The organism is Caproicibacterium sp. XB2 (assembly GCF_044880635.1).
GTDB lineage: Bacteria > Bacillota > Clostridia > Oscillospirales > Acutalibacteraceae > Caproicibacterium > Caproicibacterium lactatifermentans.
Genome location: NZ_CP173227.1, coordinates 1 through 57,671, shown reverse-complemented (window position 1 = coordinate 57,671; position 57,671 = coordinate 1). Strand labels below are relative to the sequence as shown.

Annotated in this window: 47 protein-coding genes, 1 tRNA gene and 1 pseudogene (1 of these 49 running past the window's edge); 16 read left to right on the top strand and 33 right to left on the bottom strand. The window is 52.4% G+C overall.

Features of this window, described 5'->3' with window-relative positions; all coding sequences use genetic code 11:
• The 5 genes and pseudogenes from aspS to nrdG all read left to right on the top strand — a co-directional run.
• On the top strand, nt 1-915 hold the 3' portion of the coding sequence (gene aspS, locus ACIHKT_RS00245) for an aspartate--tRNA ligase (protein ID WP_086034860.1). The gene continues 867 nt to the left of window position 1, outside the view; only the last 915 of its 1,782 coding nucleotides appear in the window; its start codon lies off the left edge, out of view; its stop codon occupies nt 913-915.
• 73 nt (nt 916-988) lie between these two features.
• On the top strand, nt 989-1,627 hold the full coding sequence (locus ACIHKT_RS00240) for an epoxyqueuosine reductase QueH (protein WP_404352491.1): 639 nt from the start codon (nt 989-991) through the stop codon (nt 1,625-1,627).
• Nucleotides 1,624-1,998, top strand: a complete 375-nt coding sequence (locus ACIHKT_RS00235) for a helix-turn-helix domain-containing protein (RefSeq protein WP_086034858.1) — start codon at nt 1,624-1,626, stop codon at nt 1,996-1,998. Before ACIHKT_RS00240 ends, ACIHKT_RS00235 begins: the two co-directional genes overlap by 4 nt.
• 331 nt (nt 1,999-2,329) lie before the next feature.
• A pseudogene (locus tag ACIHKT_RS00230) lies at nt 2,330-4,839 on the top strand (anaerobic ribonucleoside triphosphate reductase).
• The gene (nrdG, locus tag ACIHKT_RS00225; RefSeq protein WP_174193612.1) at nt 4,826-5,350 is read left to right on the top strand and encodes an anaerobic ribonucleoside-triphosphate reductase activating protein; all 525 of its coding nucleotides are present in this window, start codon (nt 4,826-4,828) and stop codon (nt 5,348-5,350) included. Before ACIHKT_RS00230 ends, nrdG begins: the two are co-directional and overlap by 14 nt.
• A gap of 102 nt (nt 5,351-5,452) precedes the next feature.
• On the opposite strand, the gene rsmI is transcribed toward nrdG, so the two are convergent.
• The 13 genes from rsmI to ACIHKT_RS00160 form a co-directional block, all read right to left on the bottom strand.
• Nucleotides 5,453-6,292: a 16S rRNA (cytidine(1402)-2'-O)-methyltransferase gene (gene rsmI / locus ACIHKT_RS00220; RefSeq protein ID WP_086034855.1), complete on the bottom strand. Its 840-nt coding sequence runs from the start codon at nt 6,290-6,292 to the stop codon at nt 5,453-5,455.
• Nucleotides 6,289-7,038 carry a tRNA1(Val) (adenine(37)-N6)-methyltransferase gene (locus ACIHKT_RS00215; protein WP_086034854.1) on the bottom strand — a complete coding sequence of 250 codons (750 nt, stop codon included), beginning with the start codon at nt 7,036-7,038 and terminating at the stop codon, nt 6,289-6,291. Before ACIHKT_RS00215 ends, rsmI begins: the two co-directional genes overlap by 4 nt.
• Before the next feature lie 120 nt (nt 7,039-7,158).
• On the bottom strand, nt 7,159-7,329 hold the full coding sequence (locus ACIHKT_RS00210; RefSeq protein ID WP_086034853.1) for a DUF362 domain-containing protein: 171 nt from the start codon (nt 7,327-7,329) through the stop codon (nt 7,159-7,161).
• A gap of 83 nt (nt 7,330-7,412) precedes the next feature.
• Nucleotides 7,413-8,333 carry a stage 0 sporulation family protein gene (locus tag ACIHKT_RS00205; protein WP_086034852.1) on the bottom strand — a complete coding sequence of 307 codons (921 nt, stop codon included), beginning with the start codon at nt 8,331-8,333 and terminating at the stop codon, nt 7,413-7,415.
• A gap of 46 nt (nt 8,334-8,379) precedes the next feature.
• Entirely contained in the window at nt 8,380-9,243 is an 864-nt protein-coding gene (locus ACIHKT_RS00200; protein ID WP_086034851.1) for an ATP-binding protein, read from the bottom strand.
• The gene (locus ACIHKT_RS00195) at nt 9,240-9,563 is read right to left on the bottom strand and encodes a cyclic-di-AMP receptor (RefSeq protein WP_174403101.1); all 324 of its coding nucleotides are present in this window, start codon (nt 9,561-9,563) and stop codon (nt 9,240-9,242) included. Before ACIHKT_RS00195 ends, ACIHKT_RS00200 begins: the two co-directional genes overlap by 4 nt.
• A 121-nt stretch (nt 9,564-9,684) precedes the next feature.
• Complete coding sequence (locus ACIHKT_RS00190) at nt 9,685-10,965, bottom strand: amino acid decarboxylase (RefSeq protein ID WP_086034849.1); 1,281 nt, start codon at nt 10,963-10,965, stop codon at nt 9,685-9,687.
• Between the two features lie 70 nt (nt 10,966-11,035).
• Nucleotides 11,036-12,301 (bottom strand): LCP family protein, encoded by a 1,266-nt coding sequence (locus ACIHKT_RS00185; RefSeq protein ID WP_086034848.1) that lies wholly within the window; start codon nt 12,299-12,301, stop codon nt 11,036-11,038.
• A gap of 126 nt (nt 12,302-12,427) precedes the next feature.
• The gene (gene yfbR, locus ACIHKT_RS00180; protein WP_086034847.1) at nt 12,428-13,009 is read right to left on the bottom strand and encodes a 5'-deoxynucleotidase; all 582 of its coding nucleotides are present in this window, start codon (nt 13,007-13,009) and stop codon (nt 12,428-12,430) included.
• A 253-nt stretch (nt 13,010-13,262) separates the two neighbouring features.
• Nucleotides 13,263-15,683, bottom strand: a complete 2,421-nt coding sequence (locus ACIHKT_RS00175; RefSeq protein ID WP_236849693.1) for a YfhO family protein — start codon at nt 15,681-15,683, stop codon at nt 13,263-13,265.
• Between the two features lie 85 nt (nt 15,684-15,768).
• Nucleotides 15,769-19,227: an FtsX-like permease family protein gene (locus tag ACIHKT_RS00170; RefSeq protein WP_086034846.1), complete on the bottom strand. Its 3,459-nt coding sequence runs from the start codon at nt 19,225-19,227 to the stop codon at nt 15,769-15,771.
• A gap of 1 nt (nt 19,228) precedes the next feature.
• Nucleotides 19,229-19,930 (bottom strand): ABC transporter ATP-binding protein, encoded by a 702-nt coding sequence (locus ACIHKT_RS00165; RefSeq protein ID WP_086034845.1) that lies wholly within the window; start codon nt 19,928-19,930, stop codon nt 19,229-19,231.
• A gap of 20 nt (nt 19,931-19,950) precedes the next feature.
• Nucleotides 19,951-20,205: a Smr/MutS family protein gene (locus tag ACIHKT_RS00160; RefSeq protein WP_086034844.1), complete on the bottom strand. Its 255-nt coding sequence runs from the start codon at nt 20,203-20,205 to the stop codon at nt 19,951-19,953.
• A gap of 223 nt (nt 20,206-20,428) precedes the next feature.
• Between ACIHKT_RS00160 and ACIHKT_RS00155 the strand changes: the two genes are divergently transcribed.
• Nucleotides 20,429-21,595, top strand: a complete 1,167-nt coding sequence (locus ACIHKT_RS00155) for a hypothetical protein (RefSeq protein WP_157658868.1) — start codon at nt 20,429-20,431, stop codon at nt 21,593-21,595.
• 75 nt (nt 21,596-21,670) lie between these two features.
• On the opposite strand, the gene ACIHKT_RS00150 is transcribed toward ACIHKT_RS00155, so the two are convergent.
• Both ACIHKT_RS00150 and mfd read right to left on the bottom strand, forming a co-directional pair.
• Nucleotides 21,671-22,918: a hypothetical protein gene (locus tag ACIHKT_RS00150; protein ID WP_174403103.1), complete on the bottom strand. Its 1,248-nt coding sequence runs from the start codon at nt 22,916-22,918 to the stop codon at nt 21,671-21,673.
• 80 nt (nt 22,919-22,998) lie between these two features.
• Nucleotides 22,999-26,514, bottom strand: coding sequence for a transcription-repair coupling factor (gene mfd, locus ACIHKT_RS00145; RefSeq protein ID WP_404352484.1), 3,516 nt, complete (start codon nt 26,512-26,514; stop codon nt 22,999-23,001).
• A gap of 184 nt (nt 26,515-26,698) precedes the next feature.
• Between mfd and ACIHKT_RS00140 the strand changes: the two genes are divergently transcribed.
• The gene (locus ACIHKT_RS00140) at nt 26,699-28,066 is read left to right on the top strand and encodes a sodium-dependent transporter (protein ID WP_404352482.1); all 1,368 of its coding nucleotides are present in this window, start codon (nt 26,699-26,701) and stop codon (nt 28,064-28,066) included.
• An 84-nt stretch (nt 28,067-28,150) separates the two neighbouring features.
• Here the strand turns inward: ACIHKT_RS00140 and pth are convergent, their stop codons facing one another.
• From pth to ACIHKT_RS00125, 3 genes are all read right to left on the bottom strand, one after another.
• Nucleotides 28,151-28,759: an aminoacyl-tRNA hydrolase gene (gene pth / locus ACIHKT_RS00135; protein WP_404352480.1), complete on the bottom strand. Its 609-nt coding sequence runs from the start codon at nt 28,757-28,759 to the stop codon at nt 28,151-28,153.
• 115 nt (nt 28,760-28,874) lie between these two features.
• A complete protein-coding gene (locus tag ACIHKT_RS00130) occupies nt 28,875-29,831 on the bottom strand; it encodes a ribose-phosphate diphosphokinase (protein WP_086034838.1) in 957 nt (318 codons plus the stop codon).
• A 203-nt stretch (nt 29,832-30,034) separates the two neighbouring features.
• The gene (locus tag ACIHKT_RS00125; RefSeq protein WP_236849692.1) at nt 30,035-31,078 is read right to left on the bottom strand and encodes a sugar phosphate nucleotidyltransferase; all 1,044 of its coding nucleotides are present in this window, start codon (nt 31,076-31,078) and stop codon (nt 30,035-30,037) included.
• Nucleotides 31,079-31,437: 359 nt separating this feature from the next.
• On the opposite strand from ACIHKT_RS00125, the gene ppdK reads away from it, so the two are divergent.
• From ppdK to ACIHKT_RS00095, 6 genes are all read left to right on the top strand, one after another.
• On the top strand, nt 31,438-34,101 hold the full coding sequence (gene ppdK, locus ACIHKT_RS00120; protein ID WP_086034836.1) for a pyruvate, phosphate dikinase: 2,664 nt from the start codon (nt 31,438-31,440) through the stop codon (nt 34,099-34,101).
• 176 nt (nt 34,102-34,277) lie between these two features.
• Nucleotides 34,278-34,739 (top strand): hypothetical protein, encoded by a 462-nt coding sequence (locus ACIHKT_RS00115; protein ID WP_086034835.1) that lies wholly within the window; start codon nt 34,278-34,280, stop codon nt 34,737-34,739.
• 43 nt (nt 34,740-34,782) lie between these two features.
• A tRNA-Arg gene (locus ACIHKT_RS00110) sits at nt 34,783-34,859 on the top strand.
• A 339-nt stretch (nt 34,860-35,198) separates the two neighbouring features.
• A complete protein-coding gene (locus ACIHKT_RS00105) occupies nt 35,199-35,957 on the top strand; it encodes a DeoR/GlpR family DNA-binding transcription regulator (RefSeq protein WP_086034834.1) in 759 nt (252 codons plus the stop codon).
• The gene (gene pfkB, locus ACIHKT_RS00100) at nt 35,954-36,859 is read left to right on the top strand and encodes a 1-phosphofructokinase (protein WP_086034833.1); all 906 of its coding nucleotides are present in this window, start codon (nt 35,954-35,956) and stop codon (nt 36,857-36,859) included. Before ACIHKT_RS00105 ends, pfkB begins: the two co-directional genes overlap by 4 nt.
• A 78-nt stretch (nt 36,860-36,937) precedes the next feature.
• Nucleotides 36,938-38,860: a fructose-specific PTS transporter subunit EIIC gene (locus ACIHKT_RS00095; protein ID WP_086034832.1), complete on the top strand. Its 1,923-nt coding sequence runs from the start codon at nt 36,938-36,940 to the stop codon at nt 38,858-38,860.
• A gap of 67 nt (nt 38,861-38,927) precedes the next feature.
• Here the strand turns inward: ACIHKT_RS00095 and ACIHKT_RS00090 are convergent, their stop codons facing one another.
• Nucleotides 38,928-40,895, bottom strand: coding sequence for a thioredoxin domain-containing protein (locus tag ACIHKT_RS00090; RefSeq protein WP_174403105.1), 1,968 nt, complete (start codon nt 40,893-40,895; stop codon nt 38,928-38,930).
• A gap of 216 nt (nt 40,896-41,111) precedes the next feature.
• Here ACIHKT_RS00090 and ACIHKT_RS00085 point away from each other — a divergent pair, with 216 nt between their 5' ends.
• Nucleotides 41,112-42,407, top strand: a complete 1,296-nt coding sequence (locus tag ACIHKT_RS00085; protein WP_404352476.1) for an FAD-dependent oxidoreductase — start codon at nt 41,112-41,114, stop codon at nt 42,405-42,407.
• A gap of 103 nt (nt 42,408-42,510) precedes the next feature.
• The gene (locus ACIHKT_RS00080; protein ID WP_086034830.1) at nt 42,511-42,939 is read left to right on the top strand and encodes a DUF6465 family protein; all 429 of its coding nucleotides are present in this window, start codon (nt 42,511-42,513) and stop codon (nt 42,937-42,939) included.
• 70 nt (nt 42,940-43,009) lie between these two features.
• Here ACIHKT_RS00080 and ACIHKT_RS00075 read toward each other — a convergent pair whose 3' ends face one another.
• The 13 genes from ACIHKT_RS00075 to dnaN form a co-directional block, all read right to left on the bottom strand.
• Nucleotides 43,010-43,354 (bottom strand): DUF1667 domain-containing protein, encoded by a 345-nt coding sequence (locus tag ACIHKT_RS00075; RefSeq protein WP_086034829.1) that lies wholly within the window; start codon nt 43,352-43,354, stop codon nt 43,010-43,012.
• A gap of 5 nt (nt 43,355-43,359) precedes the next feature.
• The gene (locus ACIHKT_RS00070; RefSeq protein ID WP_086034828.1) at nt 43,360-44,613 is read right to left on the bottom strand and encodes an NAD(P)/FAD-dependent oxidoreductase; all 1,254 of its coding nucleotides are present in this window, start codon (nt 44,611-44,613) and stop codon (nt 43,360-43,362) included.
• Entirely contained in the window at nt 44,606-46,051 is a 1,446-nt protein-coding gene (locus tag ACIHKT_RS00065) for an NAD(P)/FAD-dependent oxidoreductase (RefSeq protein ID WP_086034827.1), read from the bottom strand. The genes ACIHKT_RS00070 and ACIHKT_RS00065 overlap by 8 nt, the downstream gene beginning before the upstream one ends.
• Before the next feature lie 156 nt (nt 46,052-46,207).
• Nucleotides 46,208-46,756, bottom strand: a complete 549-nt coding sequence (locus ACIHKT_RS00060; RefSeq protein WP_086034826.1) for an NUDIX domain-containing protein — start codon at nt 46,754-46,756, stop codon at nt 46,208-46,210.
• Nucleotides 46,757-46,788: 32 nt separating this feature from the next.
• Nucleotides 46,789-49,353, bottom strand: a complete 2,565-nt coding sequence (gene gyrA / locus ACIHKT_RS00055; RefSeq protein ID WP_404352473.1) for a DNA gyrase subunit A — start codon at nt 49,351-49,353, stop codon at nt 46,789-46,791.
• Nucleotides 49,354-49,453: 100 nt separating this feature from the next.
• A complete protein-coding gene (locus ACIHKT_RS00050) occupies nt 49,454-50,116 on the bottom strand; it encodes a hypothetical protein (RefSeq protein ID WP_086034824.1) in 663 nt (220 codons plus the stop codon).
• A gap of 120 nt (nt 50,117-50,236) precedes the next feature.
• Entirely contained in the window at nt 50,237-52,174 is a 1,938-nt protein-coding gene (gene gyrB / locus ACIHKT_RS00045; protein ID WP_086034823.1) for a DNA topoisomerase (ATP-hydrolyzing) subunit B, read from the bottom strand.
• A 113-nt stretch (nt 52,175-52,287) separates the two neighbouring features.
• A complete protein-coding gene (locus tag ACIHKT_RS00040) occupies nt 52,288-52,599 on the bottom strand; it encodes a hypothetical protein (RefSeq protein WP_404352471.1) in 312 nt (103 codons plus the stop codon).
• Nucleotides 52,586-53,293, bottom strand: a complete 708-nt coding sequence (locus tag ACIHKT_RS00035; protein ID WP_174192568.1) for a hypothetical protein — start codon at nt 53,291-53,293, stop codon at nt 52,586-52,588. Before ACIHKT_RS00035 ends, ACIHKT_RS00040 begins: the two co-directional genes overlap by 14 nt.
• Nucleotides 53,290-53,589: an extracellular matrix regulator RemB gene (gene remB / locus ACIHKT_RS00030; protein WP_086034820.1), complete on the bottom strand. Its 300-nt coding sequence runs from the start codon at nt 53,587-53,589 to the stop codon at nt 53,290-53,292. Before remB ends, ACIHKT_RS00035 begins: the two co-directional genes overlap by 4 nt.
• Nucleotides 53,549-54,682, bottom strand: a complete 1,134-nt coding sequence (gene recF, locus ACIHKT_RS00025; RefSeq protein ID WP_086034819.1) for a DNA replication/repair protein RecF — start codon at nt 54,680-54,682, stop codon at nt 53,549-53,551. Before recF ends, remB begins: the two co-directional genes overlap by 41 nt.
• Nucleotides 54,679-54,894, bottom strand: coding sequence for an RNA-binding S4 domain-containing protein (locus tag ACIHKT_RS00020; RefSeq protein ID WP_086034818.1), 216 nt, complete (start codon nt 54,892-54,894; stop codon nt 54,679-54,681). Before ACIHKT_RS00020 ends, recF begins: the two co-directional genes overlap by 4 nt.
• Nucleotides 54,895-54,935: 41 nt before the next feature.
• A complete protein-coding gene (dnaN, locus tag ACIHKT_RS00015) occupies nt 54,936-56,051 on the bottom strand; it encodes a DNA polymerase III subunit beta (RefSeq protein WP_086034817.1) in 1,116 nt (371 codons plus the stop codon).
• Between the two features lie 33 nt (nt 56,052-56,084).
• Between dnaN and ACIHKT_RS00010 the strand changes: the two genes are divergently transcribed.
• Nucleotides 56,085-56,318, top strand: a complete 234-nt coding sequence (locus tag ACIHKT_RS00010) for a hypothetical protein (protein ID WP_404352468.1) — start codon at nt 56,085-56,087, stop codon at nt 56,316-56,318.
• 36 nt (nt 56,319-56,354) lie between these two features.
• Here ACIHKT_RS00010 and dnaA read toward each other — a convergent pair whose 3' ends face one another.
• Nucleotides 56,355-57,671: a chromosomal replication initiator protein DnaA gene (gene dnaA / locus ACIHKT_RS00005; RefSeq protein WP_086034815.1), complete on the bottom strand. Its 1,317-nt coding sequence runs from the start codon at nt 57,669-57,671 to the stop codon at nt 56,355-56,357.

The following is a 57,671-nucleotide window of genomic DNA, read 5'->3' as shown; positions in this document are numbered from 1 at the left end:
GGTTCGGATAAGCCGGACCTGCGTTTTGGCATGGAACTGCACGATGTGAGCGACTGTGTAAAGGACACTGCCTTTAAGGTGTTCCACAGCGCGCTGCCGGGCGGCTCTGTACGCGGCATTAACCTAAAGGGCCATGCAAAGGACCTGTCCCGCAAGGAAATTGACAAACTGGGCGATTGGGTAAAAAGCTACGGCGCCAAAGGCCTTGCATGGACACGTCTGGCGGACAAGGAAACCAGCAGCTATGAAAAATTCCTTGCACCAGAAGAGGCAAAAGCTATCCGTGAAGCGATGGATGCCGAGCCGGGCGATGTGCTGTTCCTGGTTGCCAGCGATGACAACACCGTTGTCTATGCTTCTTTGGGTGCCCTGCGGTGTGAGCTTGCCCGCCGCTTTAACCTCATCGACAAATCCAAGCCGTGCCTGCTGTGGGTAACGGACTTCCCGATGTTCGAGTACAGCAAAGAAGAGGGCCGCTGGATGGCCATGCATCACCCCTTCACCATGCCGAATCCGGAAGACCTCGACCGGCTGGAAAGCGACCCCGGTTCGGTTCGCTCCATTGCCTACGATATGGTTATCAATGGTTATGAGGCCGGCGGCGGCAGTATCCGTATTCACGACACCGACCTGCAGCAGCGTATGCTGCAGGCACTCGGCTTTACGCCAGAGGAAGCACAGCGCCGCTTTGGCTTCCTGCTGAACGCCCTGAAGTACGGTGCCCCGCCGCACGGCGGCATGGCCTGGGGACTGGAGCGTTTGGTGATGGTCCTGTTGGGCATTGACGATATGCGCGATACAGTTGCTTTCCCAAAAGTGGCTTCATCCGCCGACCTGATGTCCAATGCACCAGATGTGGTAGACCCACAGCAGCTGGCCGACCTGCATATTGCAACGCTCAGCAAGAAAGAATAAAGCAAGTTAATAGGGCCGTGCCGGCACAGCCGCCGGTGCGGTCCTTGTTGCTACCCAAAGGAGGCTGTAAAAAGTGCAGAAACAAAACTATCAACTGGCACTGGACCAGGTCCTGCGCAGCCTGCCACCAAACCGAAAACCCCGCCTGCTGCTGCACGCCTGCTGTGCACCCTGCAGCAGTTACGTTCTGGAGTATCTGTCCCCGTATTTTCAAATTACACTTTTCTATTATAATCCTAATATTTCTTCTAAAGATGAATATGAAAAGCGTGTCGCTGAAGTTCGCCGCCTGCTGCAGGAAATGCCGCTGCCAACACCGGTGTCCTTTTTGCCGGGCCGCTATGACCCAGAACGCTTTCTTGCCATGGCAAAGGGCATGGAAACACTGCCGGAAGGCGGAGAACGCTGTTTTGCCTGCTATCGTCTGCGCCTGACGGAAGCCGCGAAGGCTGCCAAAGAAAGCAACTTTGACTTTTTCACAACCACGCTGTCCATCAGCCCACACAAAAACGCACAGATGCTTAACCAAATTGGTATGGAGCTTGCCGAAACATACGGCGTCACATGGCTGCCGGGTGACTTTAAAAAGCGCGGCGGTTTCCAGCGCAGCATCGTCCTTTCACAGCAATATCATCTGTACCGGCAGAACTACTGCGGCTGTGTTTACTCTGCCGCCGAAGCTGCTCGCCGCCGGAAGGAATCCACACTATGAAAAAAGAAAAAAGCAAAGAAAAAGAGAAAAAGGGAAAAAAGCGCGGGCGTTCTCTGTCCGTTGTTGGCGAAGAGGAACAGGACGCCCTGCTGTCCCATGCACTGCAACTGGTAGGCGGAAAATGGAAGCTGCGTATTCTGCTGGTCCTAGGCAGTGCGGAGAGTCTGCGCTACGGCGAAATCCGCAGCCGTGTCGCGGGCATCACGGACATGATGCTCAGCCAGAGCCTGAAGAACCTGTGCGCCTCCGGTCTGATACAGCGGCAGCAATTTCAGCAAATTCCGCCGCGGGTGGAATACCGCCTGACCGAACAGGCCTCCGGTGCACTGGAGGCCGCTGTCAAACTTTGCTCCTGGGCAAAGCACCTTTAATTTTTCGCCGTCCATGTACTACAGATTGTGTATCTGCCGCTGGGATGCTGCCGCATTGTATTGTTGATAACTGGTTGAAAAGGGTGGAAAACACCGGGTGTTGTCCCCCTTTTCTCTTCTTTTTTCAACAGAATAGTGGAATAATCGGTGGAGAAGTCGATAAGGCAGCCCTTTTCACACGAAAAATTCGTTTTTCCAAAACCACAATATATAGTTATATACAAAAGTACCGCGTCTACATGCGGTACTTTTGTGTTTGACAAGCACGTTTTGCAGTGCTAGAATATCCCTAACACATCAATTCTTCACAGCTTTTATCGGAGGGATCTTATTGTTTACGCAGATTCGAAAACGCAACGGTGACCTTGTCCCATTTGACCGAAAAAAAATCTATCGTGCGATTGAAAAATCAAATCAGTCCGTTACAGGTGAAAAAATGTCTGCACAGGACTTGAATGCCATCGCAGACAAGGTCATTGCTTCCCTGCCGCAGGGAAAGGTCCCTGCTGTAGAACTGGTACAGGACGAAGTAGAGGCACAGCTGATTGCAGCTTCCTTTGCAAAAACAGCTAAATCCTACATTCTGTATCGCGCTGAGCACGCAAAAATCCGTCAGGCGGAAGGCGACCTAATGGATATTTATAAAGAGCTGACCTTCTGTGACTCCAAAGATGTAGACCTAAAGCGCGAAAACGCCAATATCGACGCTGACACTTCTATGGGCACCATGCTGAAGTACGGCAGTGAAGGCAGTAAGTACTTCATCAACAATTATGTGCTGCCTAAGGATATCGCCGCAGCGCACCTGAACGGTGACATTCATATTCATGATGAAGATTTCTACATGCTGACCGAAACCTGCTGCCAAATTGACCTGTTGAAGCTCTTTAAAGGCGGCTTCTGCACCGGTCACGGTACCCTGCGGGAACCGAACGACATTCGCTCCTACGCGGCGCTGGCCTGCATTGCCATTCAGGCAAACCAGAATGAAATGCACGGCGGACAGTCCGTCCCGAACTTCGATTACTCCATGGCTCCGGGCGTTGCTAAAACCTACCGGAAGATGTACCGTCTGGGACTTGCCCTGTGGTTTGAAGGCAATCTCTCGATGGGTATCCCCGATGCGGAAGCGCTGGCTGCTTATCTGTATAACCAGCTGGACGCCGATGAAATCCGTATGAACAACAGCGATGCGCTGGAAGAAAAGCTGGTAAAGATTCTGCCGGCACATCAGCGTGAAAACGGATACCAAGAAATCACCGAGGAACAGGCCCATACCGCACACCGTTTCGCAGTCCAGACTGCCTGGCATGAGACAGACAAGGCGACTTATCAGGCCATGGAAGCCCTTATTCATAACCTGAACACCATGAACTCCCGTGCAGGTGCACAGGTTCCGTTTTCCAGCGTGAACTACGGTACCTGCACCAGTGAAGAGGGCCGCATGGTCATGCGCAACCTGCTGCTGGCAACAGAAGCCGGTTTGGGCGACGGCGAAACCCCGATTTTCCCGGTACAGATTTTCAAGGTCAAAGAGGGCATTAACTATAATCCCGGCGACCCGAACTACGACCTATTCAAGCTTGCGATGAAGACCAGTGCCAAGCGCTTGTTCCCGAACTTCAGCTTTATTGATGCGCCGTTTAATCTGCAGTATTATGATGGCACCTATAACAGTGAAGTCGCCTACATGGGCTGCCGCACACGCGTCATGGGCAACGTTTATGACCCCGACAAAGAAGTAACCTGCGGCCGCGGCAATCTGAGCTTTACCAGCATTAACCTGCCGCGTATCGGCATAGAAGCACACCACGACCTCGACCGTTTCTATAAGATTTTGGATGACCGCATTGATCTGTGCATTCGTCAGCTGCTGCACCGCTTTAAGATTCAGTGCAGCAAAAAGGTGTACAACTATCCATTCCTCATGGGACAGGGTGTATGGATTGATTCCGAAAAGCTCGGTCCCGATGACAGTGTGGCAGATGTTCTGAAACACGGCACCCTTTCGGTCGGCTTTATTGGCCTGGCGGAAACACTGGTCGCTTTGACCGGCAAACATCACGGCGAAAGTGAAGCAAGCCAGAAGCTCGGTTTAAAAATCATCGGTCATATGCGTAAACGTATGGATGACGAGAGCAAAAAGCGTAAACTGAACTTTACCCTGTTGGCAACCCCGGCAGAGGGCCTGTCCGGTCAGTTTGTTAAAATTGATAAGGTTAAGTATGGTATTCTGCCGGGTATTACGGACCGTGAATACTACACCAATTCCTTCCATGTACCAGTGTATTATTCCACCAGTGCATTTAAGAAGATTAAAATAGAGGCACCGTATCATGCCCTGACAAATGCTGGCCATATTTCTTACGTAGAACTGGACGGCGATACCTGCAAGAATCTGGACGCCTTTGAGGCTGTTGTCCGCTGCATGAAAGAATCCGGCATTGGCTACGGCAGTGTCAACCATCCAGTGGACCGCGACCCGGTATGCGGCTATAACGGTGTAATTGACAACGTATGTCCGCGCTGCGGCCGCCGGGAGGGCGAACCAGTCAGCATAGAACAGCTGAATAAACTACGTAAAAAGTACCCGAATGTTCCGATTGTTGACGGCTGTGGCTGCGACGGACACTGAACTTTTTTATCCCATTATTTTTAATAGAGGAGTGCTGCTTTATGATACATCAGTTAATTGTAAATCCTGAAAACAATACAGTTGGCGAAGGCGTCAGCTTTGACCGTATTCGCCGCATCACCGGCTATTTGGTAGGCACCATGGACCGCTGGAACGATGCAAAGCGCGCCGAAGAAAAAGACCGTGTCAAACATGGCCTGCACTGAGCTGCGGCTGGCCGGCACAGAACCGGAGTCCATTGTAGATGGCCGCGGCATTCGCTATACGGTCTTTGTACAGGGCTGTCCGCATAACTGTTCCGGTTGCCAAAATCCGCAGACACATGATTTTTCCGGCGGCTATACTGCTTCTATTGACAGTTTACTGGCTGAAATGAAGGAAAACCCGCTGTTAAGGGGCGTTACATTCTCCGGCGGTGAACCATTCGCTCAGGCCAACGCATTGGCGGACCTTGCCGAGCGGCTAAAACGGGAAACAACACTAGATTTGACCGTTTATTCCGGCTGGACCTATGAGGAACTGCTGAAATGCACAAAACCGGGCGTGCACCGGCTGCTGGACTTGACCGACTACCTGGTAGACGGTCCCTATATAGAAACGCAGCGGGATTTGACACTGCATTTTCGCGGCAGCCGTAACCAGCGTGTCATTGACATGAACGCCACCCGGCGGGAAGGTCACATTGTGTTGGACGATTTGGACGAGGAAACTGAATAGAAGAAAGACGTACCCCCAAAATGAGGGTACGTCTTTTTTATTAATTCTCTTCTTAATCAAAAAAGTTTTCAACGAAATATGTAGAATGTGTGGAAAACTTTTTTATTTTTCTTCTTTCGCTGTCAGCACACGGTAAATCTCGTTTTTCCGGCGACCACTTTCCGCTGCCGCCTGCTTTGCCGCCGCAGAAGCGGAAAGGCTGTCCTCCGCCATCAGCGTGCGCGCCAAAGCAGTTGCGTCCTCCAACGAAAGCACCTCTTTTTCCGGCGCCGCAGCACCGTGGATAACCAATACAAACTCTCCGCGCGGCGGATTCTGTGAATAGTATTCTGCCGCCTCAGATAGTGTGGTACGCCGCACTTCCTCGTGTACTTTGGTCAGTTCCCGCGCCAGCGCCAGCTCCCGGTCCCCCCATGCGGCAAGCATATCCTGCAAGGTGGCAAGCAATTTATGCGGCGCTTCATAAAACACCATAGTACGGTGTTCATTTTTGACCTCTTCCAAATGTTCCCGCCGACTTTTGCGGTTGACGCTCAAAAAGCCCTCGAATGTAAAGCGGCCGGTTGGAAGACCGGAAACCGCCAGCGCTGTTACCACTGCACTGGGACCGGGCACCGCCGCCACCGGAATGCCGCGTTCCGCAGCCTGCTTGACCAACAGTTCACCGGGGTCCGAAATTGCAGGCATCCCGGCATCGCTGACCAGCGCGCAGTTTTCACCGGCCGCAATGCGATCCAGTATTCCGCCGCCGCGCTGCCACTTATTATGCTCAAAATAACTAATCAATGGTTTTTTAATGCCAAAGTGTGTCAGCAGTTTCAGCGTCACACGGGTGTCTTCGGCCGCGATAAAATCGACACTGCTTAAAACCTGTACCGCACGCGGCGAAAAATCACTCAAATTTCCGATTGGCGTACCAACTATATATAATGTACCACTCACGGGAGTCCCTCCCCATATCTTGCGTTCAAACCGTCCAGCTGTGTCAGGACGTTCGCCTCCTCCAGCAACAGCACCGGCTCCACAGTCAAACCGGGCCGGCCGCCACGGCGTGCCTCCAATAGGAACAGAAACGGCGCTTTTTGCAGCCGGTGCTGTACCATCCGCATCCGCTTCGGTTCCAGGCCTGCTGCCGAAAAGGTCTGGAACGCCTCCGCCATGCGCTGCGGACGCAGACAGCAGAAAAAACTGCCGCCCCAGCGCAGCAGCCGTGCGGCGGCGGCGGCCACCTCTGTCAGTGTACAGCCGATTTCATGATGAGCGGCTGCACGGCTGCCCTGCGGGCTTGGCACACCGTCCCCAACTGGCTGATAAGGCGGATTGCAGGCCACCATATCCAACTGTAGTGGAAGAGGCAAGTCGCTGGCCTTCTGCACGGCAATATTCCGCAGGTCGTATTCCAATACGTGCAGGTGTGTGAAAGCATTCAGCTGCACACTGCGCTGCGCCTGTCTGCACGCTTCCGGTTGTACCTCCAGAGCATAGACCTCACCGGGACAGCCGCGGTTGCACCAGAGCAACGGCACCATTCCACAGCCGGTACCCAGCTCCGCACAGCGTTCCCCATGGCGTGGCATGGAATACTTCGCCAGCAGGATGGTATCTGTTGTAAAGCCGTAACGGCGGCTGACGATAACGTGATGGCCTCCGCCAATGGGTTCCAGCCTTTCTTCGGGGCAGAGCTGCATGGAATTTCGTCCTCTCTTTTTTCGATTGTCCTCTGCTGCACGGACCGCAGCAGGAATATTTTAAAGCAAGAAAAAAAGCGGTGTGCCTGCACACCGCCCTTCTCACTGCAAAAAAGCAGATTAGCCTTCCTGAGGAGCCCCAACAGGGCAGACACCTGCACAAGAACCACAGGAAATGCAAGCATTTTCGTCGATGACGAACTTGCCGTCGCCCTCAGAAATTGCGTTGACCGGGCATTCTGCTGCGCAAGCGCCGCAGGAAATGCAATCACTGCTGATCTGATATGCCATTATAAACACACCTCCATCTTTAATGTATTTGTTATCATTTTATCATACTTTCCCTGAAATGCAAGATAGAATTATTGAAACTGTCAATTATCGCGGCCGCCGCGTATGTTCTCTCGGTTATTTCCATTGGTTTTATCGGCATTGGTCCTACCAGCCTTTTCCTTTGCTCGCTGCCGAGGTCTGGCAGCCGGCAAACGCAGCAGCTTGGTTTCGCTGACTTTGCAGCGGACAGGAGCTCCTTCCGGTGGGGCACTGTCCAAATGCACCTGCAGAACTCCCACCAGCAAACTGACCGCCACAACGGTTCCTTTGCCCTGCGGTGTCTGTACATAGGAACCAACCGGTGGTGTGTTCTGCTGCAGGTCCTGATAAGCTTCCTGCTCATATTTCAGGCAGCACATCAGCCGCCCGCATGTGCCGGAAATTTTAACAGGGTTCAGGGATAGTCCCTGCTCTTTAGCCATTTTAATGGAAACCGGCTGAAACCCAACCAGAAATTGGCTACAGCAGAACGGCCGCCCACACAGGCCCAGCCCTCCCAACATTTTTGCCTCATCTCGTACACCAATCTGCCGCAGTTCAATGCGTGTACGGAACACACTGGCAAGATCCTTGACCAGCTCACGGAAATCCACACGGCCGTCCGCCGTAAAGTAGAAAAGGATTTTATTATTATCAAATGTATATTCTACATCTACCAGCTTCATTTCCAGCTTGTGTGCCGCAATTTTTTTCTGGCAGATGGAAAAAGCACTGATTTCCTTCCGGCAGTTTTCTTCCACCACTTTCATGTCCTCATCCGTTGCCACCTGGATAATCTTGCGCAGCGGCTGCACAATATGGTTCTCGGGGACGTCACGGTTTGGCATGGCAACCTCGCCGCACTCGACACCGCGGGCTGTCTCCACAATGACATGGCTGCCGACTTGAAGCTGTGTTCCTTCCGGGTCAAAGTAATATACTTTCCCCAGATTTTTAAACCGCACACCAATTACTTCCGCCATAGTGCCTCCTTTGCATTCTTTTCAAAGTTCCGGCCTTTTCGCCAGTTTAATGCTCCGCGGCACTGCGCAGCCGTGCACACAGTGTCGTCACCAGCAGCGCCGTATTGGCGTTGCGCTCAGTATCGCCGAGCATTTCCCACGCGGTCTGCACAAATCGATACAGCTGTGCGCGTGTAAACTGCTGTGCCAATTTTTCCGCCGTTTCGGTTTCTCCTGAAACAGCGGTCCCGCCGCTGCGCAGCACCAGCGCATCCCGAAACAGGAGCATCAGTTTTTCCAGCACCGTATGCAGACGCACACGGTCCTTTGTCAGCGGCGCCGTCAGGTACAGCAGCTCGCTTTCCTTTGGACGGCAGACCGCCAGCGCTATTTGTGCCACAAGGCCGTCATCCTGCGGCTGTTCTGTAGCAGAAAGGGTGTAAATCTGTGACCGACTGCGTACCGTATCCAACAGTGACGTAGCTCGGTCACAGGTCAGCAGGAACTGCACATTCGTCGGTGGCTCTTCCAATACTTTCAGCAGGGCATTCTGTGCCTGTGGTGACAGGTTCTGCGCATTCTCCAGAATGAACACTCGTCCGCCCGCTTCGTTGGGACGGATATAGGCGTTGCGCCGCAGCTCAGAAATCTCTTCTTTATGGAAGGACCGTCCAGCTTCACCGCCACCCAGCCGCATAATATCCGGATGACTGCCTGCCAGCGCTTTCCGGCAGCCGGCGCAGTGTCCGCAGGGGCGTTCTTCCGGCGCCAGACAAACTGCCACCTGTGCCAGCCATTTTGCCAGCGCCAACGTCTGCTGTGCATCACCCTCAAAAACCAGCGCGTGGGGCACTCGCCCAGTTTCATAAACTGAAAGCAGAGCTGTCCTTACCGATGGCGGGCACAGCTCCTGCGGCAGACGCAGCTTCACAGCTTTTCAAAGCGGTCAACATCCAATACAAAGACCGTTGCGCCGCCGACAGTCACCTCAATCGGGTAGGTGCCGTACATGGTGCCGTCCGGCGCGCTTGTGCTGGGCATTATCTGGGTACGGCGGCTGCACTGTCTGCGCAGAATCTCAATGACACGGTCCACTTTATCGTTCTGCGTACCCACAATAAAGGTCGTATTGCCGGACTTCAAAAAGCCGCCGGTCGTCGCTAATTTTGTTGCCTGAAAGCCCGCCTTTGTCAGGCTGTTGTTTACCAGAGCGGCGTCGTCATTGCTGACGATTGCAAGTACCAGTTTCATTCTGAGGTTCCCCCTGTCTTTCCGTATGAAAAATATGGTGAAAAACCGGACACTATAGTATGCAAGCCATATCCGGCAGAAAATTCTGTATACGCAAAGATAATGATAATATTTTAAATAATTATAACACACGCAGGGACAGAAAGCCATACCTGCCCAGAAACTGCACCGCCTGCGGCGTGATTTCCTCGCCGGGCATAACAACGGGAATCCCCGGCGGGCAGGGGCAGGCCGCTTCGGCCGCAATACAGCCGGCTGCCCGCTGCAGAGGAACCTCATGGGACGCAGAAAAGACCGCTTTCCGCAGCGGCATACGCACCGGCGGCAGCGCCGGCAATTCCGGCCCGCAGGACAGGGGTTCCCCAACCGGCAGCGCCGCTATCGCCCGTGCGGCGCGTGCAAAATCTTCTCGGATATTCCACGGGGTAGCAATGAGTACCACATAGGCACCGTCCGCCATTTCTGGCTCTACGCCGTTCTGTCGAAAAATCTCCGCCGCCCGTGTCCCTGTCAGGCCAATTTCCGCCGTTTTTAAAGAAAGGCGTGTGGGATCGTCGCTGACGTTTAGAATGCCACGGGACGCCGCCTGCTGTGACAGCTGCTGTACCCGCCGCTGCACCGGTACAAAAGCGTCCGGATGCTCCTGCAAAAAGGCACGGGCAAGGTCTAAACTCGCCATAATCGGATAGGAAGGGCTAGTGGAGGCAAACAGCTGCATGGCTCCCTTTGCGTTCGGTACATATCGTTCCTCACCTATTTGCAGCCATGCACCGCCTGTCAAAACATTCAGCGTTTTGTGTGCGCTGTCCGCCGTCATGCTGGCCCCCTGGTGCAGCGGGTGCAGGTCCGGCTGTGTAAAGGCCAGCTGGGTGCCGTGTGCGTTGTCCACCAGCAGCGGAATGTTCCGCCGGCGGCAGGCAGCGGCCAGTGCCGAAATATCTAACAGACGACCATAATAGTCCGGATTGGTAACATAGCAGGCATCTATCCTATCTGTATTTTTATTTAATATATTAAGTATATTCTTTGGCATAACCCAAAGTGGTGTCAAACCAAGCAAAGCCATGGCATTTACGGCGGTTCGGTGGGCATTGCGTGCGCATAGCACCGTCCCGCCCTGCGGGCAGCTAAGCCGCAGCATTGTCTGGATACACAGGGAACAGCCGCCCGCGGAAAACAGCGTGCGCCGGGCCCCAAACAGTGCCGCTGCCGCCTGCTCCGCCTGCAGGATTGGCCCACTTGCCTCAAAAAGGCTGTCCGTATCCGGCAGTTCCGTATAGTCCAGCTGCAAAAGGTCCGGCGGCAGCGCACCAGCAGCACATTTATGGCCGGGCGTATGGAATGGCGCCCGGTGCAATGCATGGTGGTGGCGCAGGGCCGTATAAAGTGGTGTTTCACTCATGTATGAAAGTCCTTTCTGAAAAAGCAAAAACTGCCGCAGGAATCACCCACAGCAGCCCTTTCCTTAGCTTTTATTCCTCATCGGAGCTGGTATCATCCGTGCTGGTTTTTACCGTCGCCTCACTGGAGTCTTCATTCTTACTGCTGGTATCCGTACCGGTGGTTCCCGCCAAAGCTACCTTGGAAACATCCGGCATATCGCTTTCATATAGGAATGTCAGCGCATCCTTGACCACCCTTTGGTTATCCTTAATCTGCACAACGTCTGCGCTCTGATTGCCGATACTGATAACCGGTGTGTCATAGTTTCCTTCCGCCGGAACCTGATTCTGCTTCATTGGATAGTTCATTACAGTAGGGACCTGCGGCAGCAGGCTGTAAACTTCATTGCGGCTGAAGTTCGTAATGACTTTAAAAAGCACCTTTGTCGCAGTATCTGACAAAGTTTTTAGATTACTGCTCTTAAACTTATTGACAAGGGAAGTGACAACCATGCGCTGCCGCTCCGCACGGCCAACATCGCCGTAGTGTCCGTATACGTTCGGAGCTGTGATGTTTTTTCCGTTCTCGTCATATCCTTCTTGCCGGATACGGCCAAAGTAGTGGGCCTGCGCGCCGTCCAAATGCTGGACGCCGTCCACACCTTTCAGTTTTTCCGCGGTGGAGCCGGAATAGCAGTTAATCAATCCTGCCTCTTTGGCGGTAATGTTGACGTCTACGCCGCCCAATGTGTTGACAACATCGTCGAACACAGAATCCTTGATAACGACATACCGGTCGATATACATACCAAAGTTCAGCTCCAGCGTTTTAATGCAGAGCTGTGCACCGTCGTTGACGCTGGTAATATCCCCAGCCTTTGCTTTGCCGCTGTCCACCGCACTGCAGGCACCGAAATGATAGGCAGCGTTCAGTTTGTTGGAACCATTCCCAGGAATGGCAAGGTAAGTATCCCGCAAGAATGAAGTAATTTTCAGCTTTTTGTGGCGGTTGTCTAAGCTAAGAAGCATCATGCTGTCGGAACGGCCAATCGGGTCATCCTTCTGATAATCGTCCACACCTATTACTAAGATGTTGGTCACGGCCTCATCTTTCAGCAAGCCGTTTACCTGGTTTGCGCCCTTACTGTTGTACTTTGTGCCGGAGTCAACTGTGCTGGCAGTAATCGGCTCGTTGAGGACGCTGTTCTGGTCGCCTACAAACTGCCCTTTCCCCAGAACATTATCCACATAAATACAGCCAACACCGCCCACCAGCAGTGCCAAACTGAGTACCAGAATCAAAATATTGCGGACAAGATATCGTTTTTTCAGGGGTGGCTTTTTCTGCTTTTTCACAACATCAACCCTTCACTGTTGGTTCATTCAAAGGACAAGATACATGATATTCTGTTTCAGTATACTAAAAAACGAGGGCAACAATGTTCTAATAAAGAACTATTTTTGTGTCCCTGCCGAAAAAGGTCATATCTGTTCGTCCAGCGTCAAACTGTAGCTTGGCAAAAATTCCCGCACAAACAGGTTTACTTCCGGCAGCTTCATTTCCGCCAGCGCCGCACGTGTACTTTCCTCTGCACGGCTGAACTCGCTGTTGCCCATACTGCGCTCGTTGACACACTTAATAAGGGCACTCAGTTTATCGGCCGCCTTCACCAACTGCAGCAGTTCCCCGTCGGCTGGGTCGTCCTGCCGCAGCAGAGGCGCATAGTCTTCCCGCAGGTCAGCCGGCAGCAAGCCCAGCAGGTTCCGCTGTGCTTCCCGCTCTACTTTTTCATAGGCGGCATGGATGGCACCGCTGGCGTATTTAACGGGTGTCGGCAGGTCTCCTGTCAAAATCTCCGGTGCATCGTGGTACAGGGCCAGCACCGCTGCGCGCTGTGCGTCCACATGACCGCCGAACCGCCGGTTGCGAAGCGTTGCAAGGGCGTGCGCCAGCACCGCCGTTTCCCAGGAATGCTCACACAAGTTTTCGCTGCGTACATTACGCATCAGGCCCCAGCGCATAATATACCGCATACGCGACAGCTTTGCAAAAAAATGATACATCTGTTTTCCCCTCATGTTGCCCGGCAGGTGCAGAAAGGTTTCTTGACTGCTTCTTGACTGCCTTGTAGTATGTGCAACTTTTTATTGATTATTTTACAGCAAATGGGACTAAAAAAGCAAGTGTTCTTGCTTTTTCTATCTATATAGACGCTAATTTCAATAAATTTTTATACAAAACAGCAATAAAAATCGGGCCTTATGCAGAAAATCTGCATAAGGCCCTGTCTTTTTACAGGAATTTGCGAAAAAAGTTTTATTCTGAAGTTTTTGGCAGCTCCGCAGTTTTATTTTTGTGCCAGCGGTTTCTGTCATCTGTTATATAGACGTACCCACCCAGCAGGGCAAAGCTAGCTACCGTAACCACACCGCCGGCTTTCAGCCCGGGCGTCTGATAGGTAAACCGGATAGTAGAAGTACCCGCCGGCACCTGCACCGCCATAAAGCCAACGTTTACTTTTTGGATAGATGCCGCGGCGCCGTTCACCGAGGCTCTCCAGCCGCCCTCCCACGGCACGCTGAAAAACACCAGCCGCGGCTTATCCGCAGTCACTTTGGCGGTAAAGCCCAGCTTATCCGTTGTAAAGCTGCTGCAGGTCGTGGCCGCGCGGGACCGACAGTCCACAAAGTAGGCCTGCTCCGTGTAGGAAGCCGCACTGATATTGCTGTAATGCGTCAAGGTAGCCTTTGCAGTTGACACATCTTTGTCCTCGACAACCAGCGCTTTCAGCAGCGCCAAGCTGCGGTCTCCCTCCGGCAAGGCGTTATACTCTTTACGGGTAATATAAGAGTCATAGCTGTACCCCATGGGAATAAAATACTGGTTTTCATAAATTTTGCTGCCGTTCTGCGTTGCGTAATACTCCCAGCCGGGCATACGCGCCTGTGAGGTGGCAGAGTCGATAAAGTTCTCCCCGTGGTTGATGGGGTCAAACAGCCACCGGCAGCTCAGAAAGCTGCGCAGCGCATACACATCTGTGCTGGGTCGGCTGCCCACATCGCGCGTAACTCCAACGGTGGGATAAAAATCCATAATGGAGCCGGGAACAATGCTGTGGAACGCCTGAATCGTCGGGCGCTGCCAGTACATGGGGAGATTGTCCATGCCGTCGTACACGTCCAGCCGACAGAACTGCTTGCCGTCGCTTGGCAGGTGAATGTCATCACCCTTGTTCAGCGCATAGGGGATAATCTCATTGTGTGTGTCATCGCTCTGCGTTTTTCCGGTTGTAATGTAGAACAGACTGTAAATAACCGCGATAAATGCTACACCGACCGTAGCCATACGCAGAAATATTTTTTTATGGCGGCGGTAATATCGGAAAATAATAATGAGCAAAAGAAGACTAACCAGCGCAATGGCCACATAAGCCCAGAAGCGGGTGGGGTACTTTTCCAGTCCGTAGGAAATCGTTTGTATTTTCCGGCCGTCGTTGGTATCGGTTCTGGTGATGTTCGGCATTAGACCGATAGAAAGACCGATCGCCAGCGTAATGCCCAATGTCCACCGAATCGCCCGGCCCCAGTCCACATCTGTCCGCTGCAGGCAGGCAAGCGTTGCCAGGACCATCATCAGTACAAGCATATAATACCAACGCGCATAATAAGAAGCGTTGAACAGCTGGAACGCGCTGTTTAAAACTGGCACAAACGCCATAAAGAACAGTACGGTCAACAGTGTTTTATACCATGCTTTTTTGCGGGACTGCAGCGCTGCAATGACGCCGCTCATGCTGAACAGCGGCAGCCATGCTCCCAGTGAAGCCCACTGGCTGTCGCTGTCCGGCGTGAAGTTAGCACGAGCCGGCAGGTCGGGTGGGAAGAAGAAGCAGCTGAAAATATGCAGATAACGCTGGTTGCGGTCATACAGCAGTGCATTCCAGCCGTTGCTGGGGTCATTGACACGGTTGTTTTGTGAAATGGCAAACAGCGTCGGCAGCAGTAGTATGCAGGAACACGCCACTCCCAGAACGGCCTCCACCCACAGTAGGGCAAAGTCCTTGCCGCTGATGCTGCGGTACTGTTCATCATGTGCAAACCAGCGCACCAGCCAATAGATGATGACAAAAACAACCTGTCCCACAAAGAAGTAGTAATTGACAAAGCAGCACAGGAAGGTGCACAGCGCAAACACGCCCCGCCGTCGGTGATACATATATTCGTCCATTGCCCACAGGAACAGCGGGAAGAAAATAATGGCTTCGTGAAAATGATTGAAAAAGACGTTATAAACGGAAAAGCCTGAAAAAGCATACAGCATGCCGCCCAAAACCGCCAAATCGCCGCTTTTGCAGTAACGGCGCAGATAGATGCTGCCGGCCGCGCAGGCGCAGCCGAACTTTAGGATATACAGCGGTCCCATCAAGTAGGGCACCGCTGCGCTGGGGAACAGCATGGTCAGCCAGAAAAACGGGCTGCCCAATAGGTAAAAAGTATAGGAGCCGACAAAATTGGCCCCTAGGTCCGTTGTCCAGCTCCAGCGCCAGTTTCCGCTGCGGATTGCATCGTGGCACATCTGATAAAAGGGCACCTGCTGTACATTAAAATCTCCATAGAAAAGGAAATAGCCCTTATCATAAATCATAAACGGAATAAAGATAACCGCAGCAGTTGCCAACCCCAATAAAAAGGCCCGCAGTATATAGTTGTGCTGCTCCGGTTTCTGCAAACGTTCCAAGTCACCGCCTCCTGCCGGAAATATGAGTATTTTGTTTTCTCATTATAACACAATTCAGGCCGCAGAAAGAAAGGGTTTCCGTTTTTTAGTCCACGGATTTCAGACTCTCCACCATATTGATTTTCTGGAAGCGGGGATACATCAGCAAATCGACCGCGGCCGTGAAGGCTGCCGTCAGCAGCACGCTCCACAAGTAAGACAGCGGGTCAATGGTGCGCGGGAACATACACATATCTATCTCGACCGTGGCAATCACAGCGTGGTGCATCAGCACGCCCAGAAACAGCCCGCCAATACAGCCAAGCGCCGTAAGCACCGTTGTTTCGCGGTAAATATACGCGGCGCTTTCCCGCTCATAAAAGCCCAGCACACGCAGAGTTGCCATTTCCCGTGTGCGTTCCGTAATATTGATATTGGTTAGGTTGTACAGCACAACAAAGGAAAGCATTCCCGCACACAAAATCAGTACTAGAACAATCACATCCAGTGCACGAATCATGTTGTCAAAGGTCGCTGTGATATCGTCCAAAAAGGCCACTGTCTGCACGCCGCTCTGCTGTGTCAGCTTTCGGCTGAGTGTTTCATGTGCACTCTGCGGCTGCACAGTGCTGGCCCACACACCATTCGTTTTCGGCGTTTCACCGGTCACTTTTTGGTAAACAGCCGGTGCAATATAGACATAGTGATAAATATAGTTTTCCGTAATGCCGGTTACCGTAAACGTCCGTTTTTTTCCGCTGCCGTCCGGAACCACCACATGGCCGCCGACACGCAGGCCCAGCCGGTCCGCCAGTTTTTCCGTCACCACCACACTGTTGCTGCCGAAAGCGACCGGGGCGTGTGTCCGGCGGTCCCGCAAATGAACGAATTTTTGAAGGCCCGCCGCATTCTGCGGCACCATCAGATTGCCAGTCATAGACGTTCCGGACGGGTTGGAAATATCCACGGAACGGTTGGTGTACAGCATCCATTTCTGAAACTGCGAGGAGTCCTGCATAATCCTTTTTGCGCCGGTGGAAAGGCCGCCGTCCTGCAGGCTGATGACCGTATTGTACTGGTTGACACTGTAGTATTGGTCATATACCACATGGCGCACACTGTCGCGGATACCGAATCCCGTAAGAATCAGCCCGGTGCAGCCGGCAATTCCAACAACCGTCATAATCAGCCGCTTTTTATAGCGGAACAGGTTGCGCGCTGTGACTTTTGCTGTGAAATTCATGTGTTTCCACAGTGGTGTCAAACGTTCCAGCAAAATTCGGCGGCCGGGTTTCGGGGCCTTTGGCTGCAAAAGCGCCGCCGTTTTTTCGCACAGGACTGCCCGGCACGCACCCCATGTGGACAGCAGGGTAACACCCACCGCCAGCAGGCAGCCTATCAGCGCATAAAATGGGACAACGTGCGCGGTCATGGGCGGCGCGCTGTACATAATGCGGTAAGCGTTCCAACAAACCGGCGGCAGTGTCAAACATCCAATGACAACGCCGGTGACACTGCCCAGCACACTGACCAGCAGTGCATACAATAGGTACCTGCGCGCAATGGACCGCTCCGAAAAGCCCATTGCTTTATAGGCACCGATTTCGATACGTTCTTCTTCCACCATGCGTGTCATGGTCGTCAGCACGACCAGCGCCGCGACCAGGAAGAAAAAGGCAGGGAATAGGCGGGAAATAGACTGCATGCGGTCGGCGTCAAGCGTAAAGCTATGGAAACCGACATTTTTGTCCCGGTCCAGCACATACCACACCGGCATTTTCACCTGCCGCAGCTGCTGTTCACCGTTTGTCAGCTGTTTTTCGGCTGCGGCAAGCTTTTCCTGTGTTTGTGTGCGGCTCTTTTCAAAGGCGGCGCGGTTTTTGCGTACCTCCACCGAGGCAGCATTCAGTTTTTTCTGTCCGGCCTCTGTTTCCGCTTTGGCTGCGGCGAGCTTTTGGGTATTTCGCTGGATTTGCGTTTTTGCCGCAGAAAGCTTTTGTGCAGCCTCCGCCAGCTGCTGTTCCGTGCGCTGCTTTTGGCTTTGGTAGGCGGTCCCACCGCTTGCAAGCTTCGCTTTTTGAGCGGAAATCTGCGTTTCCCCCTCTGCAAGCTTTTTGTGGGCAGCCTGCAGCTTTGGCTGTGCGGCGGCAGCCTGCTTCTCATACTGTTCCTGTGCCCGCTGCCATTTTTCACGATTTTCGTTGAGTTCTTTTTCAGATGCGGCAAGCTGCTGGGTTCCTTTGTCATAGGCTTCTATTTGTTCGCGCAGTGCCGCCGCTTCGGTACTGGCACCCTGTCCGGCCGTCTCCAGCTGGGCAAGCGCCGCCCGCGCCTGTTCCACCGCGGTGGAAGCGCCCTTCAGTTTCTGCCGCGACTGCTCCAGCTGTGTCTGCGCCGCAGTAAGCTTTTGCTTTTGGGCCGCCAGCTCCGTTTTTGCATCTGACAGCTTTGCTTCCTGTGAGGTCAGCTCCGCACGGCTGGCCATTAGTTTCTGCTGTGCCTGTGCCAATGCTTCACGGCCGCTCCGCAGCTGTTCTTCGGCGGCGGTAAAACGGCTTTCTGCCTGCTTTTTTTGCGCTGTATATTCTGTAAGCCCCTGCTGATACTGCGTTTTTGCCTGTGTAAGCTGTTTTTCACCAGCGGCTGTCTGCCGACGGGCCTCTGCTAGCTTTTTTTCGTTTGCCGCTATCTGTGTTTCGGCAGTGGTCAGCTTTTTCTGCGCGGATGCCAGCTGTTTCTGTGCATCCATTTTCTGCGTTTCATAGGTTTTTCGGCTTGCGTCCAGCTTTTTCTGCGCACTGGCGGTCACTTCACTTCGGCGCAGCGGCGCACGCGTTTTGCCCAAAGATGTCAGCGTACTGCACACGGCAGACACCTTTGTTTGATAATCTTCCGTAAAGGCGCTGACTTCTTTTGCATTTTTTGCCGTGACATACATACAGGAATACGCCGATGAAGAAAAAGTCTGTGGCAGCACATACAGATAATGACCGAGCTGTCCGTTGCCGATATTGGTCGTACCCAGCGAAAAGCTGACATATAAAGGTGACTGTATCAGCCCAACAACCTTTAGCTTCGTGTACTTCAGATTTTTCTGCCCATTTTGTTCCTGCAGGGTGATGGAATCCCCGAGGGAAATAGGCATAAGACGCTGACTGTCCAGCACGCATTCCTGCCCATTTTTCGGCCAGCGGCCGGAAATCAGCACGGGGCGGTTCATGACGTTCGCTCCATTCTGCGGCAGTGCATGGACACGTACACTAACGTCCGATTCGCCGATGCGGCTCATGACGTCCTCCACATAAGAGGGCGTTGCCGCCTGCACACCCTGACTTTTCTGCACCGCCTGCACATCCTGCTCGGAAAAGCCAAGCGTGGAAAGCAGCTCCACATCCATGGTATTCTGCTGGTCAAGGTATCCGTCTACCGTACTGCGCATCTGCGGCGCCGCAGAGGAAATGCCCGCAAAAAAACCGGCGCCCAGCGCTACAATCGCAAAAATAGCAAAGAAACGCCGGCCGGAGTGGAAAAAGGAACGCAGGATGGATTTTCCGTATGCCTTCATACTACCACTCTATCCTTTCTGCCGGAAGCGGAGCGGGGTTCCGGGTAACCTTCTGCACTTTTCCCGAATGAATATGAATCACACGGTCCGCCATAGCGGCAAACGCCTGGTTGTGCGTAATGACCACAACCGTGCGGCCGTTGTCACGGCAGGTGTGCTGCAGCAGCTGCAAAACCTGCCGACCCGTCACATAGTCCAGTGCACCGGTCGGTTCGTCGCACAGCAAAAGTTTTGGATTCTTTGCGAGTGCGCGCGCAATGGCCACACGCTGCTGCTCGCCGCCGGAAAGCTGCGCCGGAAAGTTGTCCATTCGTTCGCCAAGGCCCACCCGTTCCAGCACTTTGCGCGGGTTCAGCGGACTGCGGCATATTTGGGAGGCAAGCTCAACATTCTCCAGCGCCGTCAGATTCTGTATCAGGTTGTAAAACTGAAAGACAAAGCCCACGTCATGCCGGCGGTACTCCGTCAGCTGGCGCTCCGTGCAGGCACTGACGTCCCTGCCGTCCACCAGAATCTTACCGGAGGTACAGCTGTCCATGCCGCCCAGCAGGTTGAGTATGGTCGTTTTTCCAGCGCCGCTTGGGCCAACCATAACGACAAATTCGCCCTTTTCTATTTCAAAGCTTACACCATCTGCCGCAGCAGTGACCGTGTCGCCCATGCGGTACTCCTTGCGTACATCTGTAAAGGAAACGTATGCCATGTATTTCCTCCGTTTCGTCTTCAGCCTTTTTTCAGAATTAGTCTGGTTTCACCGGGGTTCAGCGTAATGAGTTTGGAAGCAATGCGCGGGTGCTTCAGCTGCCTGCGCACCATGTCCCGCAGGACCGTGCCCCCGTGGCAGCCGTGAATCACCCGTACCTCCTGCACATCAGCCGGTGTATGGGAAAGCCAGTGTGTTAAAAGGTGCATGGCGCTTTCCCGCGTTTCACCGTGAATGTCCAGTTCTACTACAGAGCCATGCCGGTATTCCGTCATATTCTTTTACTTCTTTCCCTATAGGAACCTTTTGGGAACAGACATGCCCCCAAAAAGGATTTATCCTCTTATTTCTTGTGCGTTTACTACCCTTATTATACTCGGTTCCCCGCCGAAAAGGAATACGATTCAAGCCGCCGCACCTGCAAAAAAGCAGAAACTGTGTTATAATGCTTTTATCCTATTTTTTCGACAAATTCGTTCCTGTACAGAAGGTGAAACCGTGAAAACTGCAGACCTGCGCCGTACCCTGCTTTCTTGCAATGACAGGCTTCTTGAAATTGGCGGGGAGCACTTGTACTACACCCGCGAAACCAACGCTCCGGGCTGTCACCGGCTTTCCCTGCTGGTTTACAGCCAAGCGGCAAAAAGCAGCCGCACGTTGGCTTCCTACCTCATTATGAAACCAGAATACCGAATGCACTCCTTTGCCTTTCCCGACTCTGTCCTTGTCGTCATGGAAAACGGGGACAGTGAAGCATGGATACTGAAGCTAAATAAGCACACCGGTGCAGAAGAGCAGCTTTCCCGCGTGCGCTTTGCCGGAAACTTTGCCGGATGCTGCGCACTGGATGCAGACCACGTCGTTCTGTACTCCCATGCCAGCCGGCGGGACGCCTCTTTGTTTTTGGAATACCGCCGCCACACCGGTTTTGGGCAGGCGGCAAGCCTTTATGACCTGCAAAAGGACTGCTGCTGGTCCATTCGGGACCCGCGTATTTGTGCCGGTGCCCAGCTGATTCCGTTTGATGGAGGCGGTGAGCGCCGGCTGCTGGCCGTAAAAGCATGGGGAACCGAGAAGGAAAAGCAAAAAGCTTTTCTGGAACGTGAGTGGGTTTCCGCCCCTGTCGAGGACCGTGTTTGGCTGTGCACACTGCAGCAGTTTCTCTCCTCCATTGAAGCGGAGTGCCCCGAAGTTCCCATGACCTGCACCCTGCGGGCGGGAATTGATGGTATGGTTCGCTGTGCCGGACAGGACCGGGATTCCTTATATTTCCGCGCCCAATATTTTCCGACACAGGATCAGCAGCTTCTCGCGATAAGCAAACACACCGGCGCGAAGCGCCGGGCCGCCTCCCTCAATCTTTCTCCCTCGGAAAAGGACGCTTCCTTTCTTGCGGAAAACGGACACTTTTTCAAGCTGAGCGACCTGCCGGACGGACGCACCCATGTACAGGGAATTCTAAACAGTACCCTTGACACGGTCTACAGCCGAAGCCTTGGACAGCTGGCCGCCTGTCTGGATGACCGCTGGCTACTGCTGCGTGATATCCTTTGTGACGGAAAGGACAGCCTTCTGTTTTATCACCTGCTGGATACACAAACCGGGCACACCACGGAGCTGGAAGGCCGCTGTGCGGTCCGCAACAATACATTGGTTTTGTTTTAATCTTTGACTGCATACAAAAATGCCGTCCACGGAATTTTCCGGGACGGCATTTTTTACGCTTTTTTACGAAAGCAGTTATTTTTTAGAGGAAGCTGCACTGCTGGCTGCCTTGGAAGAAGCACTGGACGCTTTGGAAGAAGCAGTACTGCTGACTGCTGCCGAGGAAACCGGCGCGGCAGCAGAAGCTGCGGAAGCGGTGCTGGAGGGCGCCGTATAGTAAAGGTCCGCCGTAAACTTCTTTGTTACAGCGTCGTTCCATGTGGCGCCTTTATAGGACTTTGCTTCGTTTTCAATATCCTGGAGAAATGTTTCGCCCTTCAGCGCGTACAGCAGCTGCAGGCGGTTGTCGCCGTTCTTCAGGAAGGAATCTGTCTTTTCCTTAATGTCGTTTTTCGTTATCAGGACATAGTAGGAAGAGGAAGCTTCCAGCAGACGTGTTTCACCGGCCTTCATTCCCTTCACGGCAGAAATCATATCCGTTGGCAGGGAAGAAGCCACTGTGGAGGAATCCATGTCCCCGGTCATGGCCTGATAAGTGTCGGAGGTTCCGTGGGCGTTGGCAAAGGACGTGCTGGCGGCCTTTAGTGTCGTTTTTCCACCGCGAATCTGGGAAAGGTAGCCGTCCAACTCTTTTTTCAGGGCCGCTTTTTCGGACGCCGTCATCGCTGTTGTTCCGCTGGAAGTGGCGGCGGCGCTGCCGGCTGCGGCAGAGGCAGCGGAGGAAACGGCACCGCTGGATGCGGAAGAAGCCGGCTTTTCCAGCGGCACAAACATATACTCAATGTCTGAGTAGTGCTTTTCAAAATAATCTTTCTGGGTGCTGGTGGGGATTGCCTTGCTTCCGCCGGCGTCATAGGTGCCCATAAAGACCTTGCGCAGCTGATAGATATATTCCGCATACGCCGTCTGGAAAGATGATTCGGACACATGCTTGTCCGCCAGCGTGCTGGAGAACTGCTGTGCCCATGCGTTCTGCGCAGCTTGCTCTACGGCGGAATTTTCAGATGAAGTAAGGCTCAGCTTCATTTGCTTCATCTTGTCGTTCAGGACGAACAGTTCGTTCGTCAGCTGCTTTGCGCGGTCGTTAACCCACGTCATGGCGTCCTTGTTGTCGATTTTTGCTTTTTTCATGTCAGCTGTGGTGGTTTTACTCTGTGCCTCGCTGTAGGCGTTGTAAAGTTCATAGATATAAACACCAGAAGGCAGAGTCAAGTTCGCGGTCTTGGCACACCAGGACTCATCTTTGCCAATGGTGCAGCCGGCGGCGGCACCGACAACCAGCGCACAGGCCAAAACACCAGCCGTAAATCTCTTTAATTTCATTGCTGCTACACTCTCCGATTGTCAGATTTTATGGACTGTATTTCCTGATATACAAAAGCGGATATAACAGATAAATTATACTACACAGAGGTACATTTGTCCATTTGTTTTGCGCTTGCTTTGCTGGATGAACCACTCGGTGCGGCAGGGCTGCTTTCCAAAATGTCTTTCAGCAGTGCCAAAATATCTTCGCCTGGCTGTGGGTGAACCGCAATATAGGGTTTTTGGCCCGCATTAACCAGCACACGGCCGGGATAACGTGCCGACAGCTGGGAAATCCACTGCATATTCAGCTTTTTCTGGTACAGCTGCAGCTGCCCTTGTCCTTCTTTTACTTCGGTTACACCGCACAAACCGGCCATGTTGCGCAATAGGGCAATCTGAATAAGGCCCTGTACACTTTTGGGCGGGTCACCGTAGCGGTCAATCAGTTCATCGGTCACATCCAGCGCGTCCGCATCGCTGCGGATATCCGCAATGCGGCGGTACATTTCCAGCCTGCCGCTGTTGTCACTGATATACGACTCCGAAATATGTGCCTGCAGCGGCAAGTCCATGACGCACTCCTCGCCCTGCGGCGGCGCCTCTCCTTTTTCGGCAGCCACGGCATCGCCCAGCAGCTTTAGGTACATTTCGTAGCCAACCGCCTCCATGTGACCGTGCTGTTCTCCTCCCAGTATATTGCCCGCGCCGCGAATTTCCAAGTCCCGCAGGGCAATCTTAAAACCAGAGCCGAACTCCGTAAACTCACGTATTGCCGATAGGCGTTTCTGGGCAATTTCGGACAGTGCCTTATTCGGCTGGAATGTAAAGTACGCGTAGGCCCGGCGGGAACTGCGCCCCACACGGCCGCGTATCTGGTGCAACTGTGACAGGCCCATTCGGTCCGCGTTGTCAATAATTAAGGTATTGGCATTCGGCACATCTACGCCGGTTTCAATGATAGTGGTACAGACCAGTACATCAATTTCGTGGTCTATCAGCTGCCGCCATACTTCCGAAAGTTCCTGTTCGCTCATTTTGCCGTGACCAATGCCAATGTGTGCCTCCGGCACACGGGCCTTCAGCCGTGCTGCCACACGCGTGATGGAAGCAACATCATTGTGCAGCCAGTAAACCTGCCCACCGCGGCGCAGTTCCCGCCGGACGGCGTCTGCCAAAACGCCCTCATCGTGCTCCATGACATACGTCTGCACTGGATGACGGTCATGGGGGGCTTCCTCCAGAACGCTCATGTCCCGAATGCCGGACATGGCCATGTCGAGGGTACGCGGAATCGGCGTTGCCGACAAGGTAAGCACATCGACATTGTTGCACAGGTGCTTGAGTTTTTCTTTTTGTGCCACACCAAAGCGCTGTTCCTCATCGATAATTACCAAACCCAAGTCGCGGAACTCCACATCTTTGCTGATGAGCCTGTGTGTGCCAATAATCAAATCAATGCTGCCATGGTGCAGCTTATCGATAATCTTCTGCTGCTGTTTAGGGGTACGGAAGCGGGACAGCAGCTCAATATTGACAGGGAAGCCCTCCATACGGCGCAGGGCAGTTTGATAATGCTGCCATGCCAAAATGGTCGTCGGCACCAGCAACGCACACTGTTTGCCGTCACAAATACATTTGAATGCCGCGCGCAGAGCAACCTCTGTTTTGCCAAAGCCCACGTCCCCGCAAAGCAGCCTGTCCATGGGTGCCTGCTTCTCCATGTCTGCCTTAATTTCCTCAACGCAGCGCAGCTGGTCATCGGTTTCATCAAACTCAAACCGGCTTTCAAAGTCACGCTGCATATCGCAGTCGGGGGAGAAAGCAAAGCCTTTTGCCTGCATACGCGCTGCATACAGCTGAATCAATTCTTTTGCCATATCGCGCACCGCACGGCGGACACGCGTTTTGGTTTTTTCCCATTCGGTGCCGCCCAGCCGGTGCAGATGCATGGAAGCGTCCTCCCGCGGCCCAATGTAGCGGCTGACAAGGTCCAGCTGTGTCACCGGAACATACAGGATATCTCCCTTGGCATACTGAATTTTCAGATAATCTTTCACAATACCGTGGGTATCTATTTTTTGTATACCCTGATAAATACCAATGCCGTGGCTTTCATGCACAACATAATCCCCCGGCTGCAGCTCAGACAGAGAACTAAGCGGGCGGCTGTTTTTGCTGTGCTTTTTGCGGCGGCGGCCGTCGGACTGCAGCAGCCGGCCATGCGTAAGAATTCCCAAAAAGGCACCGGGCCATTCCGCGCCAGCTGAAAGGGAGCCGGGCAGCACTGCGACCGCACCGCGCGCAATTTCCTGTGTATCCTCTGTATAGTAGGCGTTAATGCCCGCGGCAAGCAGGTCGGTCACGATGGTATGCGTGCTGCGCTCATTGCCGGCCAATACCGCACAAGACCATTTTTTGCGCAGCATTTCGGACAGGTCCTCGGTCAGCACCTGCACGGAACCTCCCCAAACGGAAAGCTGACGGGCTGTAAAGTTGAGCAGTGTCTGAACAGGAATCTCATAACTGCCGCGGGCAAAGGTATCCAGAAAAATGGTATCCCGCTTTTCAAAATAGGACAGTGCGTCGGTCCATGTTTGATTGTAATCGTCTAAATGTCTGCACAGCACGCCCTCCTCCAGATACCCTTTCAGGTCCTCGTTCCAGTGCAGCTGCGCTGTGCGCATTTTTTCTTTAACATTGACGGTTTCACTGACAAATAAAAGGTCGTTTTCTGCGCAATAGTCAAGCAGGCAGGCTGGCTGGTCATACAGAATCGGCAGGAATTTGTCCATGCATGAAAGGGCCACACCCTGTTCCAGAGAATCAGCCTGTTCCTGTAAAATTGGCCGCGCGAGCGGTGCATTTTTCCCCCGCAGAGAAGATGCAATCCTGCGCAGCCGCGCTGCCAGCGAGGCTGTATTATCCGCCAGGGCTTCCGCTGCCGGAGATATGCAGACACTGTCGACTGGAACCGTTCGCCGCTGTGTTTGTGTATCAAAAGAAGAAAGCGTGTCGATTTCGTCTCCCCAAAATTCCGCACGCACGGGGGTACTGTTTCCCGGTGAAAAAAGATCCAAAATGCCGCCGCGGCGGGCAAACTGGCCAGGGCCTTCCACCTGTGCCGCACGCTCATAGCCACAGTTCAGCAGCAGTTTTTCCACTTTCTCCGGAGCAACGGTATCTCCGGGCGCAAGGGTTCGTGTGCGCTTGCGCAGTTCCTCCGGTGGAATGGTATCCTGCAGGGCGCCGTCGATACAGCAGATAACGGCATCACAGCCGCCGGCCGTCAGGCGGGACAGCACCTGCAGTCGTTTGTGTTCATATTCATGGGAAGCGGTTTCATCGCCGCGCAGCGTAAAGTCCCTCACCGGATAATACAGGGCACGCATTCCCTGCGCAGAAAGGTCACCTGCCATCCGATTTGCCTCCGGTTCGTCGCCGGCAATAAGGAACACCCGGCGGCCGGTATGCACCCACAGAGAATAAATCAGGTTTGCCTTATGGATGCCGGACAATCCGGTAACCGCCGCCGGAAACCTATGCTGGCGCACAGCCTCCAGCAAAGTCTGATATTCTCCCATATGGGAAAGGGCATTTGCAATAAATTTCATAGTGCTCTCCTGTTCTGTCAAGCATAAAACAATAGGTCCATTTTTCCTGTCGAAAAGGCAGAAAGTCAGATACTCATATTTTTTTGCAGTTCTTGGGGCCTTATGGTATAATAGAGATTAAAATTTATAAGTTTCCAAGTTTAAATGCTTACTGCTTTAAAGCAGTGTTCTGAGGGGGATTTTTATGGAAGAGAAACAAAAAAGCCGTGCATCCTTTACCAGCCGTATCGGTTTTGTGATGGCGGCGGCCGGTTCTGCGGCAGGTCTGGGGAACATCTGGCGCTTTCCGTATCTTGCGGCAAAGTACGGAGGCGGCGCCTTTCTGCTTGTGTACATCATTTTGGCTGTCACCTTTGGTTTCAGTCTGATGATCGTAGAGTTCGCTATTGGCCGTAAAACGCATATATCCGCTATTGAAGCGTATGGCAAGCTGGACCACCGCTTCAAGTGGCTGGGATACCTTGCCTCCATTGTGCCGATTATTATTCTGCCGTATTACTGCGTTATCGGTGGCTGGGTTTTCAAGTATTTTGGTGTCTTTATTTCCGGCCAAGCCGGTGCTTCCTCAAAAGACGGCTTCTTTTCAAATTACATTGGTCAGACAGCGGAGCCCATTGTCTGGTTTATGGTCTTTATGATTGCAACGGCCATCATCGTTATGCTTGGTGTGGAAAAAGGCGTAGAAAAAGTCAGCCGCACCCTGATGCCTCTGCTGCTCATCCTGAGTATTGTCACGGCCGTGTATTCCCTGACGCTGCCAAACGCCATGGCCGGCGTCAAATATTATCTGATTCCGGACTTCTCCCATTTTTCCGTCAATACCGTGCTTGCGGCACTCGGCCAGCTGTTCTATTCCCTGAGCCTTGCCATGGGTATTACCGTTACATACGGTTCTTACTGCAGTAAGAAAGACGATTTGGAAGTATCTGCCACACAGGTAGATATCTTTGATACCGGTGTTGCTCTGCTGGCCGGCCTGACGATTATTCCAGCCGTATTTTCTTTCTCCGGCGGCAGCCAGGCACAGCTGCAGCAGGGCCCTGGGCTGATGTTCGTCATGCTGCCAAAGGTATTCAGCAGCATGGGCTTCGGTGGAGTCATTGCCGGTGCGGCATTCTTCCTGTTGGTACTGTTTGCGGCCTTAACCTCTTCGATTGCACTGATGGAAACGGTTGTGTCCATTTTTCAGGACAAACTGCACATTGGCCGCATGGCAGCCTCCATACTGACACTGGCAATTTCCGTGGTGCTTGGCCTTTTGTCTTCGCTGGGCTTCGGCGCGCTGTCCGGTGTAACCCTGTTCGGCTTTGATTTCCTAGACTTCTTTGACTTTATCAGCAACAGCATTCTTATGCCGCTGGTCGCTCTGTTCACCTGTATCCTGGTCGGCTGGGTTGTTGGCATGAAGACGATTGACGACGAAGTAACCATCAGCTCGAAGTTCCGCCGTGAAAAGCTGTGCAATGTCATGATTAAATGGATTGCGCCAATCTTTATTATTCTGATTCTGGTTTCCAGTGTGCTGAACTCCCTGGGAATTATTAAGCTCTGACCGTTCTGTCTAGCTAAACGGAAAACGCCGTACACTGCATTCTACAGTTGTGCGGCGTTCTTTATACGCTTTTTACAGCTTTCTTTAACCTTTTCCGTTATAAAGATTCATGGCCTCCACCATTTTGCCATTGACCAGCAGCTCCGCTGCCTCAGCCGCGTGCTGAAAGCTCTGTTGCATTTGTTGGCTGTCCTCGTTCGAAAAACGGCTGAGAACCCAGTCCGCCAAATCCCACTGCGGCGTCGGCTTGGCACCGATGCCGATTTTCACGCGGGGAAATTGGTCACTGCCGGCAAGATAAATGATATTTTTCATGCCGTTGTGCCCGCCGTCGCTGCCCTTTCGGCGAAGACGCAGCCGGCCGCAGGGGAGAGAAATGTCGTCAAAGAAAATAATGGTGCGTTCTGGCGGCAGCTTATAAAAGCGCATGGCCGCGGTCACGCTCTGGCCGGACAGATTCATATAGGTAGAGGGCTTCAGCAGCAAAACTTTTTTGCCGCCCACCACAGCTTGGACGCACTGTCCCTGAAACTGCAGCTTATCTATGGAAACGCCGGCTTTCTTTGCAATGGTATCCAGTGCCATAAAGCCGGTATTGTGCCGGGTACCCTCATACTGGCTGCCGGGGTTGCCCAAACCGGCCAGTATCCACTCGACCGGTCCCGCAGAAAAGGAATTTTTAGAAAATAACATAATATACGATGCCTCAACACAAAAGGGGCTGCCGCGGACGGCACCGGTTTTTCGGTGCTTTGCGGCAACCCTGTTCTTTTTTATTTTGTAATTTTAATGCATTTTTAAGCGAAAATTAAATAAACATCGGAGAAACCGGTTTATCCTCATAGATGCGCTCGATTGCTTCGGCAAAAGTCGGTGCAGTCGGCAGCACTGTGATTTTATCAATGCGCTTTTCCGGCGGCAGGGGAATGGTATCCAGCAGAACAACTTCCTTCAGGACAGAATCCTGCAGGCGCTGAATGGCCGGGCCAGAGAGAACGCCATGGGTTGCGCAGGCAGTGACGGAAACCGCGCCGTGCTCCATGATGGCCTGTGCCGCATTGCACAGTGTACCGGCAGTATCAATCATATCATCGACGATAATGACCTTTTTGCCTTCAACGGAACCGATAATGTTCATGACTTCGCATTCATTGGCACGCTGACGGCGCTTGTCAACAATGGCCATAGGGGTGCCGATGCGCTCCGCAAAATCACGCGCACGTGTGACAGAACCCAAGTCAGGGGAAACGACAAGGTAATCATCCACATGGTCACCCAGACGTTCTTTCATAAAGGAAGCAAGCAGCGGTGCTCCGCGCAGGTGATCAACCGGAATGTTGAAAAACCCCTGAATCTGCGCCGCGTGCAGGTCCATGGTCAGCACACGGTCGGCGCCGGCAGTTTCAATAATATCGGCACACAGTTTTGCACTAATCGGGTCACGGGCCTTTGCCTTGCGGTCCTGGCGGGCGTAGCCGAAGTGCGGAATGACAGCCGTAATGCGGGCAGCCGAAGCGCGCTTCATGGCGTCAATCATAATCAGCAATTCCATAAGGTTGTCATTAACCGGAGAGCAGGTGGACTGCACAATAAAGCAGTCGGAACCGCGCACCGATTCCTTCAGAGAAACGGAGATTTCGCCGTTGCTGAAAGTGGTGACTTCACTTTTGCCCATGGGCAGGCCGAGGCATTCACTAATCTGCCGCGCCACGTCCGGGTTTGCGTTTCCAGCAAAAATTTTGATATCCTTGCCGTGAAAATTCATTTCTTTTCCCCCTGTTTTGAAACAATCATTTGTCTTTTTGCCTTTTGGCATCTTTTTTCCGCAGGAAACAAGTCACCGCAAAGCGTGCCTTTCCACCGAAAAAGTGCCCCCTGCTATTCTTTCCATCTATTTTGTGTACAGGCCAAAAAGGCCCGCACGCACAAGCAGGGTGCTCCACCGCTGAAGCACCCTGTTGTTGACAACTATCGCAGTACAGAATAGGGTTCTAAAATCTCCCCTTCTGCAACTTTTTTATTGTAAACCTGCACGGAGTTAAGCAAAACGTGGTCTTCCACATACGCGTTTTGCAGGATTGTATTAGGTCCAATGGTGCAGTCCTGCCCCACCGAGGTAGTCCCCTGCAGGATACTTCCCGGTAAAATGCAGGAATATGCGCCAATTTTGACATCTGGTCCAATAATAACGCCGTCTGTGCAAGGGATGGCAATGCCTTCCGCCATGTGCCGGTGCAGAACGCGCTCCCGTGCGATTTGGTTCAGCTGATACAGCTGTATGCAGTCGTTCGCACCCAAAACTGCAGCTGAGTCTTTCGCCGGAAACACGCTGACCTGCCTGCTGCGGTGAAGCAGCGCAATGGCGTCCGTTAGATAATATTCACCCTGGGCGTTGTCGCTGGTAATATCGTCCAAAACGCTCAGCAGGTCATCCACAGCAAACCAATAGGAGCCGGAATTGATTTCATTAATTTTTTGTTCTTCCGAACTGGCGTCCTTCTGCTCCACAATCGCAGAAAGGAGCTGTGTTGCTGGGTCACGAACAATTCGGCCGTAACCTGTGGGGTTTTCAACTTTCGCCGAAACGACGGTTGCAGCATTGTGACTTGCATCGTGCATCTGTCGCGCATCCGATATGGTTTCCGCTGACATAAACGGTGCGTCGCCGTTTAAGACCAGCACCTGACCGCCGTGGTGTTTTTCCAAAAAAGCGCGGGCCGTCATAACCGCATGGCCGGTGCCTCGGCGCTCCCTTTGCAGGACACACCGTACAGGATGTGCAGCAAACGAACCAGCATTAATCTTTGCAAGATATGCTTCCAGCTGTTCGTGGCGGTGTCCCGTCACACAGCAGATGTCCTGAATGCCGGCTGCCTGCACGGCATCCAGCACCCAGCGCAGCATTGGCTTAAATAGTACCTCGCACAGCACTTTTGGGCGGTCTGCCTTCATGCGCTTACCTTCCCCTGCAGCCAGAACCACTGCACAGTATCGTTCTCCCATTATGCCCATAAAACCTCCCGGGCAGACGGGCCTCAGCCCGCCAGTTTTTTGCTGTCAGTAAAGAAAGTCATAATTAGACATTACCAGTATACGTATTTCTGCGGCAAAATGCAAGACCTTTATCCGCAATCTCCGCTGCTTCCGCGGAAAACAGGGCCTTGTGCCGGACCAAAGGCAGGGCCAGTCAAAAAATCCGCAAAAAATTAACAGCAGAAACACAAATTCATCTGGAATTTCCTCCTGACATTTGCTATAATATTTGTTGGGCTTTCGTTTGAAAGTCTAAATATGGATTTTATATCCTTAATTTTGCTTCTCATCCTGAAGTTTTATTAGGAATCAGAAAAAATTTATAGGAGGATCAGTCTATGAGCTGCAAGTACCTTTACTACTTCACCGAGGGTAACAAAGCCTTTAAAGGCGATATGATCACGATGAAGAACATCCTGGGCGGCAAGGGCGCTGGCCTTGCGGAAATGACCGCAGCCGGTATGCCGGTTCCGCAGGGCTTCACTATTACGACCGGAGCCTGCACGCAGTATTACACCGACGGCCGCCAGATTAACGACGAAATCCAGAAGGATATCTTCGAGCACATGAAAGGCCTCGAGAAAATCACGGGGAAGACCTTTGGTGACAACAGAAACCCGCTGCTGGTTTCTGTCCGTTCCGGCGCACGTCAGTCTATGCCCGGCATGATGGATACCATTCTGAACCTCGGCCTGAACGATGAAGCCGTGGAAGGCCTGGCAAAGAAGACCAACAATCCGCGCTTTGCATACGACAGCTACCGCCGCTTCGTTCAGATGTTTGCCGATGTTGTCATGGGCGTTTCCAAAAGTCTCTTTGAAGATGAAATTGACAAGATGAAGGCCGAAAAGGGCTACAAGAGCGACATCGACCTGACAGCTGAAGACCTGAAAAAGCTGGTTGCCGTCTTCAAGAAAATTTATGAAGACAACGAGCACAAACCCTTCCCGCAGGACCCGAAGGTACAGCTTATTGAAGCAGTGAAGGCTGTCTTCCGCAGCTGGGACAACCCCCGTGCAAACGTTTACCGCAAAATGAACGAAATTCCGTACGAGTGGGGCACCGCTGTCAACGTACAGCAGATGGCATTCGGCAACTCCGGTAACAACTCCGGCACAGGCGTTGCATTTACCCGCAACCCGGCAACCGGCGAAAAGAAGCTGTTTGGTGAATACCTGATTAACGCACAGGGCGAAGACGTTGTCGCTGGCGTGCGCACACCATCCCCCATCAGCCATCTGAAGGACCAGATGCCTGCTGTGTATGACCAGTTCACGGATATTGCCACAAAGCTGGAAAATCACTTCAAGGATATGCAGGACATGGAGTTCACCATCGAAGACGGCCACCTTTATATGCTGCAGACTCGTAACGGCAAACGTACCGCTACCGCTGCTCTGAAGATTGCCTGCGACCTTGTCGATGAAGGCATGATTGACAAGGAAGAGGCTGTCCTGCGTGTTGAACCGCATCAGCTGGACGCTCTGCTGCATCCGCAGTTTGACCCGGATGCCCTGAAGAAAGCAGAAGTCATTGGCAGAGGCCTGGCTGCTTCCCCCGGAGCTGCCTGTGGCAAAGTTGTGTTCTCCGCTGAGGACGCAAAGGCATGGAAGAAGAACGGCGAAAAGGTTGTTCTGGTTCGCCTGGAAACTTCTCCGGAAGACATTGAAGGCATGCAGTCCGCAGAGGGCATTCTGACTGTCCGCGGCGGTATGACCAGCCATGCTGCTGTTGTGGCGCGCGGTATGGGCACCTGCTGTGTTTCTGGCTGCGGCGAAATTACCGTTGACTATGACAAAAAGCAGTTCACCCTTGGCGGCAAGGCTTACAAAGAGGGCGACTACATTTCCATTGACGGCTCCACCGGCAACATTTACGGTGAAGCTCTGCCGACCGTTCCGGCTTCCATTACCGGCAACTTCGGCCGCTTCATGGAGTGGGCCGACAAGGTCCGCACCCTGAAGGTTTACACCAACGCTGACCGCCCGAAGGATGCCCAGCAGGCAAGTGACTTTGGCGCAGAAGGCATTGGTCTGTGCCGTACCGAGCACATGTTCTTCGAGGGCAACCGCATTAAGGCTATGCGTGAAATGATTGTCGCCGAGAATGTAGAAGACCGTAAGAAGGCTCTGGCGAAGATTCTGCCGTATCAGCAGGGCGACTTCGAGGGCCTGTTTGAAATCATGGGCGAGCGCCCGGTCACCATTCGTTTCCTCGACCCGCCGCTGCATGAATTCCTGCCGACAAAAGAAAACGACATTAAGGACCTGGCGGACGATCTGCACATCACCGTTGAAAAGCTGAAAGACGTTATCGCCTCTCTGCATGAGTTCAACCCGATGATGGGTCACCGTGGCTGCCGTCTGACTGTCACTTATCCGGAAATCGCTGAAATGCAGACCACCGCTGTCATCAACGCTGCTATCAATGTAACAAAGAAAACCGGTAAGAAGATTGTCCCGCAGATTATGATTCCTCTGGTTGGCGAAGCCAAGGAACTCAAGTTTGTTAAGGATACCGTTGTGAAGACTGCCGATAAGATTATTAAGGATTCCGGTATGGACCTGAAGTACGAAGTCGGCACTATGATTGAAATTCCGCGTGCTGCACTGACTGCAGGCAAGATCGCCAAGGAAGCTGACTTCTTCTGCTATGGTACCAACGACCTGACACAGATGACCTTCGGCTTCAGCCGTGATGATGCCGGCAAGTTCCTGGATTCCTACTACGAGAACAAGATTTACGAATCTGACCCATTTGTGCATCTGGACACAGAGGGTGTTGGCCGTCTGGTCAAGATGAGCTCCGAGGAAGGTAAAGCTGCCAACCCGCAGCTGCACCTCGGCATCTGCGGTGAACACGGTGGTGATCCGTCTTCCATTGAGTTCTGCCACAACTCGGGCCTAGACTATGTATCCTGTTCTCCATTCCGTGTACCGATTGCACGTCTGGCTGCCGCACAGGCCGCTATCAAAGAAAATCGCGCAAAGGCCAAAGCCTGAGTTTTTCTATAACATGCAGCCATCCTTTGGCTGCTGTATCTGACCAATAAAAACCGGTGCTGCCCCAAAAGGACAGCACCGGTTTTTTGCGCCCTTTTCGTACCCTATACACAGCCCCTCTTTTTTGTTATAATATAAAAAAGAAAAATTATCACCTTTTTAGGAGGGACCTGCCGATGTCACGAGACCGCTACGATAAAAAGAACCTGAAAATCACCCAATGGGCCGCATTGATTCTGCAGGTCCTTTTTGTCGTGCTGATTTTTTTGCCGGCAGGGAATTTGACAGACAGCCGCCTGCCTGTTAACTCCCTGCAAATGGGCCTGTTGTACCTGAAGTATGGAGACTGGATACACTTTATCGGCGGCCTTCTGTACTGTGTTCCACTGCTTGTGCTTCCTGTTGCCATCTGGCTGATAACTTTCCTGCGCAAAACTCGTTCTAGATACGGTGTGTGCATTGGGATGTGTTCCTGGGAATTCATTTCCTCTTCCATTTTTTACACGGTGGTGGCCCACCGAATGAGCGGCATTCTTACTTTAAAAAGCTGTGTCTGTTATGCAGTTGTTCTGTTGGAAATTTTGAATGCGGCCCTTTTTCTGCACGCTTTTATGCTGGCGTGGAAAAAGCCAAATTGACATTCTTTCTTTCTTTTGATAAAATGGAGAGTAGTTTTCATTTGTCTTCGTAGCTCAGCTGGATAGAGCGACCGCCTCCTAAGCGGTAGGCCGGCGGTTCAAATCCGCCCGAGGACACCACAAACGCCGTGCCGTCAAGGTTTTCGGCGTTTTTCTTTTGTCACCCTCCCGAAAAACAAATCATGCCAATAGACTACAAATGATATAGAACCCTCCTATCGCATCGGACTAAGCGGTAAGAGGGTTTTGCCCTGTATGAAGGATTCTGCGCGCCTTCTCTGCGGAATGATTCTTTATGATTGATTATGATTGAAATTGCTTTATATAATAAGTCTTGTTAGTTTAATTTGCCTTTATGCAAAATATTCAAACAATTTTTCTAAATTTGTGAATATTATTGATTGATATTGAATGTTTTTGATTGTATACTGTAATTATTCACAGAAAGAAGGTGGTCAAATGCTTACGGAAGAACGTTTTTCTATTATTCTGCACATGCTGCAGGATAAGCACTCTGTTACCGTACAGCAACTGTGTGACGTTCTCGGCGCCAGCGAGTCAACGGTTCGCCGTGACCTGCAAACTCTGGACACCCAAGGCCGGCTCAACCGCGTGCACGGCGGCGCAACTTTAGCAAATAACCGCTTTATCGCTGCCGAGGAAACCATGACTACCAAAGAGGCGCAGGCTGTTTCACAGAAAGCTGACATCGGCGCGGCCGCCGCACAGCTGATTTGTCCGGAAGATTTTGCCTACATTGATGCGGGCAGCACCACCCTGCAGCTTGTCAAGTGTCTTTCCGGCAGCGCACTGCACGCTGTTTATGTGACCAACGGTATTGCCCATGCGCGCATCCTGGCACAAAAGGGGTGTCGGGTATATGTACTTGCCGGGCAAGTACGGCCCAGCACAGAAGCGATTGTAGGGGCAGGGGCCATGGCAAACCTGCAGCGCTATCATTTCACAAAGGCCTTTATGGGTGCAAACGGTGTAACCCTGGGGGAAGGTTTCACCACGCCGGATGTGGAGGAAGCCGAGCTGAAAAATACCGCGCTGAACCGTGCGATGGAAACCTGGTTTCTTACAGATGACTCCAAATTCGGCAAAGTTTATGCCGCCGTCATTTGTCCTCTCATAGAGGGTTCCATTTTTACAAATCACCTTCCAAATGAAAAATATCGCCAATATACTTTGGTAAAAGAGAGTGACGTAAAATGATTTATACGATGACTTTTAATCCCGCTATTGATTATGTGGTCCATCTGGAAAATCACCTGCAACCGGGAAAAATTAACCGCTGCACCGATGAGACCTACCAGTTCGGCGGAAAAGGAATCAACGTAGCCGTGATGCTGCGAAATCTGGGTCATGATGCCATTGCACTGGGCTTTATCGCTGGGGAAACCGGAAGCTGGCTGCAAAAAGGACTGCACAATATGGGCCTTTTAACGGATTTTATTCGCCTTCCTTCCGGCATGACGCGTATCAACGTAAAAGTGAAAGATAAGGAAGAAACTGAAATTAACGGCAGTGGTCCGGTCATTTCACCGGCGGATATGAAGCGGCTTTATACCCGACTGGACGCGCTGAAAAGCGGTGATATATTGGTATTAGCGGGCAGCATTCCTGCCTGTCTTGCAAGCGATACCTATGAAAAAATTATGAGGAGACTTGCCGTACGAAATATTCTCGTCGCGGTGGACGCAACACGTGACCTTCTTGTAAATGTCCTCCCATACCAACCGTTTCTGATTAAGCCCAACAGCCACGAGTTGGGTGAAATCTTTGGCCGGGAACTGAAAAGCGACCGGGAAATTACTGAATGTGCCACTAAGCTGCAGGAGCGTGGTGCACGCAACGTGCTGGTAAGCATGGCAAAGGACGGCGCACTTCTGCTGGATGAAACCGGAAAGGTCCACCGAATGGCCGCACCGAGCGGTAAAGTACGCAACAGCGTGGGCGCGGGCGACAGCATGGTAGCTGGCTTCTTGGCCGGCTGGCTGCAAACTGGCAGCTATGAAAAAGCACTGCGCTTAGGAACCGCCGCCGGCAGCGCCACCGCCTGTTCCTTAGGGCTGGCAGGCAAAGAAGAAATCGACGCGATGCTTGCAAAGATGTAGTTTTTTCTGTTTATCTTTTTTGCAAAATTGTTTGCGGAAATTACAAAATTCATTGAATGACAATGGGAGGAGTTAACCATGCGTATCACAGACCTTCTCAGCACCGAATCCATTGCGCTGGATTTCCCCGTGGAAAATCAGACGCAGGTCATTGACAAGCTGGTTTCGCTGCAGGTTACCCACGGTGGCATCACGGACGTGGCGACCTACAAAAAGGCCATCTATGCCCGTGAGGCTGAGGCTTCCACTTATGTGGACTGCGGCATCACAGTGCCCCACGCAAAATGCACTTGCGTGACAAAGCCAAGCCTTGCGGCCCTGCGTCCGAAAACGCCGGTGCAGTATAACCCAGATGACGCGGAAAAAAGCAGCCTGTTTTTTATGATTGCCGCGCCAAACAATAGCAACCTGCACGTGGATTTGCTGGCCCGCATGATGCAGATGCTGATGAATGAAGATTTCGTGGCAAAACTGCACGCCGCCAAAACTCCAAAAGAGTTTCTCTCTGTAATTGACACGCAGGAAGAGGCGCAGTTTGGTAACGAAAGTATCACAAAAGAGGACGCCGGCGTCCCTACCGGCTACCGTGTGCTGGCGGTCACAGCCTGTCCCACCGGCATTGCCCACACCTACATGGCGGCAGAGGCACTCGATAAAGCCGGCAAAAAGCTCGGAATTTCCTGTAAGGTAGAAACAAACGGCTCCGGTGGGGCAAAAAATGTGCTCACCGCCGCCGAGATTGCCGCATGTGACGGCATTATCATTGCGGCGGACAAAAATGTCGAAACCGCCCGTTTTGACGGCAAACCCGTCATTTTCACCCGTGTAGATGACGGCATTCACAAGCCGGAGGAGCTGCTGCGAAAGATTGAAAGCGGCAGCATACCCGTGTTCCACGCACAGGGCGGCAAACCCGCTGAGGAAGCGCAGAACAGCAGTGTCGGTCACACCATCTATAAGCACCTGATGAACGGCATTTCACATATGCTGCCTTTTGTCATTGGCGGCGGCATTCTCATTGCGTTGGCGTTTTTATTTGATGATTACGCCATTAACCCAAAGAATTTCGGCATGAACACCCCGCTTGCGGCTTTCTTTAAGACTATCGGCGGCGCGGCATTCAACTATATGCTGCCTATTCTCTCCGCATTCATTGCCATGTCCATTGCGGACCGGCCCGGTTTGGCAGTTGGTTTTGCCGGCGGTATACTGGCCATGACCGGCACCAACTTTTCGGGACTTGCCAGCGGCGATGCCACAGGCATTTCCGGCGGCTTTTTGGCGGCACTGCTCTCCGGCTTTGTAGCAGGCTACCTAGTGAAATTTCTGGAGAAAACCACCGAAAATATGCCAAAAAGTATGGACGGTATCCGGCCAATGCTTATCTATCCGCTGGGCGGCATCTCGTGTATCGGCATAGTGATGTGTGCTATCAACCCGCTGATGGGCCTCATCAATTCCGGCATTTCCGCTTGGCTGAACTCGATGGGCGGTGTTTCCAAAGTACTGCTGGGCACTATTTTGGGCGGCATGATGAGTGTGGATATGGGCGGCCCTGTTAACAAAGCAGCCTATGTGTTCGGCACGGCGGCTTTGGCCAGCGGCAGCTTTGACGTGATGGCCGCGGTCATGGTCGGTGGCATGGTTCCGCCCCTGGCGATTGCGCTCTCTACCACTTTCTTCCCGAAGAAGTGGACACCCAGCGAACGCCGGAATGGCATTGTCAACTATGTAATGGGCCTGTGCTTTATTTCTGAGGGTGCCATTCCTTATGCCGCAGCCGACCCGCTGCGCGTACTGCCAAGCTGTATTGTCGGTTCCGCTGTTTCTGGTGCACTCTCTATGCTGTTCGGCTGTACACTGCGTGCCCCGCATGGCGGCATCTTTGTGTTCCCAGTGGTAGGGAATCCGCTGATGTACGTAGTTGCTCTGGCTGCTGGCAGCATTGTTGGCGCAGTGATGCTCAGCCTGTTAAAAAAGACACGTACTGATGCCGCATAACGGTATCTTTAAAAACTACAATCAGAAAAAAACCGGAAAGCCCTTTTGAACAGGGCCTTCCGGTTTTTTAAAATTCTGCGGGCTGTTGTCGGTGCAGGGCAGGCGGCTCATTGGTGGGCGGCAGACAGGAGTGTCCAGTACAAACGAAATAGGTTGTTCGCCCATTCAGCAGCGGATAGTCCGCTGTGGGACGCTTCAAAATTGTCACCATAGCGTTTAGGCTGCATTTTTTTAGGAGTTCGCTTACATCTTCATCCGCCGCGGGCACCACCGTGACGTGGTCCGGCGGTGAAAGAAAATCAGAAAGCGCCAGCAGAAAGAATGCGTGTCCCATCGGAATCTCCTCTGCCTGTTTGGACAAAAACGCCAGCTGGCGCCGAGCAAGGTCCTCCCAGTGCGCATCGTCTGTCATTTGGGACAGCCGAACCAGATTGTACGCCATGACCGAGTTGCCGCTGGGCATGGCCCCGTCATACGTTTCTTTGGGGTGCAGAATCAACTCCTCGTTCTTTTTACCCGACAAAAAGAAGCCTCCCTGCTCCTGGTCCCAGAAATCATGCAGTGCCCGCTGGCACAGCCGCTGTGCCTTCACCAAAAACATCGGTTCCTGCGCTGCCTGAGAAAGCTCCAGCAGGGCGAATATGGCGCAGGCATAGTCATTTAGATAGCCGGGACCGCCGCGGACACGGCTGCACCAACTGACATACAAAAAGTTATCTTCACAAAGGTTTGTCCGCAGAAACTGCTCACAGGTCAGCGCCGCATACAGGTACCGCTTACTTCCGGAAACACGCGCAAGCTGTGACAGTGCCGCAATCATCAGCCCGTTCCACGCCGTCAAAATCTTATTGTCCAAGTGAAGACGGCTACGGTGTTTGCGATATAATCGCAAAGGGGGGAGACAGTCCGCCAACGCATGAACATCCTCCATACTTCCCATCAGATGCGGAATGCTTTTTCCATTAAAGTTTCCATACTCGGTAATGCCATAGCAGCGATTGAACGCTTCTCCGGTTTTTTCTCCCAAAATTTTTTGAATCTCAGACGGTGTAAATGCATAGTACCGGCCTTCCGCACCCTCGCTATCTGCATCCTGGGCGCTGTAAAACGCTCCTTCCGGGCTGGTCATCTCCCGCAGCACATAGTCCGCTGTCTGTTTCGCGACCTCCAAATAAAAAGCGTCACCTGTGACATCATAGGCCTTGGCATAGCTCATTATTAACAAGGCATTGTCATAAAGCATTTTTTCAAAGTGCGGAACTTGAAACGCGCGGTCCGTGGAATAGCGGGAAAAACCGAAACCGATATGGTCAAACAGACCGCCCCGATACATCCGGCGCAGTGTCAGTTCCACCATACGGAGCGCGGAGGAATTGCCCGTTTTTTGAAACCGGTCCAATAAAAACAAAAGATTGTGCGGCGTGGGAAATTTCGGGGCTTCTCCAAAACCGCCGTATTCTTCATCAAAACTCTGCTGAAACTGCTGCATTGCCCGGTCCAAAAGAGAATCGTCCACATGGCCGCCGCTGGTTTTTTGCTTGGACAAAAGTTCCGTCAGTTCCTCCGCAGACTGTAGCAGTGCATTCCGGTCCTGTCTCCATTTCCCAGAGATAACCTGCAGCAGCTGCCGGAATCCCACCATCCCCATTTGGCTGTCTTTAGGAAAATAGGTACCGGCAAAAAACGGCTTTTTGTCCGGTGTGAGGAAAACACTCAGCGGCCAGCCGCCGCTGCCGGTCATCGCCAGACAAACGGCCATATAGACGCTGTCCAAATCCGGGCGTTCCTCCCGGTCCACTTTAATGGAAACAAAACTTTTATTAAGCAAAGCTGCAATTTCTTTATCCGCAAAACTTTCCTTTGCCATGACATGGCACCAGTGACAGGTGGAATATCCTATGCTTAAAAAAATTGGCCTGTCCTCCGCTCGTGCTTTGGCAAAGGCCTTTTCCCCCCATGGATACCAGTTGACCGGCTGGTGGGCATGCTGGAGAAGATACGGGCTGGTTTCGTGAATGAGCTGATTTTCGTACATACAAAGCCGCTCCTTCCGCGCAAATATTATCCTATGGAATCTGTGACAAACAAAATGCAAATTATTTCTAGTGTTTGCGAAAGCGGTTTTTCTATACAAAAAGCACTGACAGATGTCAAAGAGGACGGGATTGTTTCCTCTTTTTTCCGTGTATGCTGTACAGATGAACGGGAAAGTTTTAAAATAAGAAAAAGGACCAGAAAGGAGCCGAATTGTATGAAAATTGTCATTGTCGGCGGGGGCTGGGCCGGATGCGCCGCCGCTGTGCGTGCCGCCAAGGCAGGTGCAGAAACCGTTCTGCTGGAGCGCACCGATATGTTGCTGGGTACCGGGCAGGTGGGCGGTATTATGCGGAATAACGGGCGCTGGACCGCCGCTGAGGAATGCATTGCCATGGGCGGCGGCGAGTTGTTTCAGCTGATTGACAGTTGCTGCCGTCACAAAAACATCTCCTTTCCCGGCCACGCGCACGCCAGCCTTTACGACGTTGGCAAAACGCCCGGAAAAACGGAACAGTATCTGCGCAGTCTCGGCATTCATCTGCGGTTTCAATCCCGCGTGACCGGCGTCGAACTGGACGGCAGCCAGCTAAAAGCTGTGAAGCTGCAGGACGGCACCCGCTTCTCGGCGGACGCTTTTCTGGATACCACCGGCACAGCCGGTCCCACACAAAACTGCACAAAATACGGCAACGGCTGTGCCATGTGTATTCTGCGGTGCCCCAGTTTCGGCGGAAGAATCAGCCTGACCGGCCTGTGCGGCATTCCGGAAATGCACGGGAAAAAAGCTGACGGCTCCATTGGCGCCATGAGCGGCTCCTGCAAGCTGATGAAAGGCTCGCTGGCGCCGGAAATTGTGGAGCAGCTGGACCGGGATGGTGTGGTGGTTGTTCCGCTGCCTCCGGAACTGTGTGAAGACCATCTCTCCCTAAAGGCGTGCCAGCAGTACGCTTTACCCGCTTACTCACAGAATCTGGTCCTGCTGGACACTGGCCACGCCAAGCTGATGACACCGTATTTTACGCTGGCGCAGCTGCACAAAGTGCCCGGTTTTGAAACCGCGCGGTACGAGGACCCATACGCTGGCGGAAAAGGCAATTCCATGCGGTTCTTCGCCATGGCGCCGCGGGACGATACGCTGAGGGTACAGGGCATGGACAACCTGTTCTGTGCCGGAGAAAAGGCGGGGCTGCTGGTTGGCCACACGGAGGCCATTGCAACCGGTACGCTGGCCGGATGGAATGCGGTTCAGTGTGCCCGCGGTCTTCCGCTTTTAACACTGCCCGATACACTGGCTGTGGGGGACGCTGTTCACTTTGTGCGGGAACAGATGAAAACCGAGGAAGGCGTACGGAAAAAATTCACTTTTTCCGGCTCGGTCCTTTTCGCGCATATGAAGGAGCGAGGCTTATACACAACCAATACTGTGGAAGTGCAAGAACGTGTCGCGGAAGCCGGCCTGACCAATGTCTTTGCCGGTGAGCAAATCAGTCATGATAAAAATCGCACTTGATTGTAAAATTTTTTCCTATACTTGATTTTATTGTAAAAATAGCCTACAATAAAATAAGAAACTATATCCCCTGAAAAACAGATGAAAGGAAGGCGCAAACAAGATGGACACAAAGAAGAAGCTAACCAAACAGGACTTGAAAGATAAGCTGGAACCGGTAAGCGAGGCCATGGCCAAGGCTTCCCAAACCGTAAGCGACATGGCGCGCGAAACCGCAGGAAAAGCCGCTTCTGCCGCCAGAGACGCCGCTGAGAAAGCCGAGCCGACCGTAAAGGCCGTTGGGCAGACAATCCGTGACACCGGAAAAAAGGCCACTGAGGCAGGCCGGAGGGCCGCTTCTGCACTGGTTCCGGAGGTTTATGTACAGTGGGGCAACCGCGAAGTACAGACCGCAGACCTGATAGAACGTGCCAAAACAGATTATCATATGACCAACAAGGGTGCCATTTATTCCTGCCGCCTGTACGTCAAACCAGAGGATGGCATTGTGTATTATGTCATTAACGGAAAAGAAGGAAAAATTTATCTCTGATAAATCCAAATAAACAGGAAAAAGTCCGAACAGCTGTTTTTAAAAGAAGCTGTTCGGACTTTTTTATTGTTTACATACTGCGTGTCGTAATCAGATTGACGCCGGTCCCGCAGATGTCCTGCAAAACAACCTGCCCACGGGAAACAGGCGCCTGCAGTTCCACCTTTTCCAAAGCTTTCATGACTGCGGGCACCTGCTTTTTGGGAACGGCCTGTTCAGTTTTAACTGGACAGCGCGGGTGCAGACCGCCCCGAATACGCACAGTGCTGGTAACAATGCGTACGGGATTGGTTGCTTCCTGCCGACCGTAAACAGCGCCGTTCGGGCAGCCGTTGCCTGTCACGCGATAGTCCTGCATCTCATCTACCTGAAGGCGGCAGCCTTTCGGACAGCAGGTACAGATAATTTCTTTCATAGCATCTATGCCTCCTCTACCTGTACGGTCAGCGTATCCTGCGGCGCCTTTTCCAACAGAACACGGGGAAGAGAAATATGCTCCATTTCACCGGGCGTAACACGCTCCCGCGGATAACGCGCCGTTACGGCATCGCCGCTTCTTACTACAATGCTGCTCTTTCCAAAAATACGGCGGGCACGGAACGAAACCGTCACTGTCTTTTCCACATGATTCAGACGCACCCGCTGCGGCACCGTATAGCCCACACCACTGCCGGGTTGAAGCTCCAGCACACGACCGCCGGACGGCTCGCCGCACCGTACATAATGGGCAGCGGCCGTGCCGGCTTTTTCACTTTCATCGGAAACGAAATCCACCAAATCATGTACCTGCACAACGTTGCCGCAGGAAAAAATGCCGGGAATGCTGGTTTCCATATCTTCATAGACCACAGCGCCCTTTGTGTGCGGGTCCATGCAGATACCAGCCTGCCGCGTCAGCTCGTTTTCGGGAATGAGGCCGACACTCAGCAGGATGGTGTCACAGTCAAAGGTGATTTCCGTTCCGGGAATGGGTTTGCGATCCGGTCCCACTTTAGCAACAACCGCCTTTTCGACACGGTTCTGTCCCTGTATATCGACAATGGTATGAGAAAGGTACAGCGGAATATGAAAGTCCTGCAGACACTGCACAATGTTTCGTGTCAGGCCGCTGGAATAGGGCATCAGTTCCACACAGGCCAACACCTTGGCACCCTCCAGTGTCATGCGGCGTGCCATAATCAGACCGATGTCGCCGCTGCCGAGAATCAGCACGCGTTTGCCGACCAGATATCCCTCTATATTGGCGTACCTCTGTGCGGTGCCAGCCGTGTAAATACCGGCCGGCCGGGTTCCCGGTATGCCGATTGCACCGCGGGGACGCTCCCGACAACCCATGCACAGCAAAACAGCCTTTGCTTCCAGGACACGGTATCCGTCTTTCTGTGAAACACAGTGTACCTTTTTGTCCGGTGTCACAGCCAGCACCATCGTATCCAAGCTGACCTGCACCTGTGTATCCTGCAGCATATCGATAAACCGGCCGGCGTACTCCGGGCCGGTCAGCTGCTCACCAAACCGGTGCAGACCGAACCCGTTGTGAATGCACTGGTTCAGAATGCCGCCCAGTTCTTTGTCCCGCTCGATAATTAAAATACGGCGAAGACCGCTTTGATAAGCCCGGTACGCAGCCGCCAAACCGGCAGGACCGCCGCCGACAATAATCAAATCATACATGAGGATTCCCTCCCTGTTTGGTTTCGCAGGCCAGCACATAGCTGCCGTCACGGTCCTGCTGTACCTGCAGCGGGTCCATATGCAGTTCCCGGCACAGAAGTTCCAGCACACGCGGTCCGCAGAAGCCTCCCTGACAGCGCCCCATGCCCGCATTGCAGCGGCGCTTGACACCGTCAATCGTCCACGCAGGCACTTCACTGTGAATGGCCTGCAAAATTTCGCCTTCTGTAACAGTTTCACAGCGGCAGATAATACGACCGTACGCGGGGTACTCCTGTACCAACCTCTTTTTACCCTCCGGCGACAGCTGGCGGAAGCGAATATGACGGCGGCCGTCCCGATACTCTTTTTTCCGATCCGGCAGGTCATGCTTGTCCCGCAAAATTTTGACCACTTCCTGTCCAATGGCCGCAGCCGAGGACAGGCCGGGGGATTTGATTCCCGCAAGGTCAATAAAGTTCGGCACGTCCGGTGCCTCGCCGATGATAAAGTCGTCCGTGTCCACGTTGGCACGCACGCCCGCAAAGCTGCGGACCGCGTCCCCCAGCTGAAAGCCCGGCACACTGCGTCTGGCACTTTCTTCGACAAAATGCAGTCCGGCGGCCGTACAGGACCGGTTCTCCTCTTCCACTTCTTCCGCATTCGGGCCAATCAGCAGATTGCCATCCACTGTTGGTGTAACCAAAACGCCTTTTCCAAATTTTCCAGGGCACTGAAAAATCGTAGAATGTACCAAATTGCCCTCGTTTTTGTCCAAAACATAGTACTCGCCGCGGGTGGGGAGGATATGAAAACGCGGCTGGCAAATCAGATTATGTATTTTTTCCGAATACACACCCGCTGCATTGATGACATACCGGCTTTCAATCGTCCCGCCGGGGACTGTCAGCGAAAAGACACCGTCTTTTTTGCGGATGGCGGAAACAGGACTGCGCCGCAAAAGCTTTGTGCCGTTCCGCACGGCCACTTCTATCATGGCCAGCGCATACTCCCACGGGCTGACAATACCGGCGCTGGGCGCCCACAAGGCACCCAAAACCTGTTTGGAAAGGTTCGGTTCTTTTTGCAGCGTTTCCTGTGCGGAAAGCAGCTGCATATCCGGCACACCGTTTGCCAGACCATTTTCATACAAATGCCGCAGCCGCGGCAGGTCCTCCGGTGAAAGTGCCAGCACCATGCTGCCGCATACCCGATAGGGAACGTCCAGCCGGCTGCAGATTTTCTTTGCCAGCGCAATGCCTTTGACATTCAGCTGTGCCATGCGGGTTCCCGGCTCCGGGTCAAATCCCGCGTGAAGAATGGCGCTGTTTGCCTTGGTCGCACCCTCCGCAACGTCATTTTCCGCCTCCAACACCACCACGTTCAGGTCATAGTGGGAAAGGACATAGGCCGCCGCCGCACCGACTACGCCGCAGCCGATAATTGCTGCATCATACATATTGCATTCCTCCTGTCCTGTAAAATAAACCCCCGTGCTTCAAAAAAGAGCAAAACAAACAAAGGCCGGAAAAGCCCTCATCTGTTTTGCTCCGTGTTTCATGAAAAGCTCTGTATTTCCATTAACCTGCAAAAATACCTTTCCAGCGGTTTTCGGTTACAGCTTTCCCTCTTTGACCAGCTGTGCTGTACGCAGAATCGCCGCATACGTCTTTGCATCGTGTATTTCGCCGCGCGCAGCCATTGCCTCGGCCTCTCGCAGGGGAACACGCTCAACATCCAGGAACTCGCCCTTATCCAACTGCTGACAGCCCTGCCCGGTAATGCGGCAGGCATACAGATACAGTTTTTCATTGGTATAGCCGGGCGAAGGGTACAGCACCGCAAGCGGAAGGTAGGTTTCCGCAGACGTGCCGGTTTCCTCCAGCTGCTCCCGTTTACACGCTTCCAGCGGGTCCTCGCCGAGGCGGTCCAGCTTGCCAGCCGGAACCTCTACCACTGCCTCATGGTAGGGGTATCGAAACTGCCGAACCAAAAGAATTTCATCTTTTGGCGTAATGGCCGCCACACACACACCGCCCGGGTGGTCGATACATTCCCGTACGGAAACGCTGCCGTCCTCCAGCTGTACTTTATCCACGTGCATCTGCAGGATTCGGCCATGGTACATATACTTTTGTTCCAGCGTTTTTTCTGTCTGTATCATCTGCTTCACCTCAGCGGGTATTTTTTTGCAGGTCAGTTTTCTTCCTGCTCTTCAGGCTGCTGGTCTTCCGTTTCAGCTGAATCGTCAGCGCCTTCCGTTTCATCGTCATTGTCACCGCTGTCCGGCAGTTCGTCCATTTGCACGTCTTCCTCATGCTCTGTACGGGCAAGCGTGACAACTTTGTCGGTGCCGTTCAGCCGCATTACTTTGACACCCTTGCTCGGACGGGAACAAATACGAATGGAATCTGCCGGAATACGGATAAGAATGCCGTCCTCCGAAATTAAAATAATATCGTCTGTCAGGTCCACAACTTTAATGCCGGCCACACAGCCATATTTATCAATATGGTAGTTCGTAAGACCCTTGCCGCCACGGTTTTGAATGCGGTAATCTTCAATCGGTGACAGACGGCCAAAGCCAGTTTCACTGACTGTCAGCACACGGCCGCCTTCCCGCAGGATACTCATGCCGACAACGTAGTCGCTTTCTTTCAGGGTAATCGCCTTAACACCGCGCGCCGCACGGCCCATTGGACGCACATCATTTTCATTAAACCGAATGGCCATACCAAAATGGGTAGCAACCAGCAGCTCATCATCGCCGCTTGTCAGACGCACCCAGCACAGCTCGTCACCGTCGTCCAAACCCAGCGCAATCACGCCGCCCTTCCGCGCCGTATTATACGCGGACAGCGCTGTGCGCTTAATAATGCCATTGCGGGTAACCATACACAGATAACTTTCATCGTCAAACTCCGGCACACGAATCATGGAGGTGACACTTTCGCCCTGTGAAATCGGCAGCAGGTTGGCAATATTGACACCCTTGCTGGTACGGCTGCCCTCCGGCACTTCATAGCACTTCAGACGGTACACACGGCCAAAATTGGTAAAGAACAAAACATAATCATGGCTGCCGCACACAAACATCTCACTGGCAAAATCCTCATCCCGACGTGTCATAGCACTGATGCCCCGTCCGCCGCGGTTCTGTGTGTGATAGGTATCCGCCGCCAGACGCTTGGCATAACCGAAGTTCGTCAGTGTCAGCACACATTCCTCGTCTGGAATCAGGTCCTCAATATCCACTTCACCGGAAACAGAAACAATTTCGGTGCGGCGTTCATCGCCGAACTTTTTCTTGACATTCTGCGCGTCTTCCTTAATGATAGCAAGGACACGCTCCTCGTGTGCCAAAATATCGCGCAGGTCCGCCACTTTTGCCTCTATGGCAGCCAGTTCTTCTTCCAGTTTTTTGCGTTCCAAACCGGTCAGGGCACCCAAAGGCATCTGCACAATGGCCTGTGTTTGTATATCGTCCAACCCAAAACGTTCCGTCATACGCGCACGCGCCGCAGCACGGTCACGGCTGGAACGGATAATGGCAATAATCTCATCGATATTATCGACGGCAATTTTTAATCCTTCCAGAATATGCGCACGGGCCAGTGCCTTTTTCAAGTCATACTTTGTCCGGCGTGTAATGACGTCCTTCTGAAAGGCCACATATTCCTGCAAAATCTGCTTTAAGGTCAGCAGTTTTGGCTCGCCGCTGTAGCTGCCATGTGCACCGACAATCGCCAGCATATTGACGCTGAAGGTTGTCTGCAGCTGGGTGTAAGAATACAGCTGGTTCAGGATAATCTGAGGGGAAGCGTCCCGCTTGAGCGTAATAAGAATATGCATGCCGTTGCGGTCTGAATGGTCCTCAATGTTGGAAATGCCAGTAATGCGCTTGTTTTTAACAAGGTCCGCCATGTTTTCAATCAGGCGTGCTTTGTTGACCTGATAGGGCAGTTCCGTAACAACAATGCTGAAGCGGCCGTTTTTCTCCTCCACAATTTCCGCGCGGGCACGCACCGTGATGCGGCCGCGTCCGGTTGCATAAGCGGCACGGATACCCGCACGGCCCATAATGATACCGGCTGTCGGGAAATCTGGTCCCTTAATGTACTGCATCAGACCTTCCAGGCCGATATCCGGATCGTCAATAAGGGCACAGACGCCGTCCAGAACTTCTCCCATATTGTGCGGTGGAATATTGGTTGCCATACCGACCGCAATACCCGTGGAGCCGTTGACCAGCAAGTTTGGAAAATGGCCGGGCAGTACCGTGGGTTCCTTGCGGCTGTCATCAAAGTTCGAACCAAAATCGACCGTATCCTTATCAATATCGCGCAGCATTTCTACGGACAGGCGGCTCATACGGGATTCTGTATAACGGTAAGCAGCCGGCGGGTCACCGTCCACGGAGCCAAAGTTGCCGTGGCCGTCTACCAGCATATAGCGCATGGAAAAATCCTGTGCCAAACGTACCAGCGCGTCATACACAGAGGCGTCGCCGTGCGGATGATACCGGCCCAGCACGTCGCCGACGGTGGTTGCACATTTTTTATAGGGCTTATCCGGTGTAATGCCGTCCTCATACATGGCGTACAGAATCCGGCGGTGGACAGGCTTCAGCCCGTCCCGTACATCCGGTAATGCACGCTGTACAATGACCGACATAGAATATGCCATAAAGGATTTTTGTACTTCCTTTTCCAGGTCTACATCGATAATTTTTGATTTATTTTCATTTTGTATTTCATCCATGAAAGGACTTCCTCCCGTACACCAATGTACACAATGTTCCGCTGTGGTCTGTCCGGCGAAACAACGGCCGTGTCAGGAACACGCCGTATAAAAAGCAGATTTATTTTCTAACCCGGCGGGTTCCGACACAAAGCATAGCCTCCACGTCTGCCAAAACGCCCGGCTCCACACTGCGCAGCGGAATAACCAACAAGTGCTTTTTGGGGCCGCTGCCGGACTTTTCACTATACTGCAACAGCGCCAGTCCCTTGTACAGCATACTGCAGGCAGAGCCATCCAGCGGAATGGAAATTTTTTCATTGCCGTAGGTTCCCTCTATTACATCCGGGTAAATATTTAGTACATACTCCTGACAATCATAGTTTTTCTGAACAAATCTGCGAATAGCGAACCGCGGAAAAACAGCCGAAAAGATACCGACTACCAAAAACATCACAACAAACAACAGCATAGCGGGAAGTGACCGCAGACTAAATTCTGCCAGAAAAGCGGCCGCCGCGACAAATGAAACAATGGAAATGCCGCACAGCAAAAACCGTTTGCTTCGGTTCATGCCCTCCCGCAGAAGGGCACGGCACAGCTCCTCTTTCGTCAGCTTATAGCGGATACGGACTGCAGTCATCTTTTCCTCATATGCCTGCGCATCCTCGTCCGGGACCATGCGTGCCTCACTGCCGTCCCATCGGATGCCGTCGTCGTCTGCGTCCTGCTGCTCCGGTTGCGGAGGCTTTACAGCCTCTTCCTCGATTTGTTTTTCGCTCATTCTCTATAAACTCCTTTGTCCGTTTCGGCCTCAATTTTTACCGAATGAATATGTTTTTATTATACCAGATTTTCGGGCAAATGAAAACACCCGCCGCACAGTGGAAGCTGTGTCCTTTTGTCAAACATCCAAATTTTCCGTATATTTGGCGTTCTCCTCGATATACTGCCGGCGTGGGGCAACCTTATCACCCATTAGCACTGTAAAGGCAGCGTCCGCAGCTGTAGCATCCTCCACTTCTACCCGGCGCATAATGCGTGTTTCAGGGTTCATGGTCGTTTCCCACAGCTGCTCCGGGTCCATTTCGCCCAGACCTTTGTACCGCTGCATATCGGTCTGGCCAAGCTCCTGCATCAGCTGGTCGCGCTGCTCATCCGAATAAGCGTAATAGTACTGCTTGTTTTTCATTAGGCGGTACAGCGGCGGCTGTGCAAGATAGATATGGCCCTGCTCCACCAGCGGCTGCATAAAACGATAAAAGAATGTAAGCAGCAGAATACGGATATGGGAACCGTCAACATCGGCATCGGCCATAATGATGATTTTTCCATAGCGCAGCTTTGTCATATCAAAGTCGTCGCCAATACCGGTGCCCAGTGCCGTAACGATTGGCATCAGTTTTTCATTGCCGTAAACTTTGTCCAGCCGCGCCTTTTCCACGTTCAGCATTTTGCCCCACAGGGGGAGAATTGCCTGGAACTTACGGTCACGTCCCATTTTCGCGGAGCCGCCTGCGGAATCACCTTCCACGATGTAGATTTCGGTTTCTTCCGGGTCACGGCTTTGGCAGTCTGCCAGCTTGCCGGGAAGGCTGGCGGTTTCCAAAACAGATTTGCGGCGGACCAGATCCCGCGCTTTCCGTGCCGCTGCACGGGCACGGGAAGCGGCCAGCGATTTTTCAAAGATAGCTTTGCCAACACCCGGATGTTCTTCCAAATAAGTTGAAAGTTTATCTCCTACAACTGAGTTGACCAGCGTGCCAATTTCCGTATTGCCGAGTTTGGCCTTCGTCTGGCTTTCAAACTGGGCATCTTTGACCTTAATGCTGATAATCGCCGTCAGGCCCTCCCGCACATCATCACCGCTCAGGTTTTCATCGCTGTCCTTCAACAGGTTGTGCTGATGCGCATAGGTGTTCATCACGCGGGTAAGTGCACGTTTAAAGCCCTCCACATGGGTGCCGCCGTCCGTTGTATGGACGTCATTGGCAAAGGAGAGGAGCATTTCGTTGTAGGAATCCGTGTACTGTATGGCAATTTCCGCTGTGGAATTGCCGTCCGGCGCCGTAGCGGAAAAATGAATGACATCCGGATGAACCGGCTCCTTATCTTTATTGATAAACTCCACAAAGCTAGACAGACCGCCCTCATAGCAAAAACGGTTGGAAATGATATTTTCCGGGTCACGTTCATCCGTCAGAACGATATTGATGCCGGCATTTAAGAAAGCCTGCTCCCGCAGCCGTTTCTGCAGGATTTCATATTTGTACACAGTGGTGTCCTGAAAAATATCCGGGTCCGCCTGAAAACGGACATTGGTGCCGCTCTGACCAGGCTGAGATTCACCAATAATTTTGAGGTCACAGGCTACTTTACCGCGCTCAAAGCGCTGAAAATAAACTTTTCCTTCATGAATGACCTTGACCTCCAGCCAGGAGGACAGCGCATTGACAACCGAGGCACCTACGCCGTGCAGGCCGCTGGAAACCTTATATCCGCCGCCGCCGAACTTGCCGCCGGCGTGCAGAACAGTATAAACGACTGTCACGGCGGGCATGCCGGTTTTATGCTCCACACCCACTGGAATGCCGCGGCCGTTGTCGGTGACATTGATGATATTTCCCGGTTCTATCTTTACATCGATACGGTCACAGAAGCCCGCCAAAGCTTCATCAACGGCGTTATCGACAATTTCATACACCAGATGGTGCAAACCGCGCTCACCGGTAGAGCCGATATACATACCCGGACGCTTGCGAACAGCCTCCAGTCCTTCCAGGACCTGAATCTGGTCTGCGTTATACGTTTCCTCTGCGTGTGTTACCTGATTGATCTTCAAAGCTGAAACCTCCTGCGGGGAGCCAAACAACAAACCGGGCCGGCACAAAGCTGCGCCGGCACCTGACTCCAATTTTTCATTCTTTCAACTCTAGTATGTAAATTCGTCTTCCGCTAAGAAGGCGATTTTTCAAAGACGACCGTCCAGCCGCGAAAACACCAAAGCACCGTTGCCAGCGCCGCTGTCAGTACCCAGATGCCAACCAGTGGAACACCTGCCTGCAGCAGAAAAAAATCACACACACACATGGCCACAGCCAAAGAGATGAAGGCCGCCATGCGTTTTCCGCTGCGGAAAGCGTGTATCAGCCGGCCGCACACCGGACACTGCAGATGTCCGCTTTTGCGGGCCGCCCGGCAGCGTTCCATCTGGGTATAATGTGCACCGCACCATGGGCAGCACGAAGCCTGTTTACGGGTTTTCATGCGGATTTTCCTCCGATTCTTCCAGTGGGGCACGGTAACTGTGGTATTTTCCGGAGGGAGTTTTTGCATCTGTCTTTTTGTAGAAGACCGGTTCTGCTTCTTCGCCAAGGTTCTCCTCAAACTGATGCAGCAGTTCTTCTGGTACCTTTTCTTGTTTTTGTTTCTGTGCTTTGATTGTCCGAAGCGGCGGAACTGGTGACATTTCGTCAATCTGTCCCATTTGGATAGTGGGGTCCTCATGGACAGGCTCAGGGCTTTCCTCATATACCGCAACAGGGCGGTCATACAGAGAAGGCACACTGACGGTTGGTTCTTCTTTGTGGTCACAAACGGACGTAAAACCTCCGGTAATGCTGTTTGGCGCGCGTCTTTTCACGGGACGCCGTGGAATAACTGGACGGCGTAATTCTACATAACGGGCAGACAGCAGGTAAAAAATCAAAAACGGCAGAAAAACCAGCGGCGGAGAGTACCATGTAAAATGGCGCACAAAGACTTCTTCAATCAGCAGCACTGCTGCTGCAGCCAGTACCATAACAACTGCCAGCCGGTAAATACCAGCGTTTAGATGAATGTTTGAAATGCCTTTGCACTTGGTACAGCGGTACTCCCCCCGGTTCTTCAGTACAAAGGCAATCAGTGGATTTACTTTTTTCCCACAGTATGGGCAGCGTGGGCCTCTGTTTTGTTTCATTTTATCGGCTCCTGTCTGTCAGTGTTCACGTTTCTCAGTTCTTTTTCAAAGCTCGCGCGCCTCAGCAGAGTGGCTGAGCTGATAGGGGTAATGTAAACGGTTTCCCGGCCGCCCGGCGGACAGCACAAGACAAAACTTTTTGGCATATCCATGGAAACATTGACAACATGGCCTGCTTTTTCGCTGTTTGCTAAATAAACGCGCGTGGAAGAAGAAATTGTAGAAGTTTCCATGTCAAAAATGCCGAGGATATCTTCACTTCGTATCACCGTGTTCTGTCCCAGATGAAGATACATAAACTTCTCCTTTCCGTTTTTCCGGCCCTGCAGCGGTTACCATTCCGTTCTCTACCCGAAACAATCCACCGCTGTGCAGATTCATTGCCTGCTGCGGTTCACAGCAGGTAATAAATACCTGATACTGCGAAAGGTGATTCAGCAGATAGTCCTGCCGTGCACTGTCCAGTTCACTCAAGACATCATCCAGCAGGACAGCCGGCTTTTCACCGGTGCATTCTTCCAAAATGTGCGCTTCGGCCAGTTTGAGTGCAAGTACAATGCTGCGCTTCTGTCCTTGGGAGGCATAGGAGCGGGCTGAACTGTCATTCAGCTGCAGGACCATGTCGTCCCGATGCGGACCCGCGCCGGTAAAGCCCTGCCGAATATCCTGCTTATGCTCTTTTTGCAGGTTGTCTGCAAAATTTGGTGCAGAAGCATGGTAAAAAATCTGCAGGGATTCTGCACCGTGACTGAGTCCGGCATACACGGAGGACGCAAAAACAGACAGCCGGCTGAGAAACGCTTTCCGCTGTGAAACAATTCGTTCACCATCCTGCACCAGCCGTGCGTCCCATATCGGCAGCGTATCTTCCAGCTCCCAATGACGAGGAATATCCTTCAACAGGGCATTCCGCTGCGAAAGCGCCCGGTGGTAGCGGCTGAGGATTCCAGCATATCCGGGCTTCATCTGGCAAAGCGCCGCGTCCATAAAGCTGCGCCGATTTGCCGGACCGCCGCGTACCAGCGCCAGATGTTCCGGTGAAAAAATAACCGCATAAACGTGTCCAACCAATTCACCAGGAGAATGCAGTGCAATGCCATTAAGAAGTACCTGTCGTCTTCCGCCGGCAATGCGGATTTCCGCAGACTGCTCCCGCTCCTCACTGTAAAAGGAGAGAAGAAGCCGTGCACCTGCCGCGCCGTGACGTACCAGTTCGCTGTCCTTCGCACCGCGAAAGCTGCGGCCGCCGGTAAAAATCCACAGTGCTTCCAGCAAGTTTGTTTTGCCCTGGGCGTTCTGCCCCCATAGGACATTTCCTTCCGGCTTCGGTGAAAAACAGAGCGGCGCTAAATTGCGGTAATCCCGGCAGGAAAGGGAAACGATTCTCACTCCGCTACCTCAAAGATACTGCCTCCATAGGAAGCCGTGTCACCGGGGTGCAGCTTTTTACCGCGCATGGTGCAAACCTCATCATTAACCTGTACCTCACCGTTCTGAATCACATATTTGGCACGGCCGCCGGTGTCCACCGCCCCCGCCAGCTTTAGCAGCGCATCCAAACGGATATAAGGTGTACTAATTGTTATTATTTTCCTATTCATATTATTTTAATCCTCAATCGTTGTTTTAATAGAGAAAATTTTTAGTCCTCAGAAGCTTTCAGGCGGACCGGAAGCACTAGGAAAAGAAAGCTGTTTCCTTCCATCGGCAGTACCTTCATAGGTGAAAGCGGACCGTTCAGCTCAATTTTCACTTGATCTCCCTCAGCATTGCGCAGAGCATCCAGCAGATAATGATTGTTAAAGCCCATCTCGACAGAATTTCCTGTCAGTTGTGCCGGGAACTGGTCGCTTGCGCGCCCGATAGGCGTATAGCTGGACAGTCGAACTGTATCTTCATCAAACAGGCAGCGGATTGGGCTTTTCAGCCGGTCAGTAATCAGCAGGGAAACACGCTCTACACTGTCGATAAAATCGCTGGTTTTGACCGTAATGGTCGTGCTGCTGGTCTGCGGGATAGCTGCACGATAATCTAGAAATTCGCCTTCCAGTAGACGTGCAATGACCGTATAACTGCCAATGATAAACAGAATGTGACGGCTTCCGACCTGTATGGTGCAGGGTTCGTCAGTTTCCAGCAGCAGTTTGCTGACTTCTTGCAGTGCCTTTCCCGGCACGACAAAGGAAAGGTCCTGCTCCTCACTGCTTACCATTTCTTCCCGGATAGCTAAACGATAGCCGTCTACGCTGACCAAACGGATTTTTCCGTTCCCGATTTCAAATAGGGTGCCGGTGTGAATCGGCTTGGCGTCACTCTCGGCAACAGCAAAAATGGTCTGCCGAATCATATTTTTTAAGACTTGGCTGGAAATGCGAATGCTCCGTTCGCTGGAAACGTGGGGAAGCTCCGGATATTCTTCTGCAGGAATGCCGACGATGGAAAAATGGCTTTGTCCGCTTTGAATGGTTGTAACGTTGTGGTCGTCCGCCGCAATGTGTACGCTGGCATCCGGTAAACGACGTACAATATCACCAAATAGACGAGCGGACAGAACAACTGTACCGATTTCGGAAATATCTGCGGGGATTTCCGTAGTCATTCCCAGCATTTCGGCATCGTAGCCGTACAGGAAAATGCTATTTTGCTTTGCCTTTAATAGAATGCCCTGCAGGGCAGGGATGGAACTCTTTGAAGATACAGCACGCTGTACATTTAATACAGCTTCCGTCAGCAGCTGACGGTCACAGGTGAATTTCATAGAAGGACAGCCTCCGTTTACTGAGAGTATAATTTGAAAGAGATAGATTTAGAAATAGTAGTAAGGGCTTTGGAAAAGTTGAAAGACGGGAAAAGGCCCGGAAAACACTGCGAAAAGAGAGAAAAAATTTTAAACTGCGGACAGTTTGGAATTTGTGAAAAAGAATCAACACAATCCACATTTCAACGCACTGTTGAAAACTCGGTGGAGAAAGTTGAAAACAAGTTGAAGAATAAAGATGAAAATATACAAGGAATAGACGAATAAATATACGAAAAAATGAATACTGATAAGTATAAAAAATCAGCGGTCCCGTATATTTTTGATGATATCTTCGACAGTGGCACGCATCCGGGGGTTCTTCTTGATATTTTTCTCGACCTGCTGGATAGCGTACACGACCGTAGAGTGGTCACGTCCGCCAAATTCTGCGCCAATGCGCGCCATTGGCATTTGCGTAATTTCACGCACAACATACATAGCGACCTGCCGCGCACTGCTGATGTTGGCACTGCGTTTGCTGGAACGGATGTCTTCCGGTGTTGTGCCGAACGTACGGCTGACTTCCTCTATGATTTTTTCGATGGTGACCGGTACAGGCTGGTCATTGTTAATGATGTCACTGATAGCGGCCTGTGCGGTGCTGATATTCAGAGGATAGCCGTTCAGAAGGTGGTATGCCTTCATTTTTTTGACTGCACCCTCCAGCTGGCGGATGTTGTCCTTCAAGCGGTTGGCCATATATTCGTTTACATTGTCGTCCAGTGAGATTCCCAGCAGCTCTGCCTTGCGCTTAATAATAGCGATGCGCGTTTCAAAATCCGGCGGCTGGATATCAGCAGTCAAACCCCACTCAAAACGGGTGAGCAGCCGTTCTTCCAGGGTAGCAATATCCTTTGGTGGGCGGTCACTGGTCAGAACAATCTGCTTTTTTGCCTCATATAAGGTATTGAATGTGTGGAAGAACTCCTCCTGGGTGGAGTCCTTGCCGGCGATGAACTGAATATCATCCACCAAAAGGACGTCGGCATTGCGGTAACGGTTGTGAAACTCAGCTGTGGTACCCTTTTGAATGGCATCAATCAATTCATTGGTAAATTCGTCGCCTTTGATGTACACAATATCCATATTAGGAGAATTCTTTTTAATTTCGTTGCAGATGGCATACAGAAGATGTGTTTTTCCAAGGCCGGAGTTGCCGTAGATGAACAGCGGATTGTAAAGTTCAGCCGGTTTTGTGGCAACAGCCATGCTGGCAGCATGGGCAAACTTATTGCTGGGGCCTACGATAAATGTGTCGAACGTATATTCATAGTTTTCTGCGCCCGGCTGACCGCTTTCCGCCTGTTTTTTAGGCGCAAGGTCTTCATCGGTGCGCAGGTCAATTTTGATGTCTGATGTTCCGAAAACTTCCCAGAATGCCTCTTTGATGGTATCCAGGTAGTAGTGGGTAATGGTTTTTCGGTGAAAATCGTTTGGAACTTTCAGTACCGCGGTCCCGCTGGAAAAGTCCAGATTAACAGGCTCAATGCGCGAAATCCAGGTGGTGTAGGCCACCTCTGTAATCTTGGTTTTACAGTAGTCGCAGATAAGCCCCCAGGCCTCTGTGAAGGAATCCAT

Excerpts from the sequence above, each read along its gene's own strand:
- ACIHKT_RS00235 (WP_086034858.1), top strand. The coding sequence starts at position 1,624 with ATGAAAAAAGAAAAAAGCAAAGAAAAAGAGAAAAAGGGAAAAAAGCGC.
- nrdG (WP_174193612.1), top strand. The coding sequence starts at position 4,826 with ATGGCCTGCACTGAGCTGCGGCTGGCCGGCACAGAACCGGAGTCCATT.
- ACIHKT_RS00215 (WP_086034854.1), bottom strand. The coding sequence starts at position 7,038 with ATGCAGCTCTGCCCCGAAGAAAGGCTGGAACCCATTGGCGGAGGCCAT.
- ACIHKT_RS00210 (WP_086034853.1), bottom strand. The coding sequence starts at position 7,329 with ATGGCATATCAGATCAGCAGTGATTGCATTTCCTGCGGCGCTTGCGCA.
- ACIHKT_RS00205 (WP_086034852.1), bottom strand. The coding sequence starts at position 8,333 with ATGGCGGAAGTAATTGGTGTGCGGTTTAAAAATCTGGGGAAAGTATAT.
- ACIHKT_RS00195 (WP_174403101.1), bottom strand. The coding sequence starts at position 9,563 with ATGAAACTGGTACTTGCAATCGTCAGCAATGACGACGCCGCTCTGGTA.
- ACIHKT_RS00190 (WP_086034849.1), bottom strand. The coding sequence starts at position 10,965 with ATGAGTGAAACACCACTTTATACGGCCCTGCGCCACCACCATGCATTG.
- yfbR (WP_086034847.1), bottom strand. The coding sequence starts at position 13,009 with ATGTATCATTTTTTTGCAAAGCTGTCGCGTATGCGGTATATTATGCGC.
- ACIHKT_RS00170 (WP_086034846.1), bottom strand. The coding sequence starts at position 19,227 with ATGAAGGCATACGGAAAATCCATCCTGCGTTCCTTTTTCCACTCCGGC.
- ACIHKT_RS00165 (WP_086034845.1), bottom strand. The coding sequence starts at position 19,930 with ATGGCATACGTTTCCTTTACAGATGTACGCAAGGAGTACCGCATGGGC.
- ACIHKT_RS00160 (WP_086034844.1), bottom strand. The coding sequence starts at position 20,205 with ATGACGGAATACCGGCATGGCTCTGTAGTAGAACTGGACATTCACGGT.
- ACIHKT_RS00150 (WP_174403103.1), bottom strand. The coding sequence starts at position 22,918 with ATGAAATTAAAGAGATTTACGGCTGGTGTTTTGGCCTGTGCGCTGGTT.
- mfd (WP_404352484.1), bottom strand. The coding sequence starts at position 26,514 with ATGAAATTTATTGCAAATGCCCTTTCCCATATGGGAGAATATCAGACT.
- ACIHKT_RS00140 (WP_404352482.1), top strand. The coding sequence starts at position 26,699 with ATGGAAGAGAAACAAAAAAGCCGTGCATCCTTTACCAGCCGTATCGGT.
- pth (WP_404352480.1), bottom strand. The coding sequence starts at position 28,759 with ATGTTATTTTCTAAAAATTCCTTTTCTGCGGGACCGGTCGAGTGGATA.
- ACIHKT_RS00130 (WP_086034838.1), bottom strand. The coding sequence starts at position 29,831 with ATGAATTTTCACGGCAAGGATATCAAAATTTTTGCTGGAAACGCAAAC.
- ACIHKT_RS00125 (WP_236849692.1), bottom strand. The coding sequence starts at position 31,078 with ATGGGCATAATGGGAGAACGATACTGTGCAGTGGTTCTGGCTGCAGGG.
- ppdK (WP_086034836.1), top strand. The coding sequence starts at position 31,438 with ATGAGCTGCAAGTACCTTTACTACTTCACCGAGGGTAACAAAGCCTTT.
- ACIHKT_RS00115 (WP_086034835.1), top strand. The coding sequence starts at position 34,278 with ATGTCACGAGACCGCTACGATAAAAAGAACCTGAAAATCACCCAATGG.
- ACIHKT_RS00105 (WP_086034834.1), top strand. The coding sequence starts at position 35,199 with ATGCTTACGGAAGAACGTTTTTCTATTATTCTGCACATGCTGCAGGAT.
- pfkB (WP_086034833.1), top strand. The coding sequence starts at position 35,954 with ATGATTTATACGATGACTTTTAATCCCGCTATTGATTATGTGGTCCAT.
- ACIHKT_RS00095 (WP_086034832.1), top strand. The coding sequence starts at position 36,938 with ATGCGTATCACAGACCTTCTCAGCACCGAATCCATTGCGCTGGATTTC.
- ACIHKT_RS00090 (WP_174403105.1), bottom strand. The coding sequence starts at position 40,895 with ATGTACGAAAATCAGCTCATTCACGAAACCAGCCCGTATCTTCTCCAG.
- ACIHKT_RS00085 (WP_404352476.1), top strand. The coding sequence starts at position 41,112 with ATGAAAATTGTCATTGTCGGCGGGGGCTGGGCCGGATGCGCCGCCGCT.
- ACIHKT_RS00080 (WP_086034830.1), top strand. The coding sequence starts at position 42,511 with ATGGACACAAAGAAGAAGCTAACCAAACAGGACTTGAAAGATAAGCTG.
- ACIHKT_RS00075 (WP_086034829.1), bottom strand. The coding sequence starts at position 43,354 with ATGAAAGAAATTATCTGTACCTGCTGTCCGAAAGGCTGCCGCCTTCAG.
- ACIHKT_RS00070 (WP_086034828.1), bottom strand. The coding sequence starts at position 44,613 with ATGTATGATTTGATTATTGTCGGCGGCGGTCCTGCCGGTTTGGCGGCT.
- ACIHKT_RS00065 (WP_086034827.1), bottom strand. The coding sequence starts at position 46,051 with ATGTATGATGCAGCAATTATCGGCTGCGGCGTAGTCGGTGCGGCGGCG.
- ACIHKT_RS00060 (WP_086034826.1), bottom strand. The coding sequence starts at position 46,756 with ATGATACAGACAGAAAAAACGCTGGAACAAAAGTATATGTACCATGGC.
- gyrA (WP_404352473.1), bottom strand. The coding sequence starts at position 49,353 with ATGGATGAAATACAAAATGAAAATAAATCAAAAATTATCGATGTAGAC.
- ACIHKT_RS00050 (WP_086034824.1), bottom strand. The coding sequence starts at position 50,116 with ATGAGCGAAAAACAAATCGAGGAAGAGGCTGTAAAGCCTCCGCAACCG.
- ACIHKT_RS00040 (WP_404352471.1), bottom strand. The coding sequence starts at position 52,599 with ATGAAAACCCGTAAACAGGCTTCGTGCTGCCCATGGTGCGGTGCACAT.
- ACIHKT_RS00035 (WP_174192568.1), bottom strand. The coding sequence starts at position 53,293 with ATGAAACAAAACAGAGGCCCACGCTGCCCATACTGTGGGAAAAAAGTA.
- remB (WP_086034820.1), bottom strand. The coding sequence starts at position 53,589 with ATGTATCTTCATCTGGGACAGAACACGGTGATACGAAGTGAAGATATC.
- ACIHKT_RS00020 (WP_086034818.1), bottom strand. The coding sequence starts at position 54,894 with ATGAATAGGAAAATAATAACAATTAGTACACCTTATATCCGTTTGGAT.
- dnaN (WP_086034817.1), bottom strand. The coding sequence starts at position 56,051 with ATGAAATTCACCTGTGACCGTCAGCTGCTGACGGAAGCTGTATTAAAT.
- dnaA (WP_086034815.1), bottom strand. The coding sequence starts at position 57,671 with ATGGATTCCTTCACAGAGGCCTGGGGGCTTATCTGCGACTACTGTAAA.